The 55,273-nt window shown below is 64.0% G+C and carries 57 protein-coding genes and 2 pseudogenes (2 of these 59 running past the window's edge); 18 read left to right on the top strand and 41 right to left on the bottom strand.

Features of this window, described 5'->3' with window-relative positions; translation table 11 throughout:
- Positions 1-859: the 3' portion of a ubiquinone biosynthesis hydroxylase gene (locus tag AB4Z43_RS21485; protein WP_441938895.1), read on the top strand. It extends 401 nt beyond the left edge of the window; only the last 859 of its 1,260 coding nucleotides appear in the window; the start codon falls outside the window, past its left edge; its stop codon occupies positions 857-859.
- 221 nt (positions 860-1,080) lie between these two features.
- Here the strand turns inward: AB4Z43_RS21485 and AB4Z43_RS21480 are convergent, their stop codons facing one another.
- The 3 genes from AB4Z43_RS21480 to AB4Z43_RS21470 form a co-directional block, all read right to left on the bottom strand.
- Positions 1,081-1,608 carry a hypothetical protein gene (locus AB4Z43_RS21480; protein WP_284277378.1) on the bottom strand — a complete coding sequence of 176 codons (528 nt, stop codon included), beginning with the start codon at positions 1,606-1,608 and terminating at the stop codon, positions 1,081-1,083.
- A gap of 158 nt (positions 1,609-1,766) precedes the next feature.
- On the bottom strand, positions 1,767-2,123 hold the full coding sequence (locus tag AB4Z43_RS21475; protein ID WP_441938894.1) for a YciI family protein: 357 nt from the start codon (positions 2,121-2,123) through the stop codon (positions 1,767-1,769).
- Positions 2,120-2,347: a hypothetical protein gene (locus AB4Z43_RS21470; RefSeq protein ID WP_441938893.1), complete on the bottom strand. Its 228-nt coding sequence runs from the start codon at positions 2,345-2,347 to the stop codon at positions 2,120-2,122. The genes AB4Z43_RS21475 and AB4Z43_RS21470 overlap by 4 nt, the downstream gene beginning before the upstream one ends.
- 254 nt (positions 2,348-2,601) lie before the next feature.
- Here AB4Z43_RS21470 and AB4Z43_RS21465 point away from each other — a divergent pair, with 254 nt between their 5' ends.
- A complete protein-coding gene (locus tag AB4Z43_RS21465; protein ID WP_010912297.1) occupies positions 2,602-3,027 on the top strand; it encodes an OsmC family protein in 426 nt (141 codons plus the stop codon).
- 70 nt (positions 3,028-3,097) lie between these two features.
- Here the strand turns inward: AB4Z43_RS21465 and AB4Z43_RS21460 are convergent.
- From AB4Z43_RS21460 to AB4Z43_RS21425, 8 genes and pseudogenes are all read right to left on the bottom strand, one after another.
- Positions 3,098-3,723, bottom strand: a pseudogene (locus AB4Z43_RS21460) (YceH family protein).
- Between the two features lie 155 nt (positions 3,724-3,878).
- Entirely contained in the window at positions 3,879-5,480 is a 1,602-nt protein-coding gene (locus AB4Z43_RS21455) for a sulfatase-like hydrolase/transferase (protein ID WP_441938892.1), read from the bottom strand.
- 539 nt (positions 5,481-6,019) lie between these two features.
- Entirely contained in the window at positions 6,020-6,799 is a 780-nt protein-coding gene (locus AB4Z43_RS21450) for a succinate dehydrogenase iron-sulfur subunit (protein ID WP_010912301.1), read from the bottom strand.
- Entirely contained in the window at positions 6,799-7,236 is a 438-nt protein-coding gene (locus tag AB4Z43_RS21445) for a DUF3052 family protein (protein WP_441938891.1), read from the bottom strand. Before AB4Z43_RS21445 ends, AB4Z43_RS21450 begins: the two co-directional genes overlap by 1 nt.
- Positions 7,237-7,238: 2 nt before the next feature.
- Positions 7,239-9,047: a succinate dehydrogenase flavoprotein subunit gene (sdhA, locus tag AB4Z43_RS21440; protein ID WP_171903230.1), complete on the bottom strand. Its 1,809-nt coding sequence runs from the start codon at positions 9,045-9,047 to the stop codon at positions 7,239-7,241.
- Positions 9,048-9,075: 28 nt separating this feature from the next.
- Positions 9,076-9,474 (bottom strand): succinate dehydrogenase, hydrophobic membrane anchor protein, encoded by a 399-nt coding sequence (sdhD, locus tag AB4Z43_RS21435; protein WP_019862008.1) that lies wholly within the window; start codon positions 9,472-9,474, stop codon positions 9,076-9,078.
- Positions 9,475-9,476: 2 nt separating this feature from the next.
- Positions 9,477-9,896 carry a succinate dehydrogenase, cytochrome b556 subunit gene (sdhC, locus tag AB4Z43_RS21430; RefSeq protein WP_069090498.1) on the bottom strand — a complete coding sequence of 140 codons (420 nt, stop codon included), beginning with the start codon at positions 9,894-9,896 and terminating at the stop codon, positions 9,477-9,479.
- A 347-nt stretch (positions 9,897-10,243) separates the two neighbouring features.
- The gene (locus AB4Z43_RS21425) at positions 10,244-10,867 is read right to left on the bottom strand and encodes a hypothetical protein (protein ID WP_342215552.1); all 624 of its coding nucleotides are present in this window, start codon (positions 10,865-10,867) and stop codon (positions 10,244-10,246) included.
- Between the two features lie 168 nt (positions 10,868-11,035).
- On the opposite strand from AB4Z43_RS21425, the gene AB4Z43_RS21420 reads away from it, so the two are divergent.
- Positions 11,036-11,398, top strand: coding sequence for a hypothetical protein (locus AB4Z43_RS21420; protein ID WP_019862012.1), 363 nt, complete (start codon positions 11,036-11,038; stop codon positions 11,396-11,398).
- 61 nt (positions 11,399-11,459) lie between these two features.
- Here AB4Z43_RS21420 and AB4Z43_RS21415 read toward each other — a convergent pair whose 3' ends face one another.
- The 9 genes from AB4Z43_RS21415 to rplS all read right to left on the bottom strand — a co-directional run bounded on the left by AB4Z43_RS21415 (position 11,460) and on the right by rplS (position 20,165).
- Positions 11,460-12,671 (bottom strand): diguanylate cyclase, encoded by a 1,212-nt coding sequence (locus AB4Z43_RS21415; protein ID WP_441938890.1) that lies wholly within the window; start codon positions 12,669-12,671, stop codon positions 11,460-11,462.
- Positions 12,672-12,744: 73 nt separating this feature from the next.
- Positions 12,745-13,941 carry a GGDEF domain-containing protein gene (locus AB4Z43_RS21410; RefSeq protein WP_441938889.1) on the bottom strand — a complete coding sequence of 399 codons (1,197 nt, stop codon included), beginning with the start codon at positions 13,939-13,941 and terminating at the stop codon, positions 12,745-12,747.
- Between the two features lie 165 nt (positions 13,942-14,106).
- Entirely contained in the window at positions 14,107-15,516 is a 1,410-nt protein-coding gene (gene leuC / locus AB4Z43_RS21405) for a 3-isopropylmalate dehydratase large subunit (protein WP_019862016.1), read from the bottom strand.
- 275 nt (positions 15,517-15,791) lie between these two features.
- On the bottom strand, positions 15,792-16,427 hold the full coding sequence (locus AB4Z43_RS21400) for a class I SAM-dependent DNA methyltransferase (protein WP_019862018.1): 636 nt from the start codon (positions 16,425-16,427) through the stop codon (positions 15,792-15,794).
- 50 nt (positions 16,428-16,477) lie between these two features.
- On the bottom strand, positions 16,478-17,287 hold the full coding sequence (locus AB4Z43_RS21395; protein ID WP_069090501.1) for an amino acid ABC transporter permease: 810 nt from the start codon (positions 17,285-17,287) through the stop codon (positions 16,478-16,480).
- A 273-nt stretch (positions 17,288-17,560) separates the two neighbouring features.
- On the bottom strand, positions 17,561-18,358 hold the full coding sequence (locus tag AB4Z43_RS21390; protein WP_019862020.1) for a basic amino acid ABC transporter substrate-binding protein: 798 nt from the start codon (positions 18,356-18,358) through the stop codon (positions 17,561-17,563).
- A 157-nt stretch (positions 18,359-18,515) separates the two neighbouring features.
- A complete protein-coding gene (locus AB4Z43_RS21385; protein ID WP_019862021.1) occupies positions 18,516-19,052 on the bottom strand; it encodes a MarR family winged helix-turn-helix transcriptional regulator in 537 nt (178 codons plus the stop codon).
- Positions 19,049-19,462 (bottom strand): organic hydroperoxide resistance protein, encoded by a 414-nt coding sequence (locus AB4Z43_RS21380; protein ID WP_019862023.1) that lies wholly within the window; start codon positions 19,460-19,462, stop codon positions 19,049-19,051. The genes AB4Z43_RS21385 and AB4Z43_RS21380 overlap by 4 nt, the downstream gene beginning before the upstream one ends.
- Before the next feature lie 157 nt (positions 19,463-19,619).
- Positions 19,620-20,165 carry a 50S ribosomal protein L19 gene (gene rplS, locus AB4Z43_RS21375; RefSeq protein WP_019862024.1) on the bottom strand — a complete coding sequence of 182 codons (546 nt, stop codon included), beginning with the start codon at positions 20,163-20,165 and terminating at the stop codon, positions 19,620-19,622.
- Positions 20,166-20,491: 326 nt separating this feature from the next.
- Between rplS and AB4Z43_RS21370 the strand changes: the two genes are divergently transcribed.
- The gene (locus AB4Z43_RS21370; protein WP_019862026.1) at positions 20,492-21,244 is read left to right on the top strand and encodes a sulfite exporter TauE/SafE family protein; all 753 of its coding nucleotides are present in this window, start codon (positions 20,492-20,494) and stop codon (positions 21,242-21,244) included.
- On the opposite strand, the gene trmD is transcribed toward AB4Z43_RS21370, so the two are convergent.
- Together trmD and rimM are read right to left on the bottom strand one after the other, a co-directional pair.
- Entirely contained in the window at positions 21,226-21,924 is a 699-nt protein-coding gene (gene trmD / locus AB4Z43_RS21365) for a tRNA (guanosine(37)-N1)-methyltransferase TrmD (protein WP_019862027.1), read from the bottom strand. The genes AB4Z43_RS21370 and trmD overlap by 19 nt on opposite strands.
- Positions 21,921-22,520 (bottom strand): ribosome maturation factor RimM, encoded by a 600-nt coding sequence (gene rimM, locus AB4Z43_RS21360; RefSeq protein WP_038650557.1) that lies wholly within the window; start codon positions 22,518-22,520, stop codon positions 21,921-21,923. Before rimM ends, trmD begins: the two co-directional genes overlap by 4 nt.
- Positions 22,521-22,616: 96 nt before the next feature.
- Between rimM and AB4Z43_RS21355 the strand changes: the two genes are divergently transcribed.
- Positions 22,617-23,555, top strand: coding sequence for a tyrosine recombinase XerC (locus AB4Z43_RS21355; RefSeq protein ID WP_064981746.1), 939 nt, complete (start codon positions 22,617-22,619; stop codon positions 23,553-23,555).
- Positions 23,556-23,616: 61 nt separating this feature from the next.
- A complete protein-coding gene (locus AB4Z43_RS21350) occupies positions 23,617-24,684 on the top strand; it encodes a TraB/GumN family protein (RefSeq protein WP_441938888.1) in 1,068 nt (355 codons plus the stop codon).
- Between the two features lie 482 nt (positions 24,685-25,166).
- Here the strand turns inward: AB4Z43_RS21350 and lpdA are convergent, their stop codons facing one another.
- The 10 genes and pseudogenes from lpdA to mdh form a co-directional block, all read right to left on the bottom strand.
- Positions 25,167-26,573 (bottom strand): dihydrolipoyl dehydrogenase, encoded by a 1,407-nt coding sequence (lpdA, locus tag AB4Z43_RS21345; protein WP_019862031.1) that lies wholly within the window; start codon positions 26,571-26,573, stop codon positions 25,167-25,169.
- 23 nt (positions 26,574-26,596) lie between these two features.
- Positions 26,597-27,351: pseudogene (locus AB4Z43_RS21340) on the bottom strand (SDR family oxidoreductase).
- The gene (locus AB4Z43_RS21335) at positions 27,348-27,854 is read right to left on the bottom strand and encodes a hypothetical protein (RefSeq protein ID WP_223217838.1); all 507 of its coding nucleotides are present in this window, start codon (positions 27,852-27,854) and stop codon (positions 27,348-27,350) included. The pseudogene AB4Z43_RS21340 and the gene AB4Z43_RS21335 overlap by 4 nt, the downstream one beginning before the upstream one ends.
- 38 nt (positions 27,855-27,892) lie before the next feature.
- Positions 27,893-29,170: a 2-oxoglutarate dehydrogenase complex dihydrolipoyllysine-residue succinyltransferase gene (gene odhB, locus AB4Z43_RS21330; RefSeq protein ID WP_019862034.1), complete on the bottom strand. Its 1,278-nt coding sequence runs from the start codon at positions 29,168-29,170 to the stop codon at positions 27,893-27,895.
- A 42-nt stretch (positions 29,171-29,212) separates the two neighbouring features.
- A complete protein-coding gene (locus AB4Z43_RS21325) occupies positions 29,213-32,200 on the bottom strand; it encodes a 2-oxoglutarate dehydrogenase E1 component (RefSeq protein WP_019862035.1) in 2,988 nt (995 codons plus the stop codon).
- Between the two features lie 136 nt (positions 32,201-32,336).
- Positions 32,337-33,239, bottom strand: coding sequence for a succinate--CoA ligase subunit alpha (sucD, locus tag AB4Z43_RS21320; RefSeq protein ID WP_095774800.1), 903 nt, complete (start codon positions 33,237-33,239; stop codon positions 32,337-32,339).
- A 12-nt stretch (positions 33,240-33,251) separates the two neighbouring features.
- Positions 33,252-33,749: a DUF1579 family protein gene (locus tag AB4Z43_RS21315; RefSeq protein ID WP_441938887.1), complete on the bottom strand. Its 498-nt coding sequence runs from the start codon at positions 33,747-33,749 to the stop codon at positions 33,252-33,254.
- A gap of 2 nt (positions 33,750-33,751) precedes the next feature.
- Positions 33,752-34,123, bottom strand: a complete 372-nt coding sequence (locus AB4Z43_RS21310; RefSeq protein ID WP_441938886.1) for a cupin domain-containing protein — start codon at positions 34,121-34,123, stop codon at positions 33,752-33,754.
- Positions 34,124-34,127: 4 nt separating this feature from the next.
- Positions 34,128-35,321, bottom strand: a complete 1,194-nt coding sequence (gene sucC / locus AB4Z43_RS21305; protein ID WP_038650580.1) for an ADP-forming succinate--CoA ligase subunit beta — start codon at positions 35,319-35,321, stop codon at positions 34,128-34,130.
- A gap of 49 nt (positions 35,322-35,370) precedes the next feature.
- Positions 35,371-36,339 carry a malate dehydrogenase gene (gene mdh / locus AB4Z43_RS21300; protein WP_019862040.1) on the bottom strand — a complete coding sequence of 323 codons (969 nt, stop codon included), beginning with the start codon at positions 36,337-36,339 and terminating at the stop codon, positions 35,371-35,373.
- A gap of 234 nt (positions 36,340-36,573) precedes the next feature.
- Here mdh and AB4Z43_RS21295 point away from each other — a divergent pair, with 234 nt between their 5' ends.
- Positions 36,574-37,002 (top strand): GNAT family N-acetyltransferase, encoded by a 429-nt coding sequence (locus AB4Z43_RS21295; protein WP_069090514.1) that lies wholly within the window; start codon positions 36,574-36,576, stop codon positions 37,000-37,002.
- A gap of 36 nt (positions 37,003-37,038) precedes the next feature.
- On the opposite strand, the gene zapE is transcribed toward AB4Z43_RS21295, so the two are convergent.
- Together zapE and AB4Z43_RS21285 are read right to left on the bottom strand one after the other, a co-directional pair.
- Positions 37,039-38,256 carry a cell division protein ZapE gene (zapE, locus tag AB4Z43_RS21290; RefSeq protein WP_038650586.1) on the bottom strand — a complete coding sequence of 406 codons (1,218 nt, stop codon included), beginning with the start codon at positions 38,254-38,256 and terminating at the stop codon, positions 37,039-37,041.
- Positions 38,257-38,337: 81 nt separating this feature from the next.
- Positions 38,338-38,877, bottom strand: coding sequence for a protease inhibitor Inh/omp19 family protein (locus AB4Z43_RS21285; RefSeq protein WP_019862043.1), 540 nt, complete (start codon positions 38,875-38,877; stop codon positions 38,338-38,340).
- A gap of 237 nt (positions 38,878-39,114) precedes the next feature.
- Here AB4Z43_RS21285 and AB4Z43_RS21280 point away from each other — a divergent pair, with 237 nt between their 5' ends.
- The 9 genes from AB4Z43_RS21280 to AB4Z43_RS21240 all read left to right on the top strand — a co-directional run bounded on the left by AB4Z43_RS21280 (position 39,115) and on the right by AB4Z43_RS21240 (position 47,424).
- Complete coding sequence (locus tag AB4Z43_RS21280) at positions 39,115-40,167, top strand: MBL fold metallo-hydrolase (protein WP_441938885.1); 1,053 nt, start codon at positions 39,115-39,117, stop codon at positions 40,165-40,167.
- A gap of 70 nt (positions 40,168-40,237) precedes the next feature.
- A complete protein-coding gene (locus tag AB4Z43_RS21275; RefSeq protein ID WP_202361284.1) occupies positions 40,238-40,804 on the top strand; it encodes a hypothetical protein in 567 nt (188 codons plus the stop codon).
- Between the two features lie 98 nt (positions 40,805-40,902).
- Positions 40,903-41,064, top strand: a complete 162-nt coding sequence (locus AB4Z43_RS21270; protein WP_010912345.1) for a DUF1328 family protein — start codon at positions 40,903-40,905, stop codon at positions 41,062-41,064.
- A 121-nt stretch (positions 41,065-41,185) separates the two neighbouring features.
- Positions 41,186-42,070, top strand: coding sequence for a diaminopimelate epimerase (gene dapF, locus AB4Z43_RS21265; RefSeq protein WP_038650590.1), 885 nt, complete (start codon positions 41,186-41,188; stop codon positions 42,068-42,070).
- Positions 42,070-43,410: a tRNA (N(6)-L-threonylcarbamoyladenosine(37)-C(2))-methylthiotransferase MtaB gene (gene mtaB / locus AB4Z43_RS21260; RefSeq protein ID WP_441938884.1), complete on the top strand. Its 1,341-nt coding sequence runs from the start codon at positions 42,070-42,072 to the stop codon at positions 43,408-43,410. The genes dapF and mtaB overlap by 1 nt, the downstream gene beginning before the upstream one ends.
- A 12-nt stretch (positions 43,411-43,422) precedes the next feature.
- Positions 43,423-45,462, top strand: coding sequence for a signal recognition particle-docking protein FtsY (gene ftsY / locus AB4Z43_RS21255; RefSeq protein WP_441938883.1), 2,040 nt, complete (start codon positions 43,423-43,425; stop codon positions 45,460-45,462).
- A 45-nt stretch (positions 45,463-45,507) separates the two neighbouring features.
- Entirely contained in the window at positions 45,508-46,182 is a 675-nt protein-coding gene (locus AB4Z43_RS21250; protein WP_038650596.1) for a septation protein A, read from the top strand.
- Between the two features lie 69 nt (positions 46,183-46,251).
- Complete coding sequence (locus AB4Z43_RS21245; protein WP_038650599.1) at positions 46,252-46,872, top strand: pyridoxamine 5'-phosphate oxidase family protein; 621 nt, start codon at positions 46,252-46,254, stop codon at positions 46,870-46,872.
- A gap of 21 nt (positions 46,873-46,893) precedes the next feature.
- Positions 46,894-47,424 carry an NADPH-dependent FMN reductase gene (locus tag AB4Z43_RS21240; RefSeq protein ID WP_441938882.1) on the top strand — a complete coding sequence of 177 codons (531 nt, stop codon included), beginning with the start codon at positions 46,894-46,896 and terminating at the stop codon, positions 47,422-47,424.
- 240 nt (positions 47,425-47,664) lie between these two features.
- Here AB4Z43_RS21240 and AB4Z43_RS21235 read toward each other — a convergent pair whose 3' ends face one another.
- Complete coding sequence (locus AB4Z43_RS21235) at positions 47,665-47,871, bottom strand: tautomerase family protein (RefSeq protein WP_019862056.1); 207 nt, start codon at positions 47,869-47,871, stop codon at positions 47,665-47,667.
- A 162-nt stretch (positions 47,872-48,033) separates the two neighbouring features.
- On the bottom strand, positions 48,034-48,954 hold the full coding sequence (locus AB4Z43_RS21230) for an SMP-30/gluconolactonase/LRE family protein (protein ID WP_019862057.1): 921 nt from the start codon (positions 48,952-48,954) through the stop codon (positions 48,034-48,036).
- A gap of 292 nt (positions 48,955-49,246) precedes the next feature.
- Here AB4Z43_RS21230 and AB4Z43_RS21225 point away from each other — a divergent pair, with 292 nt between their 5' ends.
- Positions 49,247-49,414: a hypothetical protein gene (locus AB4Z43_RS21225; RefSeq protein WP_019862058.1), complete on the top strand. Its 168-nt coding sequence runs from the start codon at positions 49,247-49,249 to the stop codon at positions 49,412-49,414.
- Between the two features lie 286 nt (positions 49,415-49,700).
- Here the strand turns inward: AB4Z43_RS21225 and AB4Z43_RS21220 are convergent, their stop codons facing one another.
- From AB4Z43_RS21220 to ccmA, 4 genes are all read right to left on the bottom strand, one after another.
- On the bottom strand, positions 49,701-50,279 hold the full coding sequence (locus tag AB4Z43_RS21220) for a DsbE family thiol:disulfide interchange protein (RefSeq protein ID WP_019862059.1): 579 nt from the start codon (positions 50,277-50,279) through the stop codon (positions 49,701-49,703).
- Positions 50,276-50,449: a heme exporter protein CcmD gene (gene ccmD, locus AB4Z43_RS21215; RefSeq protein WP_010912356.1), complete on the bottom strand. Its 174-nt coding sequence runs from the start codon at positions 50,447-50,449 to the stop codon at positions 50,276-50,278. The genes AB4Z43_RS21220 and ccmD overlap by 4 nt, the downstream gene beginning before the upstream one ends.
- 161 nt (positions 50,450-50,610) lie before the next feature.
- Complete coding sequence (gene ccmB / locus AB4Z43_RS21210) at positions 50,611-51,276, bottom strand: heme exporter protein CcmB (protein ID WP_019862060.1); 666 nt, start codon at positions 51,274-51,276, stop codon at positions 50,611-50,613.
- Complete coding sequence (gene ccmA / locus AB4Z43_RS21205; RefSeq protein WP_064981497.1) at positions 51,276-51,911, bottom strand: heme ABC exporter ATP-binding protein CcmA; 636 nt, start codon at positions 51,909-51,911, stop codon at positions 51,276-51,278. The genes ccmB and ccmA overlap by 1 nt, the downstream gene beginning before the upstream one ends.
- Positions 51,912-52,196: 285 nt before the next feature.
- On the opposite strand from ccmA, the gene acnA reads away from it, so the two are divergent.
- Positions 52,197-54,887, top strand: coding sequence for an aconitate hydratase AcnA (gene acnA / locus AB4Z43_RS21200; protein WP_441938881.1), 2,691 nt, complete (start codon positions 52,197-52,199; stop codon positions 54,885-54,887).
- A gap of 78 nt (positions 54,888-54,965) precedes the next feature.
- Here the strand turns inward: acnA and AB4Z43_RS21195 are convergent, their stop codons facing one another.
- Positions 54,966-55,273 carry the 3' end of a ceramidase domain-containing protein gene (locus tag AB4Z43_RS21195; RefSeq protein ID WP_441938880.1) on the bottom strand. Its footprint extends 358 nt past the window's final position, so the window shows 308 of its 666 coding nt (coding positions 359-666); its start codon lies beyond the right edge, outside the window — the gene reads right to left on this strand; its stop codon occupies positions 54,966-54,968.

Genomic DNA, 55,273 nt, shown 5'->3' with positions numbered 1-55,273 from the left:
GCTCGGCATCGACATCATCGAAGGCGTCGCGGTGCAGGGTTTCGAGACCAATGGCGCCGGTATCACCGTGCATCTGGCCGACGGCGCCGCGCTGACGGCACGGCTGCTGGTCGCCGCCGACGGCGTCAATTCGAAGCTGCGCGACATGGCCGGCATCAAGACGGTGAAGTGGGACTATGGCCAGTCCGGCATCGTCTGCACCGTGGCGCATGAACGCCCGCACAATGGCCGCGCCGAAGAGCACTTCTTGCCCGCCGGCCCCTTCGCCACGCTGCCGCTGAAACCCGACGAAGACGGCACCAACCGCTCGTCGATCGTCTGGGTCGAACGCACGGAGGATGCCAAAACGCTGGTGGAAGGCGACGACCTCGTCTTCGAGCATGAACTGGAACAGCGTTTCAGCCTGAAGCTCGGCGAGATCCGCGTTGCCGACAAGCCGCGCGCCTGGCCGCTCGGCCTCACCATCGCGCGCGCCTTCGTCGCCCCGCGCGTGGCCCTTGCCGGCGACGCCGCCCACGGCATCCATCCGATCGCCGGCCAGGGCCTCAATCTCGGCTTCAAGGATGTGGCCGCACTTGCCGAAGTGATCGTCGAGGCCGACCGGCTCGGCCAGGACATCGGCGCGCTCGACGTGCTCGAACGCTACCAGCAATGGCGCCGTTTCGACACGGTGCAGATGGGCGTCACGACGGATGTGCTCAACCGGCTGTTTTCCAACGACATCACCCCGCTGCGCACCGTGCGCGACATCGGCCTCGGCCTCGTCGAGCGCATGCCCAGGCTGAAGGCGTTTTTCATCCGGCAGGCATCGGGATTGTCCGCAGGCACGCCGAGGCTATTGAAGGGGGAACAAATCTAGCAACCAAAAGAGGTAGTAGAAAACCACAATGGCGGCCAGCATGCCGATCACAAACCTGCCGGCCCTGAATTTGCGCAGCCAATCACCAAACAGCGTGTCAACCAGACCGCCAATTGCGCAGCCATGTAGGCAATTGCTTCCATCTGTGCCTTAACGGTTTGGTGTGCCTGCCCCTGATGTAGGTACGCCGCCTTCCGTTCAAAGATCGACGTTAACGGGTATCAGTTGACCTCAAAGCCAAGCTTCTGGCGTAGCCGCAGAATGCGCTGATCGGCGATCTCGAGGCGCTTCTCGCCGCCTTGCGCTGCCCGGTTGACCATCTGCAGCAGATCGTTGCGCTCGGCGACGTCGAGACGTTCGCGCAGGAACGGCGCCAGCTTGTCGATGACGATCGTGGTGTCATCGATCTGCGCCGCCGCCCATTTGGCGTAGATCACCGCCTCGTCGGTCTTCTTCTTGTCGGCGATCTCGGAGATTACTGCGCGGATGACGGCCTCGCGCTGCGGCAGCACGGGGCCGTTCTCGGAAACGATCGCGGTAATCAGCGTCGCGGCGGCCACCACCGGATCGTCGATCGCCGTGAGCGGCGACAGGGCCGCCTGCTTGCGCAGTTTCTTGCGCCTGATGTTGCCTTGCACGCGCCCGACGACATCGGCGACCTCGCGCGCGGCATCGTTCATGGCCTTCATCCGGTACCACCAGAACGCCGCCGCACCCAGCACGCCAAGGACAGCAATCAGGAAAGGCATGTCGAAATCCCCCGGAAATCCGAGGGACGATAAGAGAACTGTCGCGCCGCTTCAACACGCGAGAGTTGCTTGCGGCGAAGAAACTTCAATTGCGGCTGGTGAAACTTAGGCGATTAAACAGCCGGTTTGTAGCCTCAGCCGCCAAGGCCAGGCACCACCTAAGACCCCGGTATAGTGTAGATCGCCCGGACCTCGACCGTGCCGAGTTCGGCCAGCGGAATACCGGCGGCGATGTCCAGCGCTTCGTCGAGAGTGTCGGCCTCGACCATGACGAAGCCGAGCAGTTGCTCCTTGGTTTCGGCGAAAGGGCCGTCGGTGACGAGGCGCTTGCCCTCGCGCCGGCGCACCGACTTCGACGTTCTCACCGATTGCAGCGCCTGCGCGATGATCAGCTTGCCCTCCTGGTCCAGGGACCTATCATAGGCCAGTGAATCCGCGTCGAGCTTGGCCCCGCGCTGCACGGTCAATGCGTAGAGGTCCTTTTCCTCGCCATAAACCAGGCAGACATATTTCATTGCGATATCTCCTGCTGAGACGAACCATAGGATGCGACGACGAGCGTGTCAGCCTTGCCGTCGATGGCCGCCGCATGGTCGAGAAGGCATGTCGCGACCCCGATGATGGCGACCGCCGCCAGCAGCCTGGCGAAGACGGGCGCAGGCGGATCCAGCCAGAAGTCTTCCTGTCGCTCAGGCCCATGGCCCGGGCTCTTCCAAAGTGCGAAAAACAGATTGTCCATGTGAACCTCCATCAGGCCACAAATCCCATGGCCGCCCACAGGACGGACGGGCTGGATGGAAGTCGACATTTTTGCGCGACTATTTTTTTCCGGGCTGCCCGGATTTTTCCGAAGGCAAATGCGCCGTCATCGTGCCGTGGTCCAAACAGTGCAGTGGTCTTCGCGCCCACCCGCGCTATAGTTGACCGGACGCCGGGCTTCACCCGGACAAAGTTCACGACAACCCCAAGTTCACGGCAACCAAGGAGGACTTCATGGACCGCACCGCAACCGCCGTCTGGAAAGGCAATCTGAAAGAAGGCAAGGGCACGCTCGACAGCCAGAGCGGGACGCTCAAGGGCACGCCCTATTCGTTCAAGGCGCGCTTCGAGGATGAAAGCGGCAAATCCGGCACCAACCCGGAAGAGCTGATCGCGGCGGCACATGCCGGCTGCTACGCCATGCAGCTTTCGCACTTCCTGGCCGAGAACGGCACGCCCGCCGCCGAACTCGACGCCAAGGCCGTGGTGACGCTGGTTCCGGGCACCGGCATCACCGGCAGCGCGATCACGCTGGTCGGCAAGGTGCCCGGCATCGATGCGGCGAAATTCAAGGAATTGGCCGAGAAGGCCAAGGCCGAATGCCCGGTCTCCAAGGCGCTCGGCGCCATAAAGGTGTCGCTCGACGCCAGGCTCGGCTGAGCGGGGTAACCAGAAGCGACAAACGCCGGCCTGAGAGCCGGCGTTTTCATTCGAGCAACTCCAGGTGGCCTCAGCCGCCCAGCGCGTCAAGCCGGGCGCGAAGGGCCGCGACTTCCTGCTCCAGCGCTTCCACCCTCGCTTCGAGGTCGGAGTGAGGCATGGCCGGCGCGCTACGCTGGGCCGACAGGGCTGCAACGTCCACCGGGCCGGCGAGAAGATGCACGTAGCGATCCTCGCGCTGGCCTGGTCCGCGCGGGATTTCCTGGACCAGCGGCGGCCGCCGGCCGATCAGCATGTCGAGTTCAGCGCGCAGATCCTCGATGAAAATCGCGCCATGCGCTCGGCTCGAGCCAGGAGTTCATGCGCCGTCTGCGGTCCGCGCAGCAGGAGCAGGCCGATCAAGGCGGTCTGTGGCGTGGTCAGCGAGAAGCGCTGCGCCATCTGATGCTCGTAGCGCTCGACGCGCGAACCGAACATCTGCCGCACCAGCCCCTTCTGCTCGAGCAGCTTCAGCGCCCGGTGCACCTCCGTCTGCTCCAGCGCCATGACCGGGTCACGCGCCGTCTTCTGGTTGGCGGCGGCAAGGGCTGCGTTGAGCGTCAGCGGATAGACGTCAGGCGTCAGCTCCTTCTTCTCGATCAGGCAGCCGAGCATGCGCGCTTCGATGGGGGAGAGGATGGGAAGGTCTTCGCTCATGGATTTCTATACCCAAAGCTTCCGATACCATGACCGTCCGCGAAACGTCTCCCATTTTCGATCGACGAATGCGCTACGAAGCGTCACACTTTTCAGCCTTTTCTCGCATCAGGGCGCTATCTGGCATCGGACATTTGCACCGGCGCGGTTCGGCACTAGAGGGCATTAGTCCTAGGCGTCTCGGCCTTCCGCTCAGGTTTCGGCTGCCAGAATGATCTGACGAGGATATCCTCGGCATAGACCGCGTCATCGAGCAGGTCCTGTCCAAGTTCCTGGGCCAGCGTCGGCCGATCCCCGAGCAGCGAGACGCCAAAGGCGGCCTGGCCATTGGGGGGTGGCACGTCCAGCGCGTCGAGGATGGTGGGGAATATGTCGATCGTGCCCGAAAGTCCGGTATATGTCTTGGACGGAATACCGTCCCCCGAGAGGGAGAAAAAGTTGCGTCGTTCATACTTGTCCAGGCGGTCCGTCACCGCGCTAGGTGCACTGAGATGGTCGCTTTGCAGCACCAGAACGGTGTTCGCCATCAGACCGTCGGCTTCGGCTTTGTGAATGAAGTCGGCAACGAGCATGTTGGTGCATTTCACGGCGTGGAGAATATTGGGGGCTTGCGGGGAAAGTCCCGTCTTGCCGATACATTTGTCGGTCAGGTAGCCATCCATCGCGTGCCCACCGCTGACGGCGATCGTCAAGGAGAACGGTTTGCCGCCGCGCTGCGCACGCCGCAAAATGTCGAGGCTCAAATCCAGGACTTCAGCGTCGTCGGCGCCGAAACTGTTGCCGCGCCCGGCGACCGCAGCCACCACTTCGGGGCCCCCGAAAAGCGATGAGTAGCCATGGGTGGAATAGAATGTCCCCTGACCGGTGAAGCTGAGTGGCCAACCGGTAACAAAGTTCTGCTGATAACCCCGTGCCTTCAGAACATCGCCCAGGCAGGTCAGGCCAGGCAGGAATTGCGAATGCTCCTCCAGGTATTGGCGCGATGTGAAGAACGTTATCAGCAGCGGCGTTCCACAATTCGCAGCGACCATCCCTGAGATGGAATTGTTGGTGTAGGCAAGCTGCACCATGTTGCTCGCCGAAACGCCGCGCTTGTCGAACTCGAGCAGCGGACCCATGACGTCGCCGAACTCCGCCTCGTTCATGTAGGAGCGCTCGGCGCTTTCGATAAAAATATGAACGAGGTTGCTGGGCGCGACGGCCACGGATGCTGCTGCACCCTCCGGCTCTGCCAAAGCGGCAATATCGACGAACCGCTTGGACAGGAAATCATGCAGGGGATTGGGATGAATTGCTGCCGCGATCGGACGTGTCAGCATCGGGTTTGCCGCCAGGAAGAACGCCATCAGGGCGACATCCAATCCTCTCGTCAGCGTACCGCGCGCCTTCAGTGCGCCGAGACCGAGAAGAACGACCAGAATAACCAGCATCGTGCTTCCGGTATTCCACAAATACTCAAAGACGACACCGGGCGTCAGCATCCCGGCGCCGGCATGCATGAACATCGCACCCCAGTCAAAATAGCCGAAGACGCTTTCCAGATAGACATAGACAAGGAACAGAAGGCAGGGAAAGAGCGAGAAATAGGGCCTGAACCACCGGCTTCCCTGCCGATCCGCCTTCTTGTCCCGGAAGCCGTCAAGCCAGAGAAGCGCGATCAAAACCCCCAGGCCGAGAGCCGAGAGCAGCCCCTTCTCCTGAAAATAGATCCGCGACACAAGCCAGGTGAGCGAGCCGACTGTTGTGGCGCTGATCAATGGCCCAGATACTGAACACCCATTCACGATGAAGCCGCGCACCGCTTTACACTCGAACCGCGATCTCGAAAGTGAATATCGGTGACTGCTTAAAGCTACACTAAGACAATACAAGTAATCGCGCGCAACTAGCAATCAATTACTTAAGCTGTCGCTAATATTAGTCACCAAGACTCCCTCGACGCCCCAGACTAGCAAGCGACATGTTTGAAACAAGACCGGGCCGGAGCCCGCCCGTCTGGCGGCTGGACGACAGCGCAACCAGCAAGAACTGCCGGGCCATCTGAGCTGACAGCGTTCGACACAAGAGCCGGGACATCGGCCACACCAACCTCTTCTGCTCAAGTCGCTTGCGCGGTTCGACGGTTGCTTATTTCAATCAGGCAACCGAGCACACGGACTTCGATGCGGAGAGGTCCTGGCGCGACTGCCGCTTTCAGTGGCGAACAGGATTTTTACACCTGGGCTTCGCACAAGATCGAGGCGAGCGCGGAGTGCCGCTATGGCGGCGAGAGAGAAAGCGGCAGGTAATTTCGGCGTCAGACTCGGCGCTCCACCATCATCTTCTTGATCTCGGCGATCGCCTTGGCCGGGTTGAGGCCCTTGGGGCAGGTCTGCGCGCAGTTCATGATGGTGTGGCAGCGATAGAGCCGGAACGGGTCTTCGAGATTGTCGAGCCGCTCGCCCTTGGCTTCGTCACGGCTGTCGATCAGCCAGCGATAGGCCTGCAAGAGGGTTGCCGGGCCGAGATAGCGGTCGCCGTTCCACCAATAGCTCGGGCACGAGGTCGAGCAACAGGCGCACAATATGCATTCGTAGAGCCCGTCGAGCTTCTCGCGGTCCTCATGGCTCTGCAGCCATTCCTTGGCCGGCTGCGGCGACACCGTCTTCAGCCACGGCTCGATCGAGGCGTGCTGGGCGTAGAAATTGGTGAGGTCGGGCACCAGATCCTTCACCACCTGCATATGCGGCAGCGGATAGACTTTGACGGCGCCGGAAATGTCGTCGCAGCCCTTGGTACAGGCCAGCGTGTTGGAGCCGTCGATGTTCATGGCGCAGGAGCCGCAAATGCCTTCGCGGCAGGAGCGGCGCAAGGTCAGCGTCGGGTCGATCTTGTTCTTGATCCACAGCAGCGCGTCGAGCACCATCGGCCCGCAATCGTCCATATCGACGAAATAGGTGTCGATGCGCGGGTTCTCGTCGTCGTCCGGCGACCAGCGGTAGATGCGGTATTCCCGCAGATTGGTGGCGCCTTCCGGCTTCGGCCAGGTCTTGCCCTGCTGGATCTTGGAATTCTTGGGGAGCGTCAGTTCGACCATTACCTCAGGTCCTTTCGGATGACGAGCTTCAGCCCGGACCAGACTTCATTCACGGCGGCGACCTTGACGTCGACAAGGTCGCGCTTCAGCGCTTCGGTGCGGACGACACCGTCGGTGACGTCAGTCGGCACTTTCGATGCCTTCTTCGGCCACGACACCCAGACCATGCCGTCACGCTTGATCGCCGCCTCGACATCGCCGAGGCGATCCTCGATCTCGGCGCGTTGTTTGGTGAAGGCGTGCACGGCGTCGTATCTTTGATGGCTGCCCGAAATGTCGGACCATTCGGCCAGCCGGTCGACCTCGGCGAAATCGACGGCGCCGGCCAGTTCGTCGAGCTCCGGCGGCAGCGCGATGAAGGCGGCAATCATGCCGTCCTTCAGGCCGAGCTTGGCCGGAAGGGGCTTGCTGGAATATCCCGTGCCAGCCAGCGCCATCGTCAGTACACCCTGGCCTTGGGCGCGATCTTGGCGAGGCTGATGCCGCCGTCCTTTTCGGCCAGCAGCGGCTCGGTGTGCACAGGCCGGTAGCTGAGCGTCACCTTGCCGTCTTCGCTCACCCTGGCCAGCGTGTGCTTGCGCCAGGTGGCGTCGTCGCGCGCCGAAAAGTCTTCACGGGCATGCGCGCCGCGGCTCTCCTTGCGCGCCTCGGCGCTGTAGACGGTGGTGATGGCGTTGGCCATCAGGTTTTCCAGCTCCAGCGTCTCGACCAGGTCGGAATTCCAGATCATCGAGCGGTCGAACACTTTGATGTCCTTGAGCTCGCCCCAGATCTGCGAAATGCGCTTGCAGCCTTTCTCCAGCGATTCCTGCGTGCGGAACACGGCGGCGTCTTCCTGCATCGCCTTCTGCATCTTCTCGCGCAGCACGGCCGTCGGCGTCGAGCCATTGGCGTGGCGCAGCCCGTCGAAGCGGTCCATGATCTTCTCGACGGAGGCTTCGTTGGGTGACGGGATCGCCGACTTGCGGTCGATGACCTGGCCGGCGCGGATCGCCGCCGCGCGGCCGAACACCACCAGGTCGATCAGCGAGTTCGAGCCCAGCCGGTTGGCGCCGTGCACCGAGGCGCAGCCGGCCTCGCCGACCGCCATCAGTCCGGGCGACACCTTGTCGGGGCTGCGCGTCGTCGGGTTCAGCACCTCGCCCCAGTAGTTGGTCGGCACGCCGCCCATATTGTAGTGCACTGTCGGCAGCACCGGGATCGGCTCCTTGGTCAGGTCGACGCCGGCGAAGATCTTGGCCGATTCCGAAATACCGGGCAGCCGCTCATGCAGCACGGCCGGATCGAGGTGGTCGAGATGCAGGAAGATGTGGTCCTTGTTCTTGCCGACGCCACGGCCCTCGCGGATCTCCAGCGTCATGCAGCGTGAGACGACGTCGCGCGAGGCAAGGTCCTTGGCGGACGGCGCGTAGCGCTCCATGAAGCGCTCGCCCTCGGAATTGACGAGATAGCCGCCCTCGCCGCGCGCGCCTTCGGTGATCAGGCAGCCGGCGCCGTAGATGCCGGTCGGGTGGAACTGCACGAATTCCATGTCCTGCAGCGGGAAGCCGGCCCGCGACGCCATGCCGCCGCCGTCGCCGGTGCAGGTGTGGGCCGAGGTGGCCGAGAAATAGGCGCGGCCATAGCCGCCGGTCGCCAGCACCACCATCTTGGCCGAGAAGCGGTGGATGGTGCCGTCATCGAGGTTCCAGGCAACGACGCCGGTGCAGGTGCCGTCCGGCTCCATGATCAGGTCGAGCGCGAAATACTCGATGAAGAACTGCGCGTTGTTCTTCAGCGACTGGCCGTAGAGCGTGTGCAGGATGGCGTGGCCGGTGCGGTCGGCGGCGGCGCAGGTGCGCTGCACCGGCGGGCCTTCGCCGTAATTCATCATGTGGCCGCCGAACGGCCGCTGGTAGATCTTGCCCTCTTCGGTGCGCGAGAATGGTACGCCATAGTGTTCGAGCTCGTAGACCGCGGCCGGCGCTTCGCGCACCAGATATTCCATGGCGTCGACATCGCCGAGCCAGTCCGACCCCTTGACGGTGTCGTACATGTGCCACTGCCAGGAATCGGGGCCCATATTGGACAGCGAAGCGGCAATGCCGCCTTGCGCCGCCACCGTGTGCGAGCGCGTCGGGAACACTTTGGTGATGCAGGCGGTGCGCAGGCCCTGTTCGGCCATGCCAAGCGTGGCGCGCAGGCCCGCGCCCCCGGCGCCGACCACCACCACGTCGAATTTGTGGTCGACAAAATTATAGCCTGCCATTTTGGCTGATTTCGCGTCCTTGGCCAACTCAGCCTCCGAATGCCAGCTTGAGCAGGGCGAAGATCGAGGCGACGCCGACCGCTACGGTGAAAAATGTGTTGAGCGCGATCGTCGCCAGCTTCAGGCCTTCGCTGGTGATGTAATCCTCGATGATCACCTGCATGCCGAGCCGCATATGGATGAGCCCGGAGATCAGCACCAGGGCCAGCATCAGCGCCACGAACGGATTGGCGAGCGCCGCGCGCACTTCCGCATAGCCGGCGCCGTTGAGCGCGATCAGGAACCCGACGAAGAACAGCGTCAGCGGGATGTTGGCGATTGCGGTCAGGCGCTGGCGCCAGAAATGACCGGTGCCCTCGCGGGCGGAGCCGAGACCGCGGACTTTCGCCAGCGGCGTGCGCATATCGGTATTGTTCTTGCCGCTCATGATCAGGCTCCTCGCGCCATGTAGCCGGCGGTCCAGATCAGCAAGGTGAGCAGGACCGAGCCGACAAGCGTCGCCCAGGCGATCTTCGAGGCCGTATGCTTTTCCAGCCCGGCGCCCGTATCCCAGACCAGGTGGCGCACGCCGCCCAGCATGTGGTGCATCAGCGCCCAGGTGTAGCCGAACAGGATCAGCCGGCCGAGCCAGGTGCCGAAGGCCCAGTTGACCCAGTCGAAGGTCGCCTGCGAGCTTGCCGCCGCCATCAGCCAGACCGCGACCAGCAGCGTGCCGAAATAAAGCGCCCCGCCGGTGATGCGATGGATGATCGACATCGTCATGGTGATCGGCGGCCGGTAGATCGTCAGGTGCGGCGAAAGCGGCCGTTCTCGTCTGGCGAATTCGCGGGTGGCTGGTGATTTGCTCATGGCTCCCCCAGGTTCGGCGTCTTCGTGCATGTTGCCCAAAAGTGACCTCGGTTTTGGGAGGACGGCATGCACTAAACAAGAATCCGAAGCGCGTCGCATGAATCCGTTTCGGCGCGACGCGCTTTTAGCCTCAGGTGGAAATACGGCATTGCCGCTTCCGGTTGCGACTTCGGACAGCCGGTTTCTAATGCTCTTTTTGCACCGCGTCAAAGCCAGAAAATCGTTTTGGAAACGTCATTTAGTCTGACAAAAAGGCAGGCTCGGGCTTCAATCGATTAGGGGCGGAGGACCCAAAGCCGGCTCGATATCGCTGCAGTGCAGCATAAGCGACTTCCTGGCCGTGCGGCCTAGCGCCTGCAGGTCTGCGGCGTCGAGCCCCTCTTCATCACCAGCGCCTCACGCCCGTCGATCACGATTGCGTTATGCGTGGCGGCTTCCTGGTAGCGGCTGGACTGGTTGGCGGGCGACGCCGCAAACTCTTCGGTCGTGCCATTCGGCTCGATCACACGCAACAACGAGCCGAGATTCTGAATGGTGATCGTGCTGCCATTGCCGCATCCATAGGTTGCCGTACCCACTGTGGATCGCGGCGCGGTGAGATCGGTGGTGATCTTGGTTGCCGGTGCCGGAGGCGCGGATGCCGGGCGAGCCGCGGCTGCGATGGACTGCTGTGCCGGCGCGGGCGGGACGACATTGGCCGCTTTCGGCGCGCCATCCTGCGGCACACAGGCCGCAACGACGGCAAGCAACGGGAAAACGGACACCCAAACCGTCCGGCGTAGCGCCATATGCTGTCCTCCCGCGCGGCAGACTAGCCACGATGTTGCACCAAGATCAAGGTTGCCCCGAGGCTGCCTTTGGGTCCATTCGATGCCGGCCGCGATGGTGCCGCCAAGCATGGCCGAATGATGGCTATCGGGTTTTCCCTCCAGTCGGAAATTAACCATGTTTGACGAGACATCGCCGCGCAACGCGCCGGCCTCTTAACAAAGGTTAAGAAAAGGTTAATTTCTGATTCGAGGAGCCATGCATGTCGCCCAAAAGTGCGTCAGCGGTTTTGGGGCAACGACATGCATCCAGACAAGAAATCAAAAAGCGCGTCTCGACGCGCTTTGGCCTCTAACCATCAGGAAGACGCCATGCGTTCGAACTCAAGCAGATCACGCCTCTCGGCGCTTATGGTAGCGGTTTCGCTCGCCAGCCTGGCGACGCCCACGCTGGCCAATGGGCGCCACCAGGATCGCGTCTACGCCGATTCCTTCGGCAATCTCGTCATCGACAGCGCCGCCGGCTACAAGCGCATCATCGTCGGCGAAGGCAAGCTGGCCAAGAAGCTGGCCGACTACACCAGCGCCGGCCAGCCCAAGGTGATCTACCAGAATGAATCCGACGAGATTTCAGGCTATAGCGATTGCTACCGGCCGCCGGTCTTCGTCAAAGGCCGCAGCTACATGTACGGGCTTTCCGACGGCGAGATGCCGGAACTCAGCCCCTGCCGCTAGAGCGTTTCACCGTTTCACGGAAACGGCGAAGAGGTGGATCAGGATGACGATTCGACCAACGTCATGCTGATCTGGAATTGATGACGATTGCGCTGGACGACCACTCGCCTGCCGGCCCGGCCGAGACACGGACGCAGTCGCGCCCCGCATTCTTCGCCAGGTAGAGCGCCTCGTCGGCGCGCCGCATGAGATCGGCGGTGGTTTCACCGGGATGAAGTTCGGCAACCCCGAAACTCGCCGTGCAGCTGATGTGCGCGGGCAGCCCGTCGATGCGCAGCGCGCCGAACGCGCTGCGCGTGCCCTCGGCGAACAGCCGGGCGGCGGCCAGATTGGTTCCCGGCAGGATGATGGCGAATTCCTCCCCGCCGATGCGGCCCGCGACATGGTGCCCGGCGGCGGCTTCGCGCAGGGAACCGGCAAAGGTCTCGATCACCCGGTCGCCGGAGGCATGGCCGAAATTGTCGTTGATGCTCTTGAAATGATCGAGATCGGCGATGACCAGCGCGACCGGCACGCCTTGCCGCATGGCGCCAAGCACGGCCTGCTCGGCCTGGCGCGTGAAGGCTCCGCGATTGAGCAGTCGCGAAAGCGTATCGGTCTCCGATCTCGACGTCACTTCGGCCAACACATCGCGGACCAGGATGGCCAGCGTCAGCAGCGCCATGGCCAGGGCAAAGACGGTGCCGAGCGATTGCGACACCAGCGCGTAGCTGCTTTGCAGATAGGCCTGCGGATTGGCGCCCCAGCCGCCAAACGCATGCGCGATGAACGGCTTTGAGGCGAACTGCACAGCGCTGGCGGCGAGCACCGCCATCAGGATGCGATCGAGCCGGCCGCGCCTTTGCCTGGACGACCAGACGATGGCCAATCCGACGAATTGCATGACGGCATAGGGGAGCTGGTAGGCCATCATGCGGACCAGCGACTGGCGCGGCAGGTCTTGTACGAAATAGACGACGATGGTAGCGGCGACCAGGAAGAACAGCATCGGCGGCCATGGCGGCGCGACGCCGTATTTGCGGGCCAGTCCGACGTTGAAGGCTATTGTTGCGCCCAGGAAAACCGCGAAGGCAGTGACCACCGGCAGCCGGGCATCGGTGAAGGCGGGAATGCTGAATTCGATCGCCGAGTAGACCATGCCCAGCACATAGCCAGAAGCAAACCAGCGCGCCGGAGCGCGGCCGACATCATGAAACGCGACCGCCATGAAGGATGCTGCCAGCAGGCCGGCAACCGACAGATTGATCAACAGGATGAAGTTCGCGCCGCTCATCTCTTTCGCACCCCGTGTGTCACCTAACACCGACGGGCGAAAAAGACGTTAACGTGTGCTGGGACGTACGGCTTCAGCCGGCCTTGGACGGCTCCGGCACGAACAGGGTTTCGGGCCGTTCGTACGACAGGCGCACGCTGTCGCGGCCGTTTTTCTTGGCCTTGTAGAGCGCCTCGTCGGCACGCCGCATCAACGGCTCCAGCGCTTCCTCGCCGCTGCGGGCCGCCACGCCGAAACTGGCGGTGACCTTGGTGCCGGCGGGAAGCCCGTCGACGCCGCCTGCCGAGTAGAGCGTGCGCACAGCCTCGGCGAACAGCCGCGCGGCGGCGAGATCGCTGAGCGGCAGAAGCACGGCGAATTCCTCGCCGCCGATGCGCCCGGCAGCGCCGCGCGCGCCGGTGGCCGACCGGAGCTTGGCGGCGAAATCGGCGATCACCCGATCGCCGGCGGCATGCCCGTGCACATCGTTGAGCGCCTTGAAATGATCGAGGTCGGCCAGCACCAGCGCCACCGGGAACCTGGCCATTGCGCAGTGTCGCAGAAGCTGGGCCGCGCGCTCCTCGAAGCCGCGCCGGTTGAGCAGGCCCGAAAGCGGATCGGTATGCGTCTCGGCCTTCAGCGCCTTCATCACGTCGAGGGCCGCGGCGGTGAACAGGCAAAGCGCGATCAGCAGCGACAGCAGCGCATGCGACAGCAGCGCCGTCGTCCAGTAGGACGAGTTGTAGAATCCGTCATAGCTGGTGAACGGCCCGTGCGCGATGACGACGACGAGGGTTCGCACGAAGAAGTTGAGGCCCGACAGCAGCGACAGCACGAACAGGATCTTCTCGGTCGGGCCATTGTTGCGCACCGGCCGGAGTTCGGCGGCGACCAGAAGACTGAGGCCGCCGAAGGCGAAATTCATCGCCAGGATACGCCAGGTGAGATCAGGCGCGACGAAGTGGAACCAGCAGAACGAGGCCAGCCCACCACCGGCCAGCACGCCGATCGCCACATAGGGCACCTTGCGGCCATAACGGGCGACGATGGCGCTCGACAGGCAGCAGCCGGCGATGGCGAAGCAGATGTTGGACACCAGCTTGGTCAGCACCATGCCGATGGGCAAGGTGAAATACTGGAACAGAAAGCCGGGCGCCGAAACACAATAGCTGAGCGCCAGCACGGCCAGATAGGGCCGGTGACGCTGATAGGCCCATAGCACGAGGAAGGCCGCGCCGAGGGCCAGCGCGATCGTCGGATTGAGCAGCGCTATCAACAGCCCGGTGTCCAAAGGACGGTGACTTCCTCTCGCGTGACGTGAGGGAAGACCATAGGGCGCAAGCCCAAACAAGCGGTTAAGCCCGGACGAATATGCGGACCGCGCGAATGAAAAAAGACCCCGGAACCGCATTGCGGTTCCGGGGTCCGGCAATCATCGGAATGTGTGGACCGGAGGTTATTTCCAGTCGCGGATGTCGACGAAGTGGCCGGCGATCGCCGCCGCCGCCGCCATGGCCGGCGACACCAGATGGGTGCGGCCCTTGAAGCCTTGCCTTCCCTCGAAATTGCGGTTCGAGGTCGAGGCGCAGCGTTCATGCGGCTTCAGCCGGTCGTCGTTCATGGCAAGGCACATCGAGCAACCCGGCTCGCGCCAGTCGAAACCGGCGGCGCGGAAGATCTTGTCCAGACCCTCGGCTTCCGCCTGTTCCTTGACCAGGCCGGAGCCCGGCACGATCATGGCGTTGACGCGTGGATTGACGGTCTTGCCCTCGATTACCTTGGCGGCGGCGCGCAGATCCTCGATGCGGCCATTGGTGCAGGAACCGATGAAGACGCGGTCAAGCGCGATGTCGGTGATCTTGGTGCCCGGCGTCAGGCCCATATAGTCGAGCGCCCGCTGCTTGGAGGTGCGCTTGTTCTCGTCGGCGATATCGTCCGGGTTCGGCACGATGCCTTGCACGGAAACGACATCCTCGGGCGAGGAGCCCCAGGAGACGATCGGCGGCAGCTTGGCCGCGTCGAGCACGATCACCTTGTCGAAATGCGCGCCTTCGTCGGACTGCAGCGTCTTCCAGTAGGCGAGCGCGGCGTCCCAGGCCGCGCCCTTCGGCGCACGCGGCTTGTCCTTGACATAGGCGAAGGTCGTCTCGTCGGCAGCGATCAGGCCGGCGCGCGCGCCGCCCTCGATCGACATGTTGCAGATCGTCATGCGGCCTTCCATCGACAGCGAGCGGATCGCCTCGCCGGCATATTCGATGACATAGCCGGTGCCGCCGGCGGTGCCGATCTCGCCGATGATGGCGAGGATGATGTCCTTGGCGGTAACGCCTTCCGGCAGCTGGCCGTCGACGCGCACCAGCATGTTCTTGGCCTTGCGCTGGATCAGCGTCTGCGTCGCCAGCACATGCTCGACTTCCGACGTGCCGATGCCGTGCGCCAGAGCGCCGAACGCGCCATGCGTCGAGGTATGGCTGTCGCCGCAGACGATGGTCATGCCGGGCAAGGTAAAGCCCTGCTCCGGGCCGATGATGTGGACGATGCCCTGGCGGATATCGTTCTCGGAATAATATTCGACGCCAAAGTCCTTGGCGTTCTTGGCCAGCGCCTCGACCTGGATGCGGCTTTCCTCGTTCTTGATGCCGAACTTGCGCTCGGGCGAGGTCGAGACATTGTGATCGACCACGGCCAGCGTCTTTTCCGGATGCCGGACTTTTCTGCCGCTCAGGCGCAGGCCTTCGAAGGCCTGCGGGCTGGTCACTTCATGGACGAGGTGCCGGTCGATATAGAGCAGGCAGGTGCCGTCGTCCTGGCGGTCGACGACGTGGTCGTCGAAAATCTTGTCGTAGAGGGTGCGCGGTGCGCTCATGTGCGTAAATCCGTCGATATGAGAATGGGAAGAGTGTAACGCCGCAAGCCTTGGCCCGGCGAAAGCAGTCTAGCTAAGTCGGCTGGTCAGGGCGCCGCAGACGCGCGCGGAGAAGCGCGACGGCAGGCGTTTTCTGTCCTGCAGCACGAACCCCTTGTAGGCCGGATCGCCAAAAAGCTCTTCCATGGCGTGGCTCATACCAATGTTTTGGCTCTTCGGCAATTGCGGCGTGGCGGTGCGACTTTCCCTACCCCCTCTGGGGGAGGTGGCACCACTCACATCACCTCGAAGACAAACGTCTTCACCAGCGCATCGGGCTCGGCGATGGCATAGCAACGGAACCATGGGCTTTGCTCGACCAGCCGCCATTTCTTCGCCTGCGTGAGTTCATCGAACACCGCCTGAAAACCGCCGCTCTCGAACACCTGGTCGCGCACGGTGAAGATGGCGTGGCCGCCCTTCTTGGTGATGCGCACCAATTCGTGCAGGCCCGATGCCGGCGCGTGGCTGATGGTGAACACGCCGGTGGAGAAGAAGGCGCGGAAATGCCCGTCCGGCCAGGGCAGCGGTCCGCCCAGCATCGCCTGTTTCAGCTCGCCATAGGCGTTGCGGCTGCCGGCGATCTTGAGCATGTCGTCCGAGAGATCCAGCCCGGCAATGTCGCCATAGCCCAGCGCCTTCAGCGACGGCCCCGACAGGCCGGTGCCGCAGCCGGCGTCGAGCAGCGGCCCTTCGCCAGCCGGAACATGGCGTGCCACCCAGGCGGTGATGAGGAACGGCAGGAGATAGCCGAGCGAGGCGGTCTCGCTGTCATAGGTCGCGGCCCAGGCGGCATAGGCCTGCGCCAGCGTTTCAGGCGTGTCGGCGCCATAGACGGAATCCAGCGCCGCATTGGCCTTGTCGGCAATCATGAGACCTCCCTCGATGTCGACAGGATCGTAACCCTGTCTCGGCCCAAAGACTATTCCTCGTGCTGGCGGTGCAGGCGCCGCTCCAGCGCCCTGAGCGCCAGCGACAGGCCAACGGTGAGGATGAGATAGATATAGGCCACGATCGAATAGGTCTCGAAGAAGCGGAACGAGCCGGCGGCATAGATCTTGCCCATCTGGGTGATGTCGGCGACGCCGAGCACCGATACCAGCGAGGAATCCTTGACCAAAGCGACGAAATCATTGCCGAGCGGCGGCAAGATGGTGCGGATCGCCTGCGGAAAGACGATCAGCCGGAAGCGTTGCGCACGGCTCAGCCCAAGCGCCTTGGCCGCCTCGATCTGGCCCTTCTCGACTGCCTGGATGCCGGCGCGGAAGACCTCCGAGATGAAGGCGGAGTAGCCGATGGTCAGCGCCATGATGGCGCGCCACAACAGCGACACGTCGCGCACCAAGAGCTCACCGAGATAGCCGGCACTTTGCAGCGGCGCGGTCAACGCGTTCCAGGCCGCGACGAAGGCCGGCGCGCCAGCAAAGGCGATCCAGAACAACAGCACCAGGATCGGCACGCCGCGGATGATCTCGACATAGAAGCGCGCGATCTGGCGAAGCCAGGACGAGCCCGACAAGCCCATCAGGGCAACCCCGAGACCGATGATCGACGCCATGGCGAAGGCGATGACGGTCACAAAGACGGTGATAGCGATACCCTTGGCGACCGTGGCGAAGACCTGGGCATAGAGATCGCTGGCCGCGATGAACAGGGCCGCCGCCAGTGCAAGCACGGCGGCGGCGGCAAGCCACCAGGGGAATTCGGACTTGGCGGAAGAGGACGGTACCATTCAGGCGAGCGTGGCAGCGCAAGGATTGTCGGAGGATCGCGGCAAGCCACCCCCCTCTGCCCTGCCGGGCATCTCCCCCTCAGGGGGGAGATTGGATTTGGATATTGTCTCGACTTTCGCCAATCCCCGACGTCGTAAAACTGCTGCCGGCGCTGAAGCTGCTGATCTCCCCCCTTTGAGGGGGAGATGTCCGGCAGGACAGAGAGGGGTGCCCTGGCGCAGGGTCAGCGCGATTTGCGGCGCACCATCGTCAGCAAGCACGCGCGCCAACGACTACTGCCCCATCTTGTAGTCGAGAAACCACTTCTTGTTCAGCGCATCGAGCGTGCCGTCCGCCTTCAACGCCGCGATCGCGGCGTTGACCGGCTTCACCAGGTCCGATCCCTTCGGGAAGATGAAGCCAAAGTCCTCGGTGCCGAGCGGGCCGCCGATCAGCTTGAGCTTGCCTTCGGAAGCATCGACATAGCCCTTGCCGGCGGTGCCGTCGGTCAGCACGACATCGACGTCGCCCGATTTCAGCGCCTGCACCGTGGCGCCAAAAGTCTCGAACAGTTTGATGCGCGGGTTCTGCTCATTGCCGTCGAGCACACTGTAGACGGCGGTGTAGAAGGGCGTGGTGCCGGGTTGCGCACCGATCAGCCCGTCCTTGAAAGCGCCGAAGGTCTTGGCGTCGGTGAAGCGGCTTTCATCGCCGCGCACCAGCATGAACTGCTCCGAGCGCATATAGGGATCGGAGAAGTCGACCTTCTCCTTGCGGTCATCCTTGATGGTGATGCCGGTCATGCCGATGTTGTACTGCTTGTCGGAAACCGCCTGGATCATCGCGTCCCAGGAGGTGTTCTGGTACTCGACCTTGAAATTGAGCCGCTTGGCGATTTCGTTCATCGCGTCATATTCCCAGCCGATCTGCTTGCCCGTCTTGGGATCGATGAACTGCAGCGGCGGATAGGCGTTTTCGGTCACCACCACCACTTGTCTGCCGCCGAGATCGGGCAGCGCCTGCGCGAAGGCGGCAACAGGCGCCAGCACGAGGGCCAGCAGGCCGGACAGCAGCAGTTTCGATTTGGTCATGACACACTCCCGGAAAATTGAAGGCGCCCGGATGGGCTTACAGGAAATCCGGGCCGACTTTAGCTTTCCGCTTGCGTCATGCAAGACGGACCGCTGCTTCAGCGCGCGCGAAAAGGGATTCGGATGCCCTCAATTCAGGGATTTCGGGATAATCTGGCTATCTCGAACCGGAAACCAGCGCCTCCGCATCCGCCGAGGCGTCTTCCACCACGGCGTTGCGCAAGTCGGCAACGAGATGGGTGAGCGTCGCGTGCAGCGCTTTTGCTTCACCAGGTTGGAGCGGCACGCTGCAGGCAAGCGCCGCGGACACATCCTGCGCTCGCGCACTCAGAGCCTGGCCCTTGGCCGTCGGCTCGACCAGCACGCGGCGCTCATCGGCGGCATCGCGCCGGCGGGTGACGAGCCCGCCCGCCTCCATCCGCTTGAGCAGCGGCGTCAGCGTCGCGGAATCGAGGCCCAGCGCCTCGCCAAGCGCGCCCACAGTGCTCGGCGCGTGCTCCCATAGCGCCAGCATGACCAGATATTGCGGATAAGTCAGCCCGAGCGGATCGAGCAACGGCCGATAGAGCTTGGTCATCAGCCCGCTCGCCGAATAGAGCGCGAAGCAGAGTTGCTGATCGAGTCGCGGAACCCCCACTGTCCCGGCGGCCGCCGCCGGGACGTCTCTGGGGCTCTTTATGGTCTTTCCCGTCATGCCGCCTTTACCGAAAGCGCCACCTCGACATTGCCCCGGATGGCGTTCGAATAGGGGCAGATATTATGCGCTTCCGATACAAGCGCTTCCGCGGCCGCCTGATCAAGGCCTTTCGTCTGCGCCGCGAGCGCGACACCGAGCTTGAAGCCCTCGCCATTGGGAAGCAGGCTGACGGTGGAGGTTACCCCGGCATCCGTGAGCGGCAGCTTCTGTTTGCGCGCGATGAAGCGGATGGCGCTTTCGAAGCAGGCGGCGTAGCCGACGGCGAAAAGCTGCTCGGGATTGGTCGCGCCACCCGGCCCGCCGAGTTCCTTGGGCATCGCCAGATCGACCTTGAGCAGGCCGTCGCTGGTCTCACCATGGCCGGCGCGGCCGCCGGTGACGTGAGCCTGTGTGGTGTAGAGTGCCATTTCAAATCTCCAATTATCTTGTGCACGATTATTTAGTACACAAGATAATATGCCGTCAACAGCCTGATCCTGTTTCGAGGGCCGGAAGCGCTCACAGTCTGGTGAAACGAAAAAAGGCGGCCGAAGCCGCCTTTTTTGAATGGGATTTCCGAAAGCCTTATTCGGCCGGGGTCGCCTCGGCGGCCTTGGCTGCCTCAGCCTCGGCGGCGGCCTTCTTCTCGGCGGCTTCCTTGGCGGCCGTCTCGGCGGCCAGCGCCTGGGCGGCGGCGACCTTCTCGGCCTCGATGCGGGCCTTCTCAGCGTTCAGCGCGTCGCGCTCCTCATCGTTGAGCTTGCGGGCGCGGACGCCGGTGTTTTCCGAGATACGGGCCGACTTGCCGCGACGGTCGCGCAGGTAATAGAGCTTGGCGCGACGCACCTTGCCGCGGCGAACGATCTCGACGCCCTCGACCATCGGCGAGAAGACCGGGAAAACGCGCTCGACGCCTTCGCCATAGGAGATCTTGCGGACGGTGAAATTTTCCTGGAAGCCGGAACCGGCGCGGGCGATGACGACGCCTTCATAGGCCTGGACGCGGGTGCGGGTGCCTTCGGTCACGCGGACCTGGACGCGCACGGTGTCGCCGGGCTGGAATTCGGGGAGCTTGCGCTTGGCTTCGATCTTGGCGGCCTGCTCGGCCTCGAGCTGACGGATGAGATCCATCTCAATAGTCCACTTCTTGTTCTTCCGACAGTCAGAGCGTCCGACACTCGCCTTGCAGTTCCATTGACCGCTCGGCTATGTCCTTTGCCTCCGAGACATTCGTCTGCAAGACATCGGACAGGGGCGACTACACCGTCATTGTTGACGGGTCCGGCAGATTCTTCTTCCGGTTCGGCGGCGACATACAGCTATTTCGGCGCTTTGTCACGCCCGCGCACGAGTCTTTTTTGCCGGCATGGCACCATCGTAATCGCTTCGTGCCGGGTTGCGCCGGCCCTCAGGCCTTTCTAAGCCTGACATAACAGAGTTTTCCGCGGCGGCATTCCATGTCTGTCTTCGACGCCATCCTGCTGTTCCTGGCGGGCTTCCTGTCCGGCACCGCCAATGCGGTCGCCGGCGGCGGCACCTTCATCACCTTCGGCGCCATGACACTGGTCGGCGTGCCGCCGATCGTCGCCAACGCCACCTCCTCGGTCACGCAGTTCCCGGGCTACATCACCTCGACGCTCGCCTACTGGACCGATATCAGGCACTTCTGGCGCGGTGCCCTGGTGCTTTGCCTGATCTCGGCGGCCGGTGCGCTGGCCGGCGCCTTCATCCTTCTGGCACTGTCCAACCCTTCCTTCCGCGTCATGGTGCCGTGGTTGCTCTTGGGCGCAACCGCCCTGTTTGCCGCCGGGCCGTGGCTGAAGCCAACACCAAAACCCGGCCATGAGGCGGCGGTCGGCTCGCTCGCCGGTTCGCTGGCGCAGTTCGTCACCGCCATCTATGGCGGCTTCTTCGGCGCCGGCATGGGCGTGATGATGCTGGCGACGCTCGGCCTGACGCAGGCCGGCGACTACCACCGGCTGAACGCGCTGAAGAACATGCTGGCCGTGGTCGTTGCCGCGGTGGCGATCATCGTCTTCGTCTCGGGTGGCGTCGTTGCCTGGCCGCAGGCGATCGTCATGATCCCGGGCGGTGCGCTCGGCGGCTATGCCGGCGTGTGGATCGCCAAGCGCGTGCCGCAGAACGTGGTGCGCGGCATCGTCGTCGCCGTCGGCCTGTTTCTGGCGTTTTATTATTTTACCAAGGGGTGAGCGCCGAGAAGGTCCGGCCGCCTCTCGCTGGTCAGCCGCTCGGACTCCGCCCGCCGCCATGCAGCGATCTTCTTGTGATTGCCGGAGATCAGCACTTCGGGAATCGCGCGCCCCTCGAACTCCTGCGGCCTTGTGTAGTGCGGATGTTCGAGCAGGCCGTTTTCAAAACTCTCTTCCTCGCCGGACACCGCATTGCCCATCACGCCGGGCAGCAGCCGCACCACCGCGTCGAGCAGCACGAGCGTCGCCGGCTCGCCGCCGGAGAGGATAAAATCGCCGATCGACACCTCTTCCAGGCCGCGCGCGTCGATCAGCCGCTGGTCGACGCCCTCGAAGCGGCCGCACAGGATGACGGCGCCCGGCCCGGCGGCAAGCTCGCGCACCCGCGCCTGGGTCAGCGGTTTGCCGCGCGGGCTCATCAAAAGGCGCGGACGCGCATCGCCCGGCGGCGAGGCATGGTCGATCGCCTTGGCCAAGACATCGGCGCGCATCACCATGCCGGCGCCACCCCCGGCCGGCGTGTCGTCGACGGTGCGGTGCTTGTCGGTGGCGAAGTCGCGGATCTGGATCGCCTCCAGCGACCAGGTGCCGGCCTCGAGCGCGCGGCCCGCCAGCGACAGGCCAAGCGCGCCCGGGAACATCTCGGGGTAGAGCGTCAGCACCGAGGCCTTGAATGTCACCGGTTGCCCCCGGCGTCGCGCGGTCCGCGCGGCCTGCCCTTCGGGTCGAAGTCTTCCTCGCGCGGCGCATCGTCATCCTCGTCCTCGACCAGCCCGGCCGCCACCGGGTCGACGCGGACAAAGCCCTCGGCGATCGACACATCAGGCACGGCGGCCTGGGTGAATGGGATCAGCACGCCCTTGCGGCCGGCGAGCGTCACGTCGAGAATGTCGCCGCCGCCGAAATTATGCACGGCAACCACCTTGCCAAGCGCAGTGCCGGTGTCGTCGCGAACCTCCAGTCCAACCAGGTCGGCATGGTAGAATTCATCCTCCTCGCCATCGTCCGGCAGCACAGAGCGGTCGACGAAAAGCTCCGTACCGGCGAGCGCTTCGGCGGCATTGCGGTCGCTGATGCCCTTGAAACGCACCACGACGACGGTGTTGGCCGGCCTTATGTCTGTGATCTGGAAGGCGCGGCCGTCCCTGGCATAGAGCGGCCCATAATCGGCCAGCGCCATCGGATCGCCGGTGAAGGTCTTCACCCTGAGTTCGCCCTTGATGCCATGGGCGGCGCCGATCACGGCCATCTGGACAGGGTTTTGCGGCTTGCTCATCGCGAATATCCTTTGGCCTGCTCTAACCCCACGCGGCTGTCATTTCAATGACGGGCTCTTCACCGCTTCCTAACCCGGATGCAGGAAAATGCCGCCATGCAGGAATTCCTCATCCCGGCGAAACCCGATCTCCAGGCGGCGCGTGAAAGCTGGCTGAAGATGCTCGCGCGTGAACGTCGGCTGTCGCCCGAGACAGTGGAAGCCTATGAGCGCGACACGCGCCAGTTCCTGCATTTCCTGACCGGCCATTGTGGTGGCTCGCCCGGCATCTCGGACATCGCCAATCTGCGCCCGGCCGACCTGCGCGGCTTTCTCGCCGCCCGCCGCAACGCCGGCGCCGGCGCCCGCACGCTGGGCCGAGGCCTGGCCGGCATCCGCTCGCTGCTGCGTTTCCTCGAACGCCGTGGCCTGGTCAACGCCGCCGGCGCCGCCGCGCTGCGCGCGCCGCGCCAGCCCAAATCGCTGCCAAAACCGCTGACCGCGAGCGACGCCAAACAGGTCGTGTCGGTCGAAGGCCAGCTGGCCGAAGAGCCCTGGATCGCCGCCCGCAACGCCGCCGTGCTGACGCTGCTCTACGGCTCGGGGCTGCGCATTTCCGAAGCGCTCGGCCTCGCCGGCGCCGATCTGGCGTCCGAGGCCGACACAGTGCTGCGCGTCACCGGCAAGGGCGGCAAGACGCGGCTGGTACCGGTGCTGCCGGTGGCGCTCAGAGCAATCGCCGAATACCGCCGGCTCTGCCCCTATCATCTCGATCCCAAAGGCCTGTTGTTTCGCGGCGCGCGCGGCGGCCCGCTCAATCCGGCCATCATCCAGCGCGACATGGCCAAACTGCGTTCGGCGCTCAACCTGCCCGACACCGCGACGCCGCACGCGCTGCGCCACTCCTTCGCCACCCATCTGCTTGGCCGCGGCGGCGATCTGCGCACCATCCAGGAGCTGCTTGGCCATGCGAGCCTGTCGACGACGCAGATCTACACCGGCGTCGACACCGCAAGGCTGCTTGAAATCTACGAATCGGCCCATCCAAGGGCGTGAACCCTTCAATTTCGACCTACCAATTAACCGTTTTGCCGCTTTTCCCCCTTAGAAAGGGGCCATGAAACGCGTCATTGCCATCGCCGACCGTGCAGCTTCCATCTCGCTGAAGCTGCTTGTCGCACTCAACGTGCTGTTTTTCCTGTCCTTCCTTGCCATGCTGCTGTTCGCGGCCGGCAGGGCGCATGCGGACGTCCCGACCTGCAGCGGTGCCGACATGCTGTCGGCCCTGCAGAAGAGCAGCCCTGCCACCTACAGCAAGATCGAGGCGGAAGCCGCCGCCACGCTGAATGGCAAGGGCCTGCTGTGGAAGCTTGAGAAATCGGGAGAACAGCCATCCTATCTGTTCGGCACCATGCACATGACCGACCCGCGCGTCACAACGTTGCCGCCGGAAGCACAGAGGGCCTTTGACGCCGCCGGCACCCTCATCATCGAAACCACCGACGTGCTCGACAAGCAGAAGATGATGACGGCGATGCTGAAGGAGCCGGACCTGATGATGTTCACCGACTCCACGACGCTGTCATCCTTGCTGAAGCCGGACGAAGCGGCGGCGATGAATGCAGCGCTCGACGCGCGCGGCATCCCGCCGGCAACCGTCGCCAAGATGAAGCCGTGGATGCTGTCGGCGATGATGGCGCTGCCGGCCTGCGAACTCGCCCGCCAGTCCGGCGGAGCACCGGTGCTCGACGTCAAGCTGGCCGAGAGCGCCAAGGCGGCCGGCAAGCTGGTGGAAGGTCTGGAAACGGCCGAGAGCCAGCTACGCGCCATGGCCTCGCTGCCGCTTGCCTTCCACATGAAGGGCCTGGTCGACACGCTGAAGCTCGGCGACAAGGTCAATGACATCAACGAGACCATGATCGTGCTCTACCAGCGCGGCGACACCGGCATGTTCTGGCCATTGTTCCGCGCCGCCATGCCGGACGAGCAGAACGACCCCTCGGGCTATGCCGCCTTCGAGGAAACCATGATCACCAGCCGCAACAAGGTGATGGTCGATCATGCCGGACCGATCCTGGCCAGGGGCAATGCCTTCATGGCGGTCGGCGCGCTCCACCTGCCCGGTCCCGAGGGACTGGTCGAGGATTTCCGCAAAGCCGGCTATACTGTCACCGCCGTCAATTGAGTCGGATGGCAGTGGGAGGCCAAACGCCGCGTTTTCGGCGCTTTCCTTCCCTAGCGTGAAACCCATTCAACGGTTGCACGTTGATGGCTGTTGATTGATCATTTTCATCCACGGAGGACACTTTTATGGCGAATCCATCCAACGACAGGCCAAGCGGCGGTGGCGGCGGCAGCCCCTGGCTGATTGCTCTGGTCGTCGTTATCCTGGCGATTGTCGCGTATTACGTTTTCGGCAGAAGCGGCGAGCATCCGGCACCCGCCGAAGCGCCAGCGGCCAGCACACCGGCTCCTGCGCCAGCTCCGGCCCCAGCTCCGGCTCCCGCGCCAGCTCCGGCGCCAGCACCGGCTCCTGCGCCCGCTCCGGCGCCTGCGCCAGCACCCGCTCCGGCACCGGCCAACTGATCGGCTAGACATCAAGATACGAACGGCCCGTCGAAAGGCGGGCCGTTTTGTTTGTTTCGCGCGGTCGAAGGGTCGGGCGCCTTAGATATGGATCGGCTTGAAGAAGGTGGCCAGCGCCGCCTCCTTCACCGCTTCCGACATTGTCGGATGCGCGTGGCAGGTGCGGGCGAGATCTTCCGACGAGCCGCCGAACTCCATCAGCACAGCCGCTTCGTGGATCATCTCGCCGGCGCCGAAGCCGACAATGTGCACGCCGAGCACGCGGTCGCTGGCCTTGTCGGCGAGGATCTTCACGAAGCCGTCCGTGTGCAGCATGGCGCGTGCGCGGCCATTGGCGCTGAACGGGAATTTGCCGACCTTGTAGTCGATGCCGGCCTTCTTCAGTTCTTCCTCGGTCTTGCCGACCGAGGCGATTTCCGGGCTGGTGTAGACGACGCTCGGAATGACCTCGTAGTTCACATGGCCGGCCTGGCCGGCGATGGTTTCGGCCACCGCGACACCCTCGTCCTCGGCCTTGTGCGCCAGCATCGGCCCGGCGATGACGTCGCCGATGGCATAGATGCCCGGCACGTTGGTCCGCAGGTGCCCGTCGGTCTTGACGCGGCCGCGCTCGTCGACCTCGACCCCCGCCTCTTTCAGCCCAAGACTGTCGGCATAGGCGCGGCGCCCGGTGGCGATCAGCACGACATCGGCCGCGACGGTCTCGGCGGCGCCGCCTTTGGCCGGCTCGAAGGTGACGGTTGCGCCTTTCTTCGCCTTGGCGACGCCGGTGACCTTGGCGCCGAGCTTGAACTCGAAGCCTTGCTTGGACAGCAGTCGCTGGAACTGTTTGGAGACCTCGCCGTCCATGCCGCCGAGGATCGTGTCGAGGAACTCGACCACGGTGACCTTGGCGCCGAGCCGCGCCCAGACCGAGCCGAGCTCGAGGCCGATGACGCCGCCACCGACCACCACGAGGTGGCCGGGAACCTTGTCCAGCGACAGCGCGCCGGTCGACGACACGATGATTTTCTCGTCGAAATCAACCTTGACGCCGGGAATGCCGGCGACATCGGAACCGGTGGCGATGACGATGTTCTTGGTCTCGACCTCCTCGACCTTGCCGTCCTCGCCCGTCACCGACACCTTGCCTGCCGCGACCACCTTGCCGGTGCCGCGGAAACTGTCGATCTTGTTCTTCTTGAACAGGAAGGCGACGCCGTTGACGTTGGACGACACCGTCGCATCCTTGTGCGCCATCATCTTCTTCAGGTTGAGCTTCGGCGCTGGTATCTCGACACCCAGCGTGTCGAAGGAATGGCCGGCCTCGGCGAACATTTCGGAGGCATGAAGCAGCGCCTTGGACGGGATGCAGCCGATGTTGAGGCAGGTGCCGCCGAAGGTGGCGTTCTTCTCGACCACCGCCACCTTCAGGCCGAGCTGCGCCGCCTTGATGGCGCAGACATAGCCGCCGGGTCCCGATCCGATGATAACGACGTCATAAGCCATGTTTGTTTCCCTTTGCTTGGCGCTCAGCGGCCGCCGCTAACGTTCAGGATCGCGCCCGTCGTATAGGACGCGGCATCGGATAGAAGATAGAGAACCGCACCCGCGACTTCATCGGCGGTGCCGGCTCTTTTCATCGGCAGCGTGTCCTGGATCAGCGCCACCCGGTCCGGCTGTCCGCCGGAAGCATGGATGTCGGTGTCGATGATGCCCGGCCGCACCGCGTTGACGCGGATGCCTTCCAGCGCCACCTCGCGGGCGAGCCCGATGGTGAACGTGTCGATGGCGCCCTTGGAGGCGGCATAGTCGACATAATTGTCCGGCGCGCCCAGCACCGCCGCCGCCGAGGAAATGTTGACGATCGCTCCGCCGTTGCCGCCATGGCGCGTCGACATGCGCTTGACCGCCTCGCGGGCGCACAGGATCGAACCGACGACATTGATGCGCATCATGCGCTCGAGCCGTGCCGCGCTCATTTCGTCGACGCGCGCCTTGGCGTCGACGATGCCGGCATTGTTGACGAAGGCGTCGAGCCGGCCATGGGTGCGGTCGACGGCCTCGAAGATCGAGAGGATATCGGCCTCGCTGCCGACATCGCCCTTGACCGCGAAAGCATCACCGCCGGCAGCCTTGATGTCGCTGACCAGGCGTCGGCGGCAGCCTTGTTGGAGGCATAGTTGACCGCGACGCGATAGCCGGCCTTCGCGCCAAGCCGGCAGATGGCGGCGCCGATGCCACGGCTGCCGCCGGTGACCAGCAGGACCTTCTGCGCTTCGCTCATTCCTGGCATCCCTTCAACGTAAAAACGTCCGACGGCACTTTCGAGAAGCCGTTGCCGCCATAGGCCGACGACTGACGCAGCATCGGACCGAGATCCGGCAGGATCAGCGTCTTCGGCGCCTCGACGCCTTCTGCCGGCAAGAGCCCGATGCTGCCCTTGTCGTCAGACGTGTAGATGACGCCGTGCCAGGGGGTACAGGCGGCGAGCTCGGCGCCGGTGGTGTCGCCCTCCGGGCATTTGAACATCAGCGCGCCGTTCGGCCGTGCCACGCCCTCGGTCCACATGACGATGCCGTTCAGCACCACATTGTTGTCGAGGATCATGCGGAACGTGTTGGTGACGGTGGCGGAGGTGCCGGTCGGGGTAAAATCGATCTCGCTGCCGCTTTGCGCATCGCCATAGACGGCGAGTTCGATCGGGCAGGCGGCATGGGCGGTTGCGGGAGCCAGCGCCATGCCGGCCATAAGCACAGCCAGTTTGGCAGACCCAAGCAAACGGGCCATCATTGGCCGCCTCTGCCGCGAGCTGCCATCCGACCGCCTCAGAGATCGAGCACCAGCCGTTCCGGATCCTCCAGGCTTTCCTTGACGCGCACCAGGAAGGTGACCGCTTCCTTGCCGTCGACGATGCGGTGATCGTAGCTCAGCGCCAGATACATCATCGGCCGGATTACGATCTGGCCGCCGACCACGACAGGCCGGTCCTGGATCTTGTGCATGCCCAGAATGCCCGACTGCGGCGCGTTGAGGATCGGCGTCGACATCAGCGAACCATAGACGCCGCCATTGGAGATGGTGAACGTGCCGCCCTGCATGTCGGCGACCGACAGCTTGCCATCGCGCGCGGCGATGCCGAGCCGGCCGATTTCCTTCTCGATCTCGGCGATCGACATCTGGTCGGCGTCGCGCACGACCGGCACGACGAGGCCCTTCTCGGTGCCGACGGCGACGCCGACATGGGCAAAGTTCTTGTAGATGATGTCGGTGCCGTCGATCTCGGCATTGACCGCCGGGATTTCCTTCAGCGCGTGCGTGACGGCCTTGGTGAAGAAGCCCATGAAGCCCAACTTCACGCCGTGCTTCTTCTCGAACACGTCCTTGTACTTGGTCCGCAGCGCCATCACCGCCGACATGTCGACCTCGTTGAAGGTGGTCAGCATCGCCGCGGTCGACTGCGCTTCCTTGAGCCGGCGCGCGATGGTCTGGCGCAATTTGGTCATGCGCACGCGCTCTTCGCGCGAGGCATCGTCACCGGAAGATGGCGCACGCACGGCAATCGGTGCCGGCGCCGCCCTGGGCGTCTCGGCCGGCTGCGACGGCGCGCCCTTGGCGATGGCGTCGAGCACGTCGCCCTTCAGCACCTGGCCGCGCTTGCCCGAACCGGACAGCTGGTCGACCGACAGATTGTTCTCGGCGATCAGTTTTGCGGCAGCCGGCGCCGGCGGCATGCTGCGCGGCTCGACCGCGCCGCCATCGCCGGCGATCTTGGCGGTCTCGGCCGCGGCCTGCTTGCTGGTCGACGCCGCATCCGGCGACGAGGCCTGCGAAACCGCCTGCGGCTTGGTCGCCGGCGCGGCGGCGCCGCCTGCCGAGATCGAACCCAACAAAGCGCCGACACCCACCGTCTCGCCTTCCTTGGCGACGATTTCGCCCAGCGTGCCGGCGGCGGCCGCCGGAACTTCCACCGTCACCTTGTCGGTTTCAAGCTCGACCAGCGGCTCGTCGACGGCAATGGCATCGCCGACCTTCTTGAACCATTTGCCGATGGTCGCCTCGGTGACGGATTCGCCGAGAGTGGGAACGCGGATTTCGGTAGCCATTGTGCCTGTCCGTTCTTGTCGGTTCTGTTCTATTCGCCTGCTTTATTCGCCGAGCGCGTCTTCGAGCAAGGCGGCGAGCTGGGCAAGGTGCTTGGACATCAATCCCGTCGCCGGCGACGCGGCCGCCGGCCGGCCGGTGTAGCGAACGCGCTGATGCTTGGCGTCGATATGCGCCAGCACCCATTCCAGATACGGGTCGATGAACGACCAGGCGCCCATGTTCTTGGGCTCCTCCTGGCACCACACCATCTCGGCGTTGCGGAAACGCGACAGTTCGGTGATCAGCGCCTTGGCCGGGAATGGATAGAGCTGTTCGACGCGCAGCAGGTAGATGTCGTTGATGCCGCGCTTCTCGCGCTCCTCGTAGAGGTCGTAGTAGACCTTGCCCGAGCACAGCACGACGCGGCGGATCTTGCTGTCCTTGGTGAGCTTGATCGGCTGGTTGGGCAACAACTGCGCGTCGTCCCACAGCAGCCGGTGGAACGAGCTTTCGCCCGAGATTTCCGGCAGCGTCGACACCGCCCGCTTGTGGCGCAGCAGCGACTTCGGCGTCATCAGGATCAGCGGCTTGCGGAAATCGCGCTTCAGCTGCCGGCGCAGGATGTGGAAGTAGTTGGCCGGCGTGGTGCAGTTGGCGACTTGCATATTGTCTTCGGCGCAAAGCTGCAGGAAGCGCTCCAGCCGGGCCGAGGAATGCTCCGGACCCTGGCCCTCATAGCCATGCGGCAACAGGCAGACGAGGCCCGACATTCTGAGCCACTTGCGCTCACCGCTAGAGATGAACTGGTCGAACACCACCTGGGCACCGTTGGCGAAGTCGCCGAACTGCGCTTCCCACAAGGTCAGCGCCTTCGGCTCGGCCAGGCTGTAGCCATATTCGAAGCCCAGCACCGCCTCTTCCGACAGCATCGAGTTGATGACTTCGTAGCCGGCCTGCGCCGCCGACAGATTGTTGAGCGGGATGTAGCGGGTCTCGTCGCGCTGGTCGTAGAGCACGGAATGGCGCTGCGAGAAGGTGCCACGCTCGGAATCCTGCCCCGACAGGCGGATCGGATTGCCGTCGAGCAGGATGGCGCCGAAAGCCAGCGCCTCCGCCGTCGACCAGTCGATGCCTTCGCCGGATTCGATCGCCTCGCGGCGGTTTTCGAGGAAGCGGATGATGGTCTTGTGCGCCTCGAAACCCTTCGGCACCTCGGTCAGCTTCTTGCCGATTTCCTTCAGCGTCTTGACCGGCACCGCGGTCTTGCCGCGCCTTTGTTCGTCCTGATTGTCGGCCGTGCGCAGGCCAGACCAGGCGCCATCCAGCCAGTCGGCCTTGTTGGGCTTGTAATGCTGGCCGACTTCCCACTCGGATTCCAGATGCGCGCGCCAGTCGGCCTTCATCTGGTCGAGCTCGGCCTGGGTGATGTGGCCCTCGGCGATCAGCCGGTCGCCATAGATCTGCACCGTAGTCTTGTGGGTGCGGATGTTGCGGTACATGATCGGCTGGGTGAAGGCCGGTTCGTCGCCCTCATTGTGGCCGAAGCGGCGGTAGCAAAACATGTCCACGACCACCGGCTTGTGGAACTTCATGCGGAATTCGATCGCCACCTTGGTGGCGTGCACCACGGCTTCCGGATCGTCGCCATTGACGTGGAAGATCGGCGCCTCGATCATCTTGGCGACGTCGGACGGATAGGGCGACGAGCGCGAGAAGCGCGGATTGGTGGTGAAGCCAATCTGGTTGTTGATGATGAAATGCAGCGTGCCGGCGACGCGGTGGCCGCGCAGGCCCGACAGGCCGAGGATTTCGGCGATCACGCCCTGGCCGGCGAAAGCGGCATCGCCATGCAGGAGCAGCGGCAGCACCTTGGCGCGCTCTTCCAGCGGCACGATCTCCTCGCGGCCGCGGCCGAACAGATAGTCCTGCTTGGCGCGCGCCTTGCCCATCACCACGGGATCGACGATTTCCAAATGCGAGGGATTGGCGGTCAGCGACAAATGCACCTTGTTGCCGTCGAACTCGCGGTCCGACGAGGCGCCGAGATGGTACTTCACATCGCCCGAGCCCTCGACCTCGTCGGGGGCTGCCGAGCCGCCCTTGAATTCGTGGAAGATAGCCCGGTGCGGCTTGGCCATCACCTGGCTGAGCACATTCAGGCGGCCGCGATGCGCCATGCCGAGCACGATCTCCTTCATGCCGAGCTGGCCGCCGCGCTTGACGATCTGCTCCAGCGCCGGGATCAGCGCCTCGCCGCCGTCGAGGCCGAAGCGCTTGGTGCCCTTGTACTTGACGTCGATGAATTGTTCGAAGCCTTCGGCCTCGACCAGCTTTTGCAGGATCGCCTTCTTGCCGGTCGTGGTGAAGGAGATTTCCTTGTCGGCGCCTTCGATGCGCGCCTGGATCCAGGCCTTCTCCTCAGGGTCCGAGATATGCATGAACTCGACGCCCAGCGTCGAGCAGTAGGTGCGGGTCAGGATCTCCAGCATCTGCCGGATGGTGCCGAATTCGAGCCCCAGCACATTGTCGAGGAAGATCGGCCGGTCGTAATCGGCTGCGGTGAAGCCGTAATTCTCCGGCGACAGTTCGTTGTAGTCCTCGAGCGGCTTGGCGATGCCGAGCGGGTCGAGATTGGCGTGCAGATGGCCGCGCATGCGGTAGGCGCGGATCATCATGATGGCGCGCACCGAATCGCGCGTCGCCTGGTGCACGTCGGCGTCTGAGAGCACGATGCCGTTGGTGACCGCCTTGTCCTTGACCTTCTTTTCCAGATGCTTCTCGACGATGCCCCAATTGCCGTCGAGTGCCGACACCAATTCGCCATTGGCCTGCAGCGGCCAGGACGGCTTGGCCCAGGAAGCGCCCTTGGCGTTCCTGCGCACATCGCCGGCATCGTCCTTCAGCCCGGCGAAGAACTCCTGCCATTCGGGATTGACCGAGGCGGGATCGTCTTCATAGGCGGCATAGAGCGCGTCGATGTAATCGGCGTTGCCGCCGTAGAGGAACGAGGTGAGCGAGAATTGGTCGTTGGCCTGATCTTGTCTTGCCATGTCGTTTCAGCGGAGCCTGGCTCCGTCTCCTTACGTTTGCGGCAGCGCCGCGATAGTGGGCGATTCACCCGCCCTTCTTGTCCCCTCAAAGCCAACGAACCGCCGTCGGCTCTCATTCCACTGCCGGCGCCGACGCTCAGCCCTTGATGGCTTCAACCAACGTCGTGCCAAGCCGCGCCGGCGATGGCGAGACCTTGATGCCGGCCGATTCCATCGCCGCGATCTTGTCCTCGGCGCCGCCCTTGCCGCCGGAGATGACCGCGCCGGCATGGCCCATGGTGCGGCCGGCCGGCGCCGTGCGTCCGGCGATGAAGCCGGCCATCGGCTTCTTGCGGCCGCGCTTGGCCTCGTCCTTGAGGAACTGCGCGGCGTCTTCCTCGGCCGAACCGCCGATCTCGCCGATCATGATGATCGACTTGGTCTCGTCGTCGGCGAGGAACATCTCGAGCACGTCGATGAACTCGGTGCCCTTGACCGGGTCGCCACCGATGCCGACGGCCGTGGTCTGGCCGAGGCCGACATTGGTGGTCTGGAACACGGCCTCATAGGTAAGTGTTCCCGAGCGCGAAACAACGCCGACCGAGCCCTTGCGGAAGATGTTTCCGGGCATGATGCCGATCTTGCATTCGTCAGGCGTGAGTACGCCCGGGCAGTTCGGCCCGATCAGCCGCGAGGTCGAGCGGTCGAGCCGCGCCTTGACCTTGACCATGTCCATCACCGGAATGCCTTCGGTGATGCAGATGATCAGCGGGATCTCCGCCTCGATCGCTTCCAGGATCGCTTCGCCGGCGCCCGCCGGCGGCACATAGATGACGGAAGCGTTGGCGCCTGTCCGTGCTTTGCCTTCGGCGACGGTGGCGAAGATCGGCAGGCTCTCGCCCTTCGACCCTGTCCAGGTCTCGCCGCCCTTCTTGGGATGGATGCCGCCCACCATCTTGGTGCCGTGATAGGCCAGCGCCTGTTCGGTGTGGAACGTACCGGTCTTGCCGGTCAGGCCCTGCACCAGCACCTTGGTGTTCTTGTCGACGAGAATGGACATCGGAGCCCTTTTCTAAAGACTGTTGATCGAGGAAGGCGAGACGCGTCGGTAGACGCCGCTCACCATGTCTTGCCAGCCATCGCTGCCGGCGGGTTTGAAATGCAGTCGCATGCGGTAGGCATCGGCATCGTCGAACAGATACGTCACGCGTGCGGAGCCGCGCGGCGACGACCGCTCCAGAGTGAGCTCCGCACCGTTCCATGTGCCTGTCGCCGGCGAGGCCGGCACGAAGCCCATCGAATCGAACTGATGCATGGTGACGAGGCTGTTCTGTTGGTCGAAGCCGAACACGCTGTGCGAGCCGAACGAGATGGTTCCGTCGCGGCGCTGGCGATAGCGCTGCACCACGAACAGGCCGCCGAACTGTGCCTCTGCCAGCACTTCCGCCGTTGCTGCGCCGCCATCGGCCCATTGCGTATCGGCCACCTCTTCCTCGCCGCGCCACGCGCCGACCAGCGCCTGCAGGCGCTGGTGATCGGCCGAGAGCGAGGAGAAGGAAGCCGCGTTCATGGTCAGAGCCGCTTCAGGTCGGTGACGGTGAGGTCGCTCTTGGCGTTGCCGGTGTTGAGCGTCGTTGACGGTTCGAACATCAGCACCACGGGTTCCGCGGTCAGCGACCGCGGCCGGTGCTCGATGCCCTTCGGCACGACGATGAAATCGCCCTCGCCGAGCTCGACCGGACCGTCGCGGAAATCGATGGCGATCCTGCCCCGCAGCACGAGGAAGGCTTCGTCCTCATGCTCATGCGCATGCCAGTCGAAGGTCTCGCCGAACTTGGCGACCTTGGCCTGGCTGTCATTGACGTCGCCGGCGATATGCGGATCGAAGACCTTGCTGATCTTTTGATCCGCCGCCTCGACCAGGTTTATCTTGCGTGGAGGCACAGGCTCAGCCCTTCACCGCCGCCACGATCTTCTTGGCTGCGTCGTCCAGATCATCGGCCGACACGACGTTGAGGCCGCTGTCGTTGATGATCTTCTTGCCGAGTTCGGCATTGGTGCCTTCCAGGCGCACCACCAGCGGCACTTCCAGCCCGACTTCCTTGACCGCGGCGATCACGCCCTCGGCGATGATGTCGCACTTCATGATGCCGCCGAAGATGTTGATCAGTATGCCTTTGACCGCCGGATCCTTGGTGATGATCTTGAACGCCGCCGTCACCTTCTCCTTGGACGCGCCGCCGCCGACATCGAGGAAGTTGGCGGGTTCGGCGCCATAAAGCTTGATGATGTCCATCGTCGCCATGGCAAGCCCTGCGCCGTTGACCATGCAGCCGATATTACCGTCGAGCGCGACATAGGCGAGGTCGTATTTCGACGCCTCGATCTCCTTCTCGTCCTCTTCGGTGGTGTCGCGCAGTTCAAGCACGTCCGGATGGCGGAACAGCGCGTTGTTGTCGAACGACACCTTTGCGTCGAGCACGCGCAGCCGGCCGTTCTTCATGACGATCAGCGGATTGACCTCGAGCAGGCTCATGTCCTTCTCGACAAAGGCCTTGTAGAGGATCGGGAACAGCGTGCCACCGTCCTTGGCCGCGTCGCCGTCGAGCTTGAGGGCTGTGTTAAGCGCCTTCACGTCATCCGCCGTGACGCCCTTTTCCGGATCGATGGCGACGGTGATGATCTTTTCCGGCGTGTCGTGGGCGACCGCCTCGATGTCCATGCCGCCTTCGGTCGAGACGACGAAGGCGATGCGGCCGACCGAACGGTCGACCAGGATCGACAGATAAAGCTCGCGCTCGATGTCGGCGCCGTCCTCGATATAGAGGCGGTTGACCTGCTTGCCGGCCGGGCCGGTCTGCTTTGTCACCAGCGTGTGGCCGAGCATCTCGTTGGCGTTGGCGACGACGTCGGCGACCGACTTCGCCAGCCGCACGCCGCCCTTGGCGTCGGTCGACAGTTCCTTGAACTTGCCCTTGCCGCGGCCACCGGCGTGGATCTGGCTCTTCACCACATAGAGCGGGCCGGGCAGCGCGCGTGCCGCGGCTTCCGCCTCGCTTGCCTTGAACACCGGCACGCCTTCGGCCACCGGCGCGCCAAAGCTCTTCAGCAGCGCCTTGCCTTGATATTCATGGATGTTCATCGGGAACTATCTCCAGGTCGTTTTGCCGGGGTCGACGTTTTGGTGGGATTCACTTCGAGGCGAGCTGCGGCGCGATCTTGACGCAGGCCTCGGTCAGGCCCTGCACCGTCGCCACCGAACTGTCGAACATCTTCTGTTCGCTCTTGTTGAGGTCGATCTCGATGATGCGCTCGACGCCGCCGGCGCCGATCACCACGGGAACGCCGACATAGGTGCCCTTGACGCCATACTGGCCGGAGAGGTGGGCCGCACAGGGCAGCACGCGCTTCTTGTCCTTGAGATAGGCTTCGGCCATGGAAATCGCCGAGGCCGCCGGCGCGTAATAGGCCGAGCCGGTCTTGAGCAGGCCGACGATCTCGGCGCCGCCGTCACGGGTGCGCTGCACGATCTGGTCGAGCTTCTCCTTCGAGGTCCAGCCCATCTTGACGAGGTCGGGCAGCGGAATGCCCGACACCGTCGAGTAGCGGATCATCGGCACCATGGAATCGCCGTGGCCGCCGAGCACGAAGGCGGTGACGTCCTCGACCGAAACCTTGAATTCCTCGGCCAGGAAATAGCGGAAGCGCGCGCTGTCGAGGACGCCGGCCATGCCGACGACATGGGTCTTGGGCAGGCCGGAAAACTTCTGCAGCGCCCATACCATGGCGTCGAGCGGGTTGGTGATGCAGATGACGAAGGCCTTGGGCGCGTACTTCTTCAGACCGGCGCCGACCTGTTCCATGACCTTTAGGTTGATGCCCAGCAGATCGTCGCGGCTCATGCCCGGCTTGCGCGGCACGCCGGCGGTGACGATGCAGACATCGGCGCCCTCGATGCCGGCATAGTCGTTGACGCCGGTCAGCCGGGAGTCGAAACCATCGACCGGCGACGATTGCGCGATATCGAGCCCCTTGCCTTGCGGAATACCCTCGGCAATATCGAACAGCACCACGTCGCCGAGGTCCTTGAGGCCGATCATGTGGGCCAGCGTGCCGCCGATCATGCCCGAGCCGATAAGCGCTATCTTGTTGCGTGCCATGTGAGGATGTTTTCCCTTTGTCTGTGACTGCGCCCAAATCTTTGACGACTTGATGACGGCGTCGAGGAAGAGGCCGGAATGCTGAGGAAACCCGCGAGATTTCGCCGCACCCAATAGCCCCGGTGCAAGATAAATTCAAACGATTATTTTGGAGTGAACATTTTCAATCGGTTAGATGGATTGGGATTTACGTAAACGTCAAAGTTTGTAAGCCGACTTGGGAGAAGTTACACAATGAAGATGGAGATCGTAAGGCTTGAAGCCGGCGATGACGCCCTTGTGATGCGGATCGCCGAGGATGTGTTCGACGAACCGGTCAGGCCGGATCGATTGGCAGCCTATCTCAGCCAACCCGGCCATTTCATGGTCGTAGCCCTGGCTGACGGCGCGGTTGTCGGTCAATGTGCGGCGGTGATCCACCGCCATCCTGACAAGGTTGCGGAACTCTACATCGACGAGGTCGGCGTATCGCCCGCCTTCCAGCGCCAGGGTATCGCGCGCAAAATGCTCGACGCGATGTTCGCGATCGGCAGGGAGAATGGCTGCGAGGAGGCCTGGGTTGGCACCGAACCCGGCAACCTCCCGGCCCGGGCACTTTATGAGTCGCGCAAGGAGCCGCATGGGGAAGCGGAGAGTTTCGTCATGTATGCGTACAGGCTTTAGTGACCAGGGTCTTCGCTCTGCTTTGGGTCCATCTGCTTAGGACGACGAAGGCAGGGCTTGAGCCCGCGGTGCCGCAGCCGGCGGCGCCCTTTCTTTTCGCCGCTCAGCCCAGTCCTCCAGCCAGTCGCGGCTCTGCATCTCGATCAGGCGAGAGGCCGTGCGCTCGAACTCGAACACCTCGACGCCGCGTTTTGCCACGTAAAGCTCTTGTGGCGGCGCCTCGGCGCTCACCACCAGCCGCACATGATGATCGTAAAGCGTGTCGATCAACAGGATGAAGCGCTTGGCCTCGTTGCGCTTGCCTTCGCCCAGCACCGGGACATGGTCGATGAAGATGGTCGAGAACCGTCCGGCGATGGCCAGGAAATCACGCGCGCCAAGCGGTTTTTCGCACAGATCTGCGAAGGAGAACCGCGCCGCGTCGCCGGCGGCGGCCGGCACCAGAACCTGCCGGCCCTTCAGCGTCAGCGAGGTCGCGGCTGTCGGCGCGCCGCGCGTCATCGTCCGCCAGGCCTCGTCCAGCGTCCGGTCGGCCGTGTCGTCGGCTGGCGTGACATAGACCGGCGTGCGGGCGAGCTTTTCCAGCCGGTAATCCTTGTCGCTGTCGAGCGACAGCACCTGCGCGTGTCGTTCCAATATGCCGATGAACGGCAGGAACAGCTGGCGGTTGAGCCCATCACGGTAGAGATCTTGCGGCGCCACGTTCGAAGTAGCGATCAACACGACGCCATTGGCGAACAGCGCCGAAAACAGCCTGGACAGGATCATCGCGTCAGCGATGTCGGTGACCGAGAATTCGTCGAAGCACAGCACCCAGGCCTGCTCAGCCAGCGCCTTGGCCACGGGCGGGATCGGATCGTCTTCTTTGACGTCGCCGTTCTTGCGCGCCTGCCGGTGCTTCTGGATGCGGTCCTGCACATCGGCCATGAAGTCGTTGAAATGCACGCGGCGCTTGCGCCGTACCGGCAGCAGCTCGAAGAACATGTCCATCAGCATGGTCTTACCACGGCCGACGCCGCCATGGATGTAGAGGCCTTTGACGGCCTCATGCGTCTCGCGCTTGCGGGCAAACAGCCAGCCCAGCGCGCTGGACTTGTGCGCCAGCCGCTTGGCCGAGATCTCGTCGGTCAGCCGGTCGAGCGCCGCGGCGATCAGCTCCTGCGCCGGATCGCGTCCGATCGCGCCGGTTTCCACCAGGTGGTCGTAGCGCTGCCTGACGGTCGCATGGGTCTGGAGGCCGTCACGCAGATGCATCGGTCACGTCGTTTTTCTCATGCACGTCGTTGCCCCAAAACCGGAGCCCCAGTTTGGGCGACATGCACTGGGGAGATCGGGCTACCTAGTAAGCGAAATCGGCTGACCGTTGGAAGTCTGGCCGTCGAATTTCGAGCCGCCCGAGGAATAGAGCCGCGCCAGCGAGCCGCCATTCTCATCGTAAAGTGTCAGCTGCTTGCCGGCGACGTTCCACGACTTGATGCCGTCGATCGGAGCCGGGCAATGCAGCGGCCCGGCGCGGAAGCCGGCGCCGAACTTGGTCTGCGGCGTCGCGATCTTGCAGCTCTGCCCGGAAACGCTGGCATTCCAGACGCCGGCGACGGCTGCCGCGCTGAGATCCGAGGCCCCGGCGGGCGCCTGGCCGTCCGGCGGCAAGGACGCAACCTGCGTGTTCGCCGGAGCGGTCGGGAACTTCGACGGGTCGGTGGTGCCGGGCGAGGCAGGCGGCGGCAACTGGTTGGAAGTCACCTGGCCGGCCGGCGCCGGCTGCAGCGGCGCCGGTTGCTGGTCGTCCATGGACGAGAAGCGCGAGGTCGAGCAACCGCTCGCAACGAGCGCCGCCAGCGATGCGGCCACAAGACCGCTTTTCGAAAAATTCATTACAACCTCCGTCGGATCCGGCTGGGGGGAAGCCGTCCGCGCAATATCACCCTCCACCAAGATGGAGAAGGTGGCGAAATTTCAACCCGATATGGTTAAAATAGGGTTTGCGGCAAGATTGTTGCAAATTTATCGCAATCACGACCTGCCATGTTCGCCCCGTCGCTCAAATCCGTGGAGTTCGGCCGCGACCGCGCATTCGCCCTGCAAATGCTTGCGCCAACCGGCGTAACGCCTATGTCTAGGAGACGAAACCCGCTGGAGCATACCTTGGCCGCGAGAAAGAAAGCCGCCAACCGCTATTACAGCGGTCCGCCCAGCGACCATTTCGATGGCACCTTGTTCTTCAATCCCGGTGGCCGGATGCCCGGCCGCTTCACCGATCTGCTGAAATGGCAGCTCAACGGCCAACGCGCGAAATGGCCGGCGACCAGCCCGAGTCCCTTTCCGCAGGCGAGGCCGTCCGCGAGGGTCGAAGGCACCGACCTGACCGTCACCATGGTCGGCCATTCGACCTTGCTGATTCAGACGGCTGGCCTGAACATCCTCACCGATCCGGTCTGGTCGCAACGCACCTCGCCGTTCTCCTTCGCCGGGCCAAAACGCGTCAATGCACCGGGCATCGCCTTCGACGACCTGCCGCCGATCGACCTCGTGCTGGTCAGCCACAACCATTATGACCATCTCGACCTCGTCACGCTGAGGCGACTGAAGGAAAGAGACGATCCGCTGGTGGTGACGCCGCTCGGCAACGATGTGCTGATCGGCGAGGCGGTTCCCGGCATGCGGCTGGCGGCGCATGACTGGGGCGACAGGATCGACATCGGTGACCGCGCCGCCATCCACATCGAGCCGGCGCATCACTGGTCGGCGCGCGGTGCCCGTGACCGGCGCATGGCACTGTGGGCCGGCTTCGTCATCGAGACGCCGGGCGGCAAACTCTATTTCGCCGGCGATACCGGCTTCCACGACGGCATCAACTACCGGCTGATGGCGGACAAACATGGCGGCTTCCGCTTCGCCATCCTGCCGATCGGCGCGTATGAGCCACGCTGGTTCATGGCGCCGCAGCACCAGAACCCGGAGGAAGCGGTGCAAGGCATGAAGCTGTGCAAGGCCGCCTTCGCCGCCGGCTGCCACTGGGGCACATTCCAGCTCACCGACGAACCGATGGACGAGCCGGTCCGCAAACTGGCCGAGGCGCTTGAGGCCGAGGGCCTGCAGCCGGAGCGCTTTCGCGCCTTGCAGCCCGGCGAGGTCTGGGACGTGCCGGCGATCGGGCACGGCTGAAGTCTGCATTGGCCATTTACGGCACCGTCATTTTCGCCGATGGTCCGCCCAGCAGAAAAGGGGAATGCGGATGAAATCTATCCTTGCAGCGCTGATGGCACTGGCAATCTCGGTGCCGGCGGCTTTCGCGGGCGAAATCACTGATCGCGCCGCCGAGGCCGAAAAAGCGCTGCAGGCAGGTGACGGAGCCGGCGCGCTGGAGAAATTCCGCGGCGCCGAGGAGGCCTTGTGGCAAGCGATGCCGCTCGCCGTGCAGAATGTCAAACAGGTCGATTCGGCCGGCGGCTTCGGCATCTACAGCGAGCGTGCCAATCATATCTACAAGCCAGGCGAGAAGGTCGTGCTCTATATGGAGCCGGTCGGCTACGGCTATGGGTCGGACGGCCTCGGCAACAGCCAGATCGCGCTTTCCGTCGACCTCACCGTGCTTTCCGACTCGGGCGAAGCTTTGGGCACCTTCGAGAAAATCGGAAGCGTTCAGGTCGCTTCCCGCTCGCACAACCGCGAACTCTTCTTCAAACTCGACCTGTCCCTCGACGGACTGCCGCCCGGGAAATACAAGTGCAACTTCCTCATGCATGACCAGAACTCGACCAAGACGGCGCCGTTCAGCACCGATATCGAGATCGCCGGCTAGGTTTTTCCACTGACATCGCCTCGCAGCCGGCGGGAACCCAAGCGCGACAGAAGCGTTTTCATGCGGTTTTGAAATCTACCAGCTTGCGAGGCATTCCCATGATCAAATGGATCATCATCCTGCTCATCGTCGCCGCGGCGGCGAGCCTGCTCGGCATGCCGGCGCTGGCCGGAGCCGCGGCCACCGGCGCGCGCATCCTCATCGGCATCGTTCTCGTCATCTTCCTGCTGGTGGTGCTGGGCATCTTCGCGGTGACCTAAGTCCGGCGTCTTCGCCGTGACCAGTCCGGCGTCTTCGCCGTGACGGAACACGCTTGCGCACTGGTAATTCCCGCCCGTTTCCGCCATATAGCGCCAAACGGACACGGAATTTCGCGGAGCAATGGCAAGCACTGCCCCTTTCGCCAAGATGAACGGCATCGGCAACGAGATCATCGTCGCCGATATGCGCGGCCGTGCCGATCAGGTGACGGCGGCGGCGGCCCTTGCGCTGAACGCCGATGCCGCGACCCGCTTCGACCAGATCATGGCGATCCATGATGCGAAGACGCCGGGCACCGCCTACTATGTCGACATCCTGAATTCCGACGGCACCAGTGCGCAGGCCTGCGGCAACGGCATGCGCTGCGTCGTCCAGGCGCTCGCCGCCGAGACCGGCCAGAAGACCTTCACCTTCGAGACCCGCGCCGGCATTCTCAACGCCAGGGAACATGCCGACGGCACGATCTCGGTCGACATGGGCATGCCGCATTTCGGCTGGCAGGAAATTCCGCTCGCCGAGGAGTTCCGCGACACCCGCATGATCGAATTGCAGATCGGCCCGATCGACGCTCCGGTGCTGCATTCGCCCTCCGCCGTCTCGATGGGCAACCCGCACGCCATCTTCTGGGTCGACCGCGATGTCTGGTCCTATGAGCTCGAGCGTTTCGGCCCGCTGCTCGAAAACCACCCGATCTTTCCCGAGCGCGCCAACATCACCATTGCCCAGGTGACCTCACCCGAGAGCATGATCATCCGTACCTGGGAACGCGGCGCCGGCCTGACCAAGGCCTGCGGCTCCGCCGCCTGCGCATCGGTGGTGGCCGCGGCCCGCACCAGGCGCACCGGCCGCAGCGTCAGCCTTTTGACCCCCGGCGGTGGCACGCTGCATGTCGAATGGCGCGAGGACGACCACGTCATCCTGACCGGTGCCGCCGAGTGGGAATTTTCCGGCAGCTTCGATCCCTCGACCGGCACCTGGGCCCGCGACACCGAAAGCGCGGCCTGATGTCGGTTGCTCTGTCCAGGAGCCCGGATTTCGACGGCTTCCTTTCCGAGGCCCCCAGCCGCATTGACGTGGTGACCTTCGGCTGCCGGCTGAACACCTATGAATCCGAAGTGATGCGGCGCGAGGCCGAAAGCGCCGGTCTCGGCACGCTGCAAGGCGGCGCGGTGATCTTCAACACCTGCGCCGTCACCGGCGAGGCGGTCCGCCAGGCCAAACAGGCGATCCGCAAGGCGCGCCGCGACAATCCGCAGGCGCGTATCATCGTCACCGGCTGCGCCGCGCAGACTGAGCCTGAAAAATTCGCCGCCATGGACGAGGTCGATCTCGTGCTTGGCAATGAAGAGAAGCTGAAGGCAAACTCGTACCGCGCGCTGCCGGATTTCGGCGTCAACGACACCGAGAAGGCCCGCGTCAACGACATCTTCTCGGTGCGCGAGACCGCCGGCCACATGGTCGATGCCATAGAAGGCCGCGCCCGCGCTTTCGTCCAGGTGCAGAATGGCTGCGACCATCGCTGCACCTTCTGCATCATTCCGTATGGCCGCGGCAATTCCCGCTCGGTGCCGATGGGCGCCGTGGTCGAGCAGGTCAAGCGTCTCGCCGGCAATGGTTATGCCGAGATCGTGCTGACCGGCGTCGACATGACCAGTTTCGGCGCCGATCTGCCGGGGGCGCCCAAGCTCGGCAAACTGGTGAAGACCATTTTGAAGCAGGTGCCCGACGTGAAGCGCCTGCGGCTATCCTCGATCGATTCCATCGAGGCCGACGACGATTTGCTCGATGCCATCGCCACCGAACCCAGGCTGATGCCGCATCTGCATCTGTCGCTGCAGTCCGGCGACGACATGATCCTGAAGCGCATGAAGCGAAGGCATCTGCGCGACCAGTCGATCCGTTTCTGCGAGGATGTGCGCAAATTGCGCCCTGCGATCGTCTTCGGCGCCGACATCATCGCCGGCTTCCCGACCGAGACCGACGCCATGTTCGAGAACTCGATAAAAATCGTCGAGGAATGTGGCCTGACCCATCTCCATGTCTTCCCGTTTTCACCGCGCGAGGGCACGCCCGCCGCGCGCATGCCGCAGGTCCGCCGCGAACTGGTCAAGCAGCGTGCCGCCCGTTTGCGCGCCGCCGGCGAAGCCGCCTATCGGCGCCATCTGTCCTCGCTGCCTGGAACCCGTCAGTCGATCCTGATCGAGCGCGATGGCCTCGGCCGCACCGAAGGATTTACCCTCGCCGCACTCGGCACCGGCGCGCCGGGCGAGATCGTCGAAGCGACAATTACTGGCCACGATGGCGCCCGGCTCAACGCAGTGCCGCTTGCCGCACGCGCCGCCTGAGAAACGCAAAGCATGGCTGGTTTTTTCAAGAAGATATTTTCGTTCGGCAAGAAAGAGGTTGTCGAGGAGCGCGTCGACGAGACCGCCCCGCTGCCCCCGATCAAATGGGACCAGCTCGATGCGCTGAAGCCGGCTGCCGAACAGGTCGTTCCGGAGTTTTTGAAGCGCGAGGAGCTGGAACCAGCGCGCCACCCTCCCCTCGATGGGGAGGGTCGCCACGAAGTGGCGGGGAGGGGTGACAGCGCCGACGCCAGCGCCGATCACCCCCACTCCCAAGCTGCGCTTGGGACCTCCCCCATCGAGGGGGAGGTAAAGGACGCGCCTCAGCCGTCGCCTGTCGAGGAACCGGCAACCGAGCCCGCTCCGACCATCCCGCCCATGCCGGTGCCGGCGATTCCCGCCGAGCCGGAACCCCTGCCGCAGCCCGCGCCGCAAGAGGAACCCGCACCCGCGCCTGAGCCGCCGGCGCCCGAGGAAATTCCGCTTCCTCCCGCCGCTCCGGAGCCCGCTCCCGAGCCGCAGCCGCAAGAAGTCCCCGCTCCGGCACCTGCCGAGCCGGAGATTGTGCCGCCGCGCCCGGAAAGGCAGCCCGAACCGGCACCGATCGAAGTGCCAGCGCCGCCTGCGGAGATCCCGGTCGAGACACCAGCACCGATCGAGGTGCCTCCACCGGCGGCCCCGTCCGCACAGCCGACTTTAGAAGCTGGCGCCGCCCCTCATCCGCCTGCCGGCACCTTCTCCCCGTATAGAGACGGGGAGAAGGAAGCTGCCAGTGACGCCACGCCTTCTCTCGCAAACATTGAAGAAGAAGCCTCGACGCCGACGCCCCCCTCTCCCCGTACTTCACGGGGAGAGGGTAAGGGTGAGGGGCAGCGCGAGCGCACGCAAGATTTGGCACCTGCTGCCGAACTCGCGCCAGCGACTGCCGCGCCTCAGGCCCCGGCGGCGGAAATCGCGCCTCCCATTCGTCAGCCGGCACCAATCGAGACGCAGCCCGTCCTTGCCGAGATCGCGCCCGAGCCGCAGCCCGTCCCACAGCCGAAGCCGGAACCGAAACCCGCTCCCGGCAAGGTGACCGTCGCCAAGAAGGTCGAGCAGAAGGCCGAGCCGGTGAAGGCGCCGGAGCCGGCGCCGCGGCGCTCCTGGTTCCAGCGCATGCGGGACGGGCTTGCCCGTTCCTCGCGCGAGCTCACCGGCAACATTGCCGGCGTCTTCACCAGGCGCAAGCTGGACGAGGACACGCTGCAGGACCTGGAAGACGTGCTGATCCGCGCCGATCTCGGCATGGAGACGGCGCTGCGCGTTACCGATGCGCTGGCTTCCAGCCGCTACGGCAAGGATGTCTCCGACACCGAAGTGCGCGCCATCATGGCGGCCGAGGTGGAGAAGGTGCTGACCCCTGTCGCCATGCCGCTGGAACTCGACCTCTCGCACAAGCCGCATGTCATCCTGGTGGTCGGCGTCAACGGCACCGGCAAGACCACCACCATCGGCAAGCTGGCGGCAAAACTGACCGATGGCGGCCTGTCGGTGATGCTCGCCGCCGGCGACACCTTCCGCGCCGCCGCGATCGAACAGCTGAAGATCTGGGGCGAACGGACGAAATCGCCCGTCATCGCCTCCAAGCTCGGCGCCGATGCCGCCGGCCTCGCCTATGACGCCTTCGAGAGGGCCAAGGAAGCCGGCTCCGACGTGCTGATCATCGACACCGCCGGACGCCTGCAGAACAAGACTGAACTGATGGCCGAGCTCGAGAAGATCGTGCGCGTGCTCGGCAAGCTCGACCCGGAAGCGCCACACACCGTGCTGCAGACGGTCGACGCCACCACCGGCCAGAACGCGCTCAACCAGGTCGAGATCTTCCGCAACATCGCCGGCGTCAACGGCCTGGTGATGACCAAGCTGGACGGCACGGCGCGCGGCGGTATTCTGGTGGCGATCGCGGCAAAGCACAAATTGCCGGTCTATTTCATCGGCGTCGGCGAACAGGTCGACGACCTCGAACCTTTCTCCGCGAGCGAATTCGCCAGGGCGATCGCTGGAGTGGCGTAACGGCATGATCCCTTTTCAACGGGATCGTGCGTAAGAAGGAAGATCATGAACCCACCCATTCTCGAACGCGATCCGTCCGACCCGCAGAAAGAGAAGAAGGAAGGCGTCAATCCCGTGCTCAAGCTGGTGCTGGAGCTTGGGCCGCTGTTGGTGTTCTTCTTCGCCAATGCGCGCGGCGAGTGGCTGGTGCAGAAGTTCCCTGTTCTGGGCGAATTCGGCGGCCCGATCTTCGTCGCCACCGGCCTGTTCATGGCCGCAACGGCAATCGCGCTGATCGCCTCGTGGCTGCTGACGCGCACGCTGCCGATCATGCCGATGGTGTCGGGCGTCGTCGTCTTCATCTTCGGCGCGCTGACGCTCTATCTGCAGGATGACATCTTCATCAAGATGAAGCCGACCATCGTCAACACGCTGTTCGGCGGCGTGCTGCTCGGCGGCCTGTTCTTCGGCAGGTCGCTGCTCGGCTATGTCTTCGATTCTGCCTTCAAGCTCGATGCCGAAGGCTGGCGCAAGCTCACCTTCCGCTGGGGCCTGTTCTTCCTGTTCCTGGCCATCGTCAATGAAGTGGTGTGGCGCAATTTTTCCACCGATGCCTGGGTTACCTTCAAGGTCTGGGGCATCATGCCGATCACGCTTCTGTTCACCTTCAGCCAGATGCCGCTGATCCTGCGCCATTCGCTGGACGACAAGGCAAGCGGGGAAGAAAAGGCCGGCAAGTAGAGCAATTCCAGGAATAGTGTGAAGCGGTTTTCCGTCCGGAATTGCGTCCAAACAACTGAGGAGAGGGCCATGGAATTCGTCACCACGCACGAAGAATTGCGGACGATCTACAAGACGCCACGGCCGACCGACGGTTCCATTCGCAAGGAGCTCAAGGCGCTCGACGGCCATTGCCGCTCCTTCATCGGCAAGAGCCCCTTCGTGCTGATCGGCTCGTCCGATGGTGCCGGCAATGCCGACGTGACGCCGAAGGGCGACAAGCCCGGCTTCGCCGCCATTCTCGACGACAGGACCATCGCCATCCCCGACCGGCCCGGCAACAACCGGCTGGACACGCTGGAGAATATACTGCGCAATCCCTCGGTCGGGCTGCTCTTCCTCATCCCCGGCATGAACGAGACACTGCGCGTCAATGGCGATGCCCGCATCACCGTCGACGCCGGTTTGCGCAAGCGCCTCGCCGTCGACGGCAAGGAGCCGCAAAGCGTCATCGTGGTCACGGTCAAGGCGGCCTACATGCATTGCGCCAAGGCCTTCATGCGCTCCGATCTGTGGAAGCCCGACACCTGGTACGACCGCGCGACGCTGCCGACGCTCGGCCAGATCCTGCGCGACCAGCTGGTGGTCGCCGATTCGGCCGAGGCGACGGACCGCTGGCTCGACGAAGAATACAAGCAGACGATGTGGTAGGCGCCGGACCGATCTCACGCTGTGCTGAACCTTCTCGCCATCTCCGGCAGCTTGCGGGCCGCCTCCACCAATTCCGCCCTGGTCGCGGCACTGGCGCGCAACGCGCCGGCGGGCTGCCGCGTCACCATCTATGGCGGGCTCGGCCGTCTGCCGATCTTCAATCCCGATGACGAGGGCGAGCGCACGCCGCGCGAAGCGGCCGAGCTGATCGACGCCGTCACCGGCGCCGACGGCATCATCGTCTCCTGTCCCGAATATGCCCATGGCGTGCCTGGCGGGCTGAAGAACGCGCTCGACTGGCTGGTCTCGCGCGACGCCGCCATCGCCAAGCCCGCCATGCTGGCCCACGCCTCGCAGCGCTCGCTGTTCGCCCGCGCCGCTTTGGCCGAGGTCATGCGGACGATGTCCTTCGCGCTTTGTGAGGGCGGGATCGAGGTTGCATTGCTGGGGAAGAAGCCGCCGGAGGTGGATGGCATCCTGACGGAACCGGTGAGCGTGCTGGCAATGCGCAATGGGCTCACGGCCTTCGCGGAGTTTATCCGCTCGCGCTGATCTGTTGGCGGCCAACCATACGACTTCGTCATTCTAGGGCGGAGCAAGGAGCGCAGCGACGCGGCGCAGACCCCTGGAGCTGCTCAGCAGCCCAAGGAATCCATGCCGTTACACTAAGGCGCTGCAATGCTTACAGAATTCTGCACCGCAGCACTCCGAGTCGGAAGTCACGGCATGGATCCTCGGGTCAAGCCCGAGGATGACGAAGGAAAGGTGCACCCGCAGTCGAGCGTCGCCACCCTACCCCTTCCGCAGCGTCTCGACGTCGGTCCTGCCGACATACCAGTCGCGGGCATTGACCTCCTCGAAAACCACCCAGACATCGTCATTGCCAAGTCCGGTGGCGTCCATGATGGCCGCCGTGACTTTCTTGGCGATGTCAGCCTTCTTGCCTGCCGGATCGGCGGCGATCACTTCCTTGACGATGCGGATGTTGACGAATGGCATGACGCTCTCCCCTTGAATTGTGTCTGATACCGGCAAGAGACTGCTTCGAGATCCTTTCCGGAGAACTGAATGGCGGCAGCTCCGGTAGCCGAGGCGCAACTGGCGCCACGGGTATGCGCAGCAACGCCATCAAAACCCGCCAGAGAAGCGTGTCGAGCAGCCTCAAAAAGTCTTGGCCCCGTTCACCATCAGCCGCACCGAATAGAGCGAGGTGGTGCCGGCGATGTAGAGGCAGTTCAGCTTGGCGCCGCCGAACACGCAATTGGCGGTCACCTCCGGCACCTTGACCTTGCCGATCAGCGTGCCGTCCGGATCGTAGCAGTGGATGCCGTCGGCAGCGCTGGTCCAGATGCGTCCGTCGGCGTCGAGCCGGAAGCCGTCGAACAGGCCGGCGGTGCAGTCGGCGAAGACCTTGCCACCCGACACCTTCTTGCCGTGCTTGCCGACGTTGAACACCCGCATATGCGCCGGGTTCTCAGCGCCGTGCGTACGGCCGGTGTCGACGACATAGAGCAGGCTTTCGTCGAGCGAGAAGGCGAGCCCGTTGGGCCGCACCATGTCGGTGATGACGGCCTCGATCTCGCCGCTGTCGGGATCGACCCGGTAGACGTAGCAGGCGCCGATCTCGCTCTCGGCCTTGTCGCCCTCATAGTCGGTGTCGATGCCGTAGGTCGGGTCGGTGAACCAGATCGAGCCGTCGGACTTCACCACCACGTCGTTGGGTGAGTTCAGCCGCTTGCCCTTCCATTTGGCGGCAATGGTGGTGACCGAGCCGTCATGCTCGGTGCGGCTGACGCGGCGGCCCGAATGCTCGCAGGTCACCAGCCGGCCCTGCCGGTCGACGGTGTTGCCGTTGGAATTGCCCGAGGGCTGGCGGAAGACGCTGACGCTGCCATCCGTCTCGTCATAGCGCAGCATGCGGTTGTTCGGGATATCGGACCAGACGACATAGCGCCCGGCGGCGAACCAGGCCGGCCCTTCCGCCCAGCGGCATCCGGTGAACAGCTTCTCCACCTGCGCATTGCCGTTGAACAGGCGCGCGAAGCGCGGATCGAGAATTTCGTAATAGTCTGCGGCCGCCATGCATTTCCTCCCGGCATCACGTGATACCGGATCAAGCCAGCCCGCGATCGATCTGGCAAGACGCGGCCTTCGCAATTTGTATGACAAAACAGAGAGGAAGCCGCCGCCCAGGCAGTTCTGGCCCCGATCGTCCAACCAGGACGCCTTAGGACTCGATTAACCGGCTATGCGCTGCGTGCAATGGTGCATTGCAACATCTTCTTTTTGCAACGCACCAATCCTATGTCATGTTTCGTATTGACCAAGGGAGGAAGAAACCGCCGCCAGAATGCGGCACAGAAGGACCCTTGCTATGATCTTCAACGATCTCATGACCCGCGCTCGCAACAACATCGCCAAGCGCAAGCACTACAACCGCCTCGTCGCCGAAATCGACAGCTTCTCCAGCCGCGATCTGGCCGACATGCGCGCCGACCGCTCGGAAATGCTCTACCAGATCCACAAGCAGATCTACGGCTGAGTATTCGGTCGACCTATCACGTTCGTCATCCTTGGGCGTAGCGACGCGAAGCGGAGCGAAGACCCCTGGAGCTGCTCAGCAGCCCGAGGGATCCATGCCGTGATCTTCGAGCGCCGCGGCGGTGCAGAATTTCTGTCTACCGCTGTACGCAACGCCTATTCTGATCCGAAGTATCCTTGACCAACGTCCCGGCATGGATTCCTTGGGCTGCTGAGCAGCTCCAGGGTCTGCGCCGCGTCGCTTCGCTCCTTGCTTCGCCCTAGAATGACGAAGCGCGAGAACGCCATCAGTTCGGTGCTGCTAATGCCTTGTCGATCTGCGGCAGCAAGAGATCCCGCGCCGCTTCCGCCGTCAGCGGGCCGACATGCTTGTAGGCAATTCTGCCGTCCTTGCCGATGACGAAGGTTTCCGGCACGCCGTAGACGCCCCAGTCGATCGCCGTGCGGCCGGCTTCGTCGACGCCGATGGCCTGGAACGGATTGCCGAGATCGCCGAGGAACCGGCGGGCGTTTTCCGGCCGGTCCTTGTAATTCAGCGCCGCCATGGTGAACCGCTTGTCCTGCGACAGCGCCAGCAGCACCGGATGCTCTTCGCGGCACGGCGCGCACCATGACGCAAACACATTGACCAGCGTGACCTTGCCGGCGAACGCCCTGGAATCAAGCCCCGGCAGGTTTGACCCCTCCAGTGCCGGCAGATTGGTCTGCGGCGCCGGCAGCCCGATCAGCGCCGATGGCACTTCCGAGACATCGCGTCCTGACAGCAGCTGCCACAGGAACAGGCCCGCCAGGCCGAGAAAGATCAGCAGCGGCAACAGCACGAACAGGCGGCGACCACGCGTCGGCGTTTCGGTTTCGCTGCTCACGACTTTTCTGCCTCCGCCTTGTCGGAACGCCGCCGCACGCCGGCTGCTTCCAGTTCGGCAAGATCGCGCTTGCGGCCCTTTTGGTCGAGCAGGATCCAGCCGATCAGCCCGGCCAGAACAACCGCCGTGATGCCGTAGGCGGCCGTGACATAGAGTGCGTGCGCACTCATGCCTGCCGCTCCATCGGCGCGCCTCTTTCCAGCCGTCTGCCTCGTTCGATCATGCTTTCCCTTAGCGACATGCCCATGGCTGCGCAACGCGCCGTGGTTTCAAACCTACATGGCCGCCGCGCCGCCGCCCTTGATGTCGCGCAAACCATGCCAAACCTCGCTCAATCGGTTCCGTGGCGCAGCGCCAGCGCTGCCGAGGCCGGCCCTAGCACGCCAAGAAACAGCGTCAGCGCGGCAAGAATGAGGAAGGGTTGCAGGAAAGGATCGGGATCGGCCGTCGCGCCGTAGCTCGCCGAAACGCCGAAGATCAGCACCGGAATGGTCAGCGGCAGCACCAGCACCGAGATCAGCAGCCCGCCGCGCGGCAGCGCCACCGCCACCGCGGCACCAGCGGCGCCAATGAAGGTGATGGCCGGCGTGCCGACCAGCAGCGTCAGCGCGGTCGCGCCGATGCCGAGCGGCTCCATGTTCATGAACAGGCCGAGCAAGGGGGCGGCGACGACCAGCGGCAGCACGCTGCCCGCCCAATGCGCCAGGCATTTCACCAGCACGGTCAGCGCCAGCATGTGCCGGTCGTTGCCCAGCACCAGCAGATCGAGCGAGCCATCCTCGCGGTCGGCCTGGAACAGCCGGTCGAGCCCGAGCAGGCAGGCGAGCAGCGCGCCGATCCACAGGATCGCCGGGCCGATGCGGGAAAGCAGCTTCAGGTCCGGCCCGACGCCGAACGGGATGGTGGCGATGACGGCGAGGAAGAAAATGACGCCGGTCAACGCGCCGCCGCCGGCACGGATGTTGAGGCGGATGTCACGGGCGAAGAGGGACCACATTACGATATGATCCCTTGTTGAGGCAGGCGCTCTGTGGCTTCCCCCATCCTCAACTCCGTCGCCTCGATCCCCAGCGGCAGATGCGTCGCCGCGACAATCATCCCGCCAGCCACGCAATGCTTCATCATCAGTGCCGCGAACCGCGCCTCCGAAGCCTTGTCCAAACCCGCCGTCGGCTCGTCGAGCAGCCACAGCGGCCGATGGCTGACCAAGAGCTTGGCGATCGCCGCGCGCCGCCTTTGCCCGGTCGAGAGATAGCCGAACGGCAGATGGCCGATGCCGCCGAGCCCGACGGTCTCCAGCGCCTCGTCGACACTCGAATCGCCACTTCCATTGAAATCACGCCAAAAGCGCAGGTTTTCCACGACACTCAGCGCCGTCTTCATCGCGTTCTGATGCCCGAGATAATGACAGGCCGAGGCGATCGACGGAAAGTCATCGCCGCCACCTTCGATCAGCAGCCGGCCTTCGGCCTTCGGCAGCAGTCCGGCGATGATCCGGAGCAAGGTCGATTTGCCCGATCCGTTCGGCCCGGTGACGACCAGCGCCTGGCCCTGATCGAGCGCAAAGCCGACGCCGGAAAAAACCCCCTCGCCGCCGCGTTCGCCGCCCAGATTTTCGGCGATAAGCCGCATCCCTCGCCTGCCCCGAAAACAATGTTCCGCGGTCGCTGCCGCATCGCACAAATTTGCTTTTTGACTGTCTAGAACTATTCCGGAAAATTCTCTATATGCGGTGCATCCGTGCCAGCGGTCGGCTCGGGAACAGAATTAGCGCCGAACCAGCGCACGCGCCGCCTTGAACGGCTCGGGTTGCTTGGGAACGGACAGCGGAAATGGCCGTACCCGCACCTTTGCGCGTGATTGCATGCCATCGGCGTCCGTTCCCTTTCAGGCTGAACAGACAAGGACGGATCGCACGTGTCAAAATCCCTCGATAGTTTCAATTGCCGTCGCACGCTGACCGCGGGCGGCACCGAATATGCCTATTTCGACCTCGTCGAGGCCGAGAAGAACGGCCTCACCGGCATCGCCCAGTTGCCCTATTCGATGAAGGTGCTGCTAGAGAACCTGCTGCGCAATGAGGACGGCCGCTCCGTCACCAAGGAATCGATCCAGGCGGTGGCCGGCTGGCTGACCGACAAGGGCACCGCCGGCGTCGAGATCGCCTATCGCCCGGCCCGCGTGCTGATGCAGGATTTCACCGGCGTTCCGGCCGTGGTCGACCTGGCCGCCATGCGCGACGCCATGGCTTCGCTCGGCGGCGACCCGCAGAAGATCAATCCGCTGGTGCCGGTCGACCTCGTCATCGACCATTCCGTCATCGTCGACGAATTCGGCACGCCGATGGCCTTCGCCCGCAATGTCGAGCTCGAATACGAGCGCAACGAGGAACGCTACAAGTTCCTGAAATGGGGCCAGCAGGCGTTCCGCAACTTCCGCGTCGTGCCGCCCGGCACCGGCATCTGCCACCAGGTCAACCTCGAATATCTCGGCCAGGTGGTGTGGACCAACACCGAGGACGGCGAAACCACGGCCTATCCCGACACCTGCGTCGGCACCGATTCGCACACCACGATGATCAACGGCCTTGGCGTTCTCGGCTGGGGCGTCGGCGGCATCGAGGCCGAGGCGGCCATGCTCGGCCAGCCGGTCTCCATGCTTCTGCCCGAGGTGATCGGCTTCCGCCTCACCGGCAAGCTCAAGGAAGGCGTCACCGCCACCGACCTGGTGCTCACCGTCACCCAAATGCTGCGCAAGAAGGGCGTCGTCGGCAAGTTCGTCGAGTTCTTCGGCCCGGGCCTGTCCAACATGACGCTCGCCGACCGCGCCACCATCGGCAACATGGCCCCGGAATATGGCGCCACCTGCGGCTTCTTCCCGGTCGATTCGGAAACCATCCGCTACCTGACGATGTCCGGCCGCGAGGAAAGCCGCATCGCGCTGGTCGAAGCCTATTCCAAGGCGCAAGGCATGTGGCGCGAGGCCGGCTCCGCCGACCCGGTCTTCACCGACCTGCTCGAGCTCGAGCTCAGCAGCGTCGTGCCGTCGATGGCCGGCCCCAAGCGCCCCGAGGGCCGCGTCGCGCTGGAAGGCATTCCGGCCGGCTTCGCCAAGGCGATGGAGACCGAATACAAGAAGGCGGCGGAGATTTCCAAGCGCTACGCCGTCGAAGGCACCGACCATGATCTCGGCCATGGCGACGTCGTCATCGCCGCCATCACGTCGTGCACCAACACCTCGAACCCGAGCGTGCTGATCGGCGCCGGCCTTCTGGCCCGCAACGCCAACCGCCTCGGCCTCAAGCAGAAGCCGTGGGTGAAGACCTCGCTCGCCCCCGGCAGCCAGGTGGTCGCCGAATATCTCGAAAAGTCCGGCCTGCAGAAGGAGCTCGACCAGATCGGCTTCAACCTGGTCGGCTTCGGCTGCACCACCTGCATCGGCAATTCCGGCCCGCTGCCGGCGCCGATCTCCAAGACCATCAACGACAAAGGTCTGATTGCCGCCGCGGTCTTGTCCGGCAACCGCAACTTCGAAGGCCGCGTCTCGCCCGACGTGCAGGCCAACTACCTGGCGTCACCGCCGCTGGTCGTGGCGCACGCGCTGGCCGGCACCGTCACCAAGGACCTGACGACCGAGCCGCTCGGCGAGGACAAGAACGGCAATCCGGTCTACCTCAAGGATATCTGGCCGAGCTCGGCCGAGATCCAGGAGTTCATCGAGAAGAACGTCACCCGCGAGCTGTTCGCCCGCAAATATGCCGACGTCTTCAAGGGCGACGAGCACTGGCAGAAGGTTCAGGCACCGGAAGGTCAGACCTATGCCTGGGACGACAATTCGACCTATGTGCAGAACCCGCCCTATTTCGCCGGCATGACATCAGGTTTCGGCAAGATCGGCGACATCAAGGGCGCGCGCGTGCTCGGCCTGTTCGGCGACAAGATCACCACCGACCACATCTCGCCGGCGGGTTCGATCAAGGCCGCCTCGCCGGCCGGCAAATACCTCACCGACCATGGCGTCGGCGTCGCCGACTTCAACCAGTACGGCACGCGGCGCGGCAATCATGAGGTGATGATGCGCGGCACCTTCGCCAACATCCGCATCCGCAACCACATGCTGGGCGAGAACGGCCGCGAGGGCGGCTACACCATCCACTACCCGTCGAAGGAAGAGGAATCGATCTACGACGCGGCGATGGAGTACAAGAAGAAAGGCGTGCCGCTGGTGATATTCGCCGGTGTCGAATACGGCAACGGCTCTTCGCGCGACTGGGCCGCCAAAGGAACGAATCTCCTTGGTGTCCGCGCGGTCATCGCCCAATCCTTCGAGCGCATCCATCGCTCGAACCTGGTCGGCATGGGCGTCATCCCCTTCGTCTTCGAGGAAGGCACGTCCTGGGCTTCGCTCAACCTCAAGGGCGACGAACTGGTCGAGATCGACGGATTGAGCATGATCAAGCCGCGCCAGACGATGACCGCCAAGATCACCTATGGCGACGGCACGGTGAAGAACGTGCCGATCATCTGCCGCATCGATACGCTGGACGAGCTCGACTACTTCAAGAACGGCGGCATCTTGCAGTACGTGCTGCGCGATTTGGCTGCGTAGCCGCAGCCAGGGAATAGGGCTTGGGCAGTAGGGAATAAGACCCCTACTGCCTACTGCCTACTGCCTACTGCCTACTGCCTACTCCTTCGGCGCTCCAAACCGCGCCACCGCCGCCAACAGCACCCCCAGCATCAGCCCGTTGAGGAGGTGCCACAGGAAGTGCGTGCCAAGCGGAAAGCCGGCGCAGACGATCGGGTCGATCATCCGGCAGATGGCAGACACCACGAAGATCGCCGACCCCGCCAGATTGTACCAGCCGGCCCGGTTGCCGCTTGCCGTCACCCAGATGCCGAAGAAGGCGAGCGCCACGAACGGCGGCAGGTAGCTCGTCGTGCCGTTCGATGCCTGGCGCAGCCAATCCGGCACGGCGAAACTTATCGCGCCGG

The sequence above is a fragment of the Mesorhizobium sp. 2RAF45 genome (genome assembly GCF_052115225.1).
GTDB lineage: Bacteria > Pseudomonadota > Alphaproteobacteria > Rhizobiales > Rhizobiaceae > Mesorhizobium > Mesorhizobium jarvisii.
This window is presented reverse-complemented; position numbering and strand designations above follow the sequence as displayed.

Coding starts and splice junctions, on each gene's coding strand:
- AB4Z43_RS21480 (WP_284277378.1), bottom strand. CDS start 1,608: ATGCCTTTCCTGATTGCTGTCCTTGGCGTGCTGGGTGCGGCGGCGTTC.
- AB4Z43_RS21475 (WP_441938894.1), bottom strand. CDS start 2,123: ATGAAATATGTCTGCCTGGTTTATGGCGAGGAAAAGGACCTCTACGCA.
- AB4Z43_RS21470 (WP_441938893.1), bottom strand. CDS start 2,347: ATGGACAATCTGTTTTTCGCACTTTGGAAGAGCCCGGGCCATGGGCCT.
- AB4Z43_RS21465 (WP_010912297.1), top strand. CDS start 2,602: ATGGACCGCACCGCAACCGCCGTCTGGAAAGGCAATCTGAAAGAAGGC.
- AB4Z43_RS21450 (WP_010912301.1), bottom strand. CDS start 6,799: ATGGTCGAACTGACGCTCCCCAAGAATTCCAAGATCCAGCAGGGCAAG.
- AB4Z43_RS21445 (WP_441938891.1), bottom strand. CDS start 7,236: ATGGCGCTGGCTGGCACGGGATATTCCAGCAAGCCCCTTCCGGCCAAG.
- sdhA (WP_171903230.1), bottom strand. CDS start 9,047: ATGGCAGGCTATAATTTTGTCGACCACAAATTCGACGTGGTGGTGGTC.
- sdhD (WP_019862008.1), bottom strand. CDS start 9,474: ATGAGCGGCAAGAACAATACCGATATGCGCACGCCGCTGGCGAAAGTC.
- sdhC (WP_069090498.1), bottom strand. CDS start 9,896: ATGAGCAAATCACCAGCCACCCGCGAATTCGCCAGACGAGAACGGCCG.
- AB4Z43_RS21420 (WP_019862012.1), top strand. CDS start 11,036: ATGCGTTCGAACTCAAGCAGATCACGCCTCTCGGCGCTTATGGTAGCG.
- AB4Z43_RS21415 (WP_441938890.1), bottom strand. CDS start 12,671: ATGAGCGGCGCGAACTTCATCCTGTTGATCAATCTGTCGGTTGCCGGC.
- leuC (WP_019862016.1), bottom strand. CDS start 15,516: ATGAGCGCACCGCGCACCCTCTACGACAAGATTTTCGACGACCACGTC.
- AB4Z43_RS21400 (WP_019862018.1), bottom strand. CDS start 16,427: ATGATTGCCGACAAGGCCAATGCGGCGCTGGATTCCGTCTATGGCGCC.
- AB4Z43_RS21395 (WP_069090501.1), bottom strand. CDS start 17,287: ATGGTACCGTCCTCTTCCGCCAAGTCCGAATTCCCCTGGTGGCTTGCC.
- AB4Z43_RS21390 (WP_019862020.1), bottom strand. CDS start 18,358: ATGACCAAATCGAAACTGCTGCTGTCCGGCCTGCTGGCCCTCGTGCTG.
- AB4Z43_RS21385 (WP_019862021.1), bottom strand. CDS start 19,052: ATGACGGGAAAGACCATAAAGAGCCCCAGAGACGTCCCGGCGGCGGCC.
- AB4Z43_RS21380 (WP_019862023.1), bottom strand. CDS start 19,462: ATGGCACTCTACACCACACAGGCTCACGTCACCGGCGGCCGCGCCGGC.
- rplS (WP_019862024.1), bottom strand. CDS start 20,165: ATGGATCTCATCCGTCAGCTCGAGGCCGAGCAGGCCGCCAAGATCGAA.
- AB4Z43_RS21370 (WP_019862026.1), top strand. CDS start 20,492: ATGTCTGTCTTCGACGCCATCCTGCTGTTCCTGGCGGGCTTCCTGTCC.
- rimM (WP_038650557.1), bottom strand. CDS start 22,520: ATGAGCAAGCCGCAAAACCCTGTCCAGATGGCCGTGATCGGCGCCGCC.
- AB4Z43_RS21355 (WP_064981746.1), top strand. CDS start 22,617: ATGCAGGAATTCCTCATCCCGGCGAAACCCGATCTCCAGGCGGCGCGT.
- AB4Z43_RS21350 (WP_441938888.1), top strand. CDS start 23,617: ATGAAACGCGTCATTGCCATCGCCGACCGTGCAGCTTCCATCTCGCTG.
- lpdA (WP_019862031.1), bottom strand. CDS start 26,573: ATGGCTTATGACGTCGTTATCATCGGATCGGGACCCGGCGGCTATGTC.
- AB4Z43_RS21335 (WP_223217838.1), bottom strand. CDS start 27,854: ATGGCCCGTTTGCTTGGGTCTGCCAAACTGGCTGTGCTTATGGCCGGC.
- odhB (WP_019862034.1), bottom strand. CDS start 29,170: ATGGCTACCGAAATCCGCGTTCCCACTCTCGGCGAATCCGTCACCGAG.
- AB4Z43_RS21325 (WP_019862035.1), bottom strand. CDS start 32,200: ATGGCAAGACAAGATCAGGCCAACGACCAATTCTCGCTCACCTCGTTC.
- sucD (WP_095774800.1), bottom strand. CDS start 33,239: ATGTCCATTCTCGTCGACAAGAACACCAAGGTGCTGGTGCAGGGCCTG.
- AB4Z43_RS21315 (WP_441938887.1), bottom strand. CDS start 33,749: ATGAACGCGGCTTCCTTCTCCTCGCTCTCGGCCGATCACCAGCGCCTG.
- sucC (WP_038650580.1), bottom strand. CDS start 35,321: ATGAACATCCATGAATATCAAGGCAAGGCGCTGCTGAAGAGCTTTGGC.
- mdh (WP_019862040.1), bottom strand. CDS start 36,339: ATGGCACGCAACAAGATAGCGCTTATCGGCTCGGGCATGATCGGCGGC.
- AB4Z43_RS21295 (WP_069090514.1), top strand. CDS start 36,574: ATGAAGATGGAGATCGTAAGGCTTGAAGCCGGCGATGACGCCCTTGTG.
- zapE (WP_038650586.1), bottom strand. CDS start 38,256: ATGCATCTGCGTGACGGCCTCCAGACCCATGCGACCGTCAGGCAGCGC.
- AB4Z43_RS21285 (WP_019862043.1), bottom strand. CDS start 38,877: ATGAATTTTTCGAAAAGCGGTCTTGTGGCCGCATCGCTGGCGGCGCTC.
- AB4Z43_RS21280 (WP_441938885.1), top strand. CDS start 39,115: ATGTCTAGGAGACGAAACCCGCTGGAGCATACCTTGGCCGCGAGAAAG.
- AB4Z43_RS21275 (WP_202361284.1), top strand. CDS start 40,238: ATGAAATCTATCCTTGCAGCGCTGATGGCACTGGCAATCTCGGTGCCG.
- AB4Z43_RS21270 (WP_010912345.1), top strand. CDS start 40,903: ATGATCAAATGGATCATCATCCTGCTCATCGTCGCCGCGGCGGCGAGC.
- dapF (WP_038650590.1), top strand. CDS start 41,186: ATGGCAAGCACTGCCCCTTTCGCCAAGATGAACGGCATCGGCAACGAG.
- mtaB (WP_441938884.1), top strand. CDS start 42,070: ATGTCGGTTGCTCTGTCCAGGAGCCCGGATTTCGACGGCTTCCTTTCC.
- ftsY (WP_441938883.1), top strand. CDS start 43,423: ATGGCTGGTTTTTTCAAGAAGATATTTTCGTTCGGCAAGAAAGAGGTT.
- AB4Z43_RS21250 (WP_038650596.1), top strand. CDS start 45,508: ATGAACCCACCCATTCTCGAACGCGATCCGTCCGACCCGCAGAAAGAG.
- AB4Z43_RS21245 (WP_038650599.1), top strand. CDS start 46,252: ATGGAATTCGTCACCACGCACGAAGAATTGCGGACGATCTACAAGACG.
- AB4Z43_RS21235 (WP_019862056.1), bottom strand. CDS start 47,871: ATGCCATTCGTCAACATCCGCATCGTCAAGGAAGTGATCGCCGCCGAT.
- AB4Z43_RS21230 (WP_019862057.1), bottom strand. CDS start 48,954: ATGGCGGCCGCAGACTATTACGAAATTCTCGATCCGCGCTTCGCGCGC.
- AB4Z43_RS21225 (WP_019862058.1), top strand. CDS start 49,247: ATGATCTTCAACGATCTCATGACCCGCGCTCGCAACAACATCGCCAAG.
- ccmD (WP_010912356.1), bottom strand. CDS start 50,449: ATGAGTGCGCACGCACTCTATGTCACGGCCGCCTACGGCATCACGGCG.
- ccmB (WP_019862060.1), bottom strand. CDS start 51,276: ATGTGGTCCCTCTTCGCCCGTGACATCCGCCTCAACATCCGTGCCGGC.
- ccmA (WP_064981497.1), bottom strand. CDS start 51,911: ATGCGGCTTATCGCCGAAAATCTGGGCGGCGAACGCGGCGGCGAGGGG.